Source organism: Metamycoplasma hominis ATCC 23114, assembly GCF_000085865.1.
Lineage (GTDB): Bacteria > Bacillota_I > Bacilli_A > Mycoplasmatales > Metamycoplasmataceae > Metamycoplasma > Metamycoplasma hominis.
On record NC_013511.1, the window covers coordinates 346,029 to 403,699 of the forward strand.

The window sequence follows — 57,671 nt, forward strand, 5'->3', positions numbered from 1 at the left end:
TTTTTCGCCAGTTACTTTTTCTAAAATTAATTTAGCTTTTTCTAATCCAACTGATCCGCGGTAAGCACCATCACGGTGGAATCATACTCTAGTATTGTTTTTTGATTTTTCAGAAAGTTCAATGAATTCTGTTAATGCTTCTGAAAAATTTTCAAAATTCTTGAATGATTTTTGGTTAGCCTTTTTTAAATTAAATGAAATATTACGATTTTCATCAAATTTTTCAGAAATGTAGAATTTTTCTAATGTTACATTTTTTGTTGCCATTATTTATTTTCTCCTTCTTCTCCGGCCTTAGCAATTGCTTCATCCAAAGCAGCTTTCATTTCTTTTAATGACATATCCATGTTTAATTCAAGATTGTATTTTTTAGCTTGAGTAAAGATTTCATTTTTAGCCAAAGCTTCTTTTAGATTCAATAATTTAATAACTGGTTTATTCTTAATTGATTTCTTAGCAGTTTTAATGATTAAGAATGCTCCTTTAGCACCAGGAACTGATCCCTTGATCAATAAAATATTGTTTTCTGCATCTTCTTTAACAACTTCTAGGTTTTGAACAGTTACTTGTTCAGCTCCTAAATGTCCTGGCATGGTCATACCTTTTCAAACCCTATTTCCAGAAATATCTCCTAGAGAACCGGTTTGTCTTACAGGTTGTGAACCACCACCACCACCGTGTGATTTAGGGCCAATATGTTGATTTCATCTCTTGATGGTACCCGCAAATCCTTTACCTTTAGAAATAGCTGTTACGTCAACAACTTCTCCAGCGGTAAATAATGAAGCATCTACAGTATCACCTAATGAAAATCCTGACATATCACGGATTTCTTTTACGAAGCGCTTAGGTGTTGTATTTGCTTGTTTAAAGTAATTAACTTCAGGTTTAATGATTCTTGAAGATTTTTTATCTTCTGTTGCTAATTGAAGAGCAACATAACCATTTTTTTCTGATGTTAAAACCTTAGTAACAACATTTGGTTTAACTTCTACTACTGTCACAGGTATTAATTTACCTTCTGAAGTAAATAGTTGAGTCATCCCAACTTTTCTTCCTAAGATTCCTTTCATGATTATCCTTTCAAATTTATTAATTTATTAAATATATATATACTATATTTATAAATAAAAAATAATTACTGTTATTGATTAACAGTTTTTAAACTTATTTGTACACCAGCAGATAAATCTAATCTCTTAGCCTTATCAACTAATGATTCAGAAACTTTATCTAAAACGATTAAACGTTTATGAGTTCTGCTTTCAAATTGTTCACGAGACTTCTTGTTAACGTGAACAGATCTTAAGATGGTAATAATTTCTTTATGTGTTGGTAAAGGAATTGGACCACTAATAGTTGCTTTTTCAGCTTGAGCTAATAAAACTATTTTTTTAGCAGCTTCATCTACTAAGTGGGCATCAAAAGATTTAATTTTGACTTCTAGTTTCATATTTGTTCTCCTTCTTCGTAATTCGAAGTAACTCCACACAAGTTCTCAATATGCGAGATGAACAACTAAGCTCGGCATATCGTAACCTCGTGTTTCTTCGTTGTAGTTGCAAAAGAATTATAACAAAATTTTTATTTTTTAAAAAAATAATTTTTTTTGATGAAAAAAAACATGCTTTTTACTTTTGATTTCATTAAAAAATTGGTAATAAATAATGATTATCTTATACTAAAAAATATAGATATTAAAAAGCAATATAAATAATTAATAAAGATAAATATAAAGACATTAATGAAATCAAAAAACCAAATGGATATTTAGATTTAAATAATAAAGAACATTGACAAAAATTGTTTTTAGACAATGTTTTAAAAAAATGAAATTCAGCGTTTAATGTAAATGTTGATTTAGAAGAATTTTAACTTATATTAGGTGTTTAAAACACCACAACTTATTTTTAATTTTAAATGATAAAAAAAAACAAGCAATTTGATTTTCAAATTGTTAGTTTTCTATTTATTTTTTTAATTTTTAAAATTAATCCTATTAATCAGCATCTGAAAGATCTAAGTAGATATATCCTTCCGATTCTTTACCCATTAAATTGTTTTTAATCATATCTGGACAAAGAATTTGTATGTAAATACAAGGCATATTCTTTTCTTCACCTTTTTTTAAAAATTCAATTAAAAGTTTGTGACCTCAAGGCATAAGATTTTCAGGAATTTTTATATCAAAATATTTTTTAATGTCATTATCTTCCATAAAATATGTATAAGCAATTCTTTCTTGACTTTTTAACATTTCAATAGTGTCGTATTTTTTAGTTTCATCAATTGCTTTATTAACAATTTCAATTAAGGCTTTGGCTCCTTTGTTGGCTACAAATTTTTTGCCTTCTTTGGAAAGTTCAAATGAAAATTGTGTTGTTATTTCTGAAATTTGAGAAGCGGATAATAGCTTTCTTTGAAAAATTCTATGAAGTCTATTAGGTTGTTCGGGATCTGTATCATCAGTATTTTCATTATTTGTATCTTTATTGTCATCTTTCTTGTCGCTAGTATCGGTGGTACCGGTATTTGTGCTATCTGTATTTTTGTCATTAGTATCTGTGGTGTCAACACTAGAATTACCTATATTCTTATTATCAGTATCAGTAGTACCAGTATTTGTGCTATTTGTATTTTTATCATTAGTATCTGTAGTGCCACTATTATCTATATCAATAGTGTTATTACTTGTATCTAAGGTATTATTAATTGTGGTAGTTTCCTTGCAAGATATGCTTAAAAGAGGTAATAACGACACAGCCGGAAAAATAAAACTTAATAAAATATTTTTTTTCATATTCCCTTCACCTTTTAATAACTATGATTATACAACAATACGGCAAAATATATTAGTCAAAAAAATTTTAAATTTGAGCAAAATAATGTTTATATTTCTTTACATTTAGTAAAATTTAATTACTAGATAACAATATTTTGTTTTTTAGTTTAAATTTCAAATAATAAAATAATAATAAAAATTAAATCAAGGAGAAATATGATTTCTAAAATTTATGATGATAAAAAATATCTTGAAAAAATGGATAAATGATTTAGAGCTGCTAATTATTTAGGCGTATGTCAAATGTATTTAAGAGACAATCCTTTGCTAAAAAAGCCTTTAACATCAAATGATATTAAACTATATCCTATTGGACACTGAGGAACAGTTCCTGGACAAAACTTTATTTATACACATTTAAATAGAGTAATTAAGAAATATGACTTAAATATGTTTTATATTGAAGGCCCAGGACATGGTGGACAAGTTATGATTTCAAACTCTTATCTTGATGGATCTTATTCAGAAATATATCCTGAAATATCTCAAGATGAAGCTGGACTTGCAAAAATGTTCAAAAGATTCTCATTCCCTGGTGGAACTGCAAGCCATGCAGCACCTGAAACACCTGGATCAATTCATGAAGGTGGTGAATTAGGATATTCTATAAGCCATGGAACAGGAGCAATATTAGATAACCCTGATGTTATTTGCGCAGCTGTTGTTGGCGATGGTGAAGCAGAAACAGGCCCACTAGCAACTAGCTGATTCTCAAATGCTTTTATTAACCCTGTAAATGATGGAGCAATACTTCCTATATTACATTTGAATGGTGGAAAAATTTCAAACCCTACACTTCTTTCAAGAAAACCAAAAGAAGAAATTAAAAAATACTTCGAAGGTTTAGGCTGAAATCCAATTTTCGTTGAATGAAGCGAAGATAAAAGCAATCTTGACATGCATGAATTAATGGCAAAATCATTAGATAAAGCTATTGAATCAATTAAAGAAATTCAAGCAGAAGCAAGAAAAAAACCAGCCGAAGAAGCAACAAGACCAACTTGACCTATGATTGTTTTAAGAACCCCTAAGGGATGAACTGGACCAAAGCAATGAAACAATGAAGCTATTGAAGGAAGCTTTAGAGCTCACCAAGTTCCTATTCCTGTTTCAGCATTCAAGATGGAAAAAATTGCTGACTTAGAAAAATGATTAAAATCATATAAACCAGAAGAATTATTTGATGAAAATGGAACTATAATAAAAGAAATTAGAGATCTTGCACCAGAAGGTCTAAAGAGAATGGCTGTTAATCCAATTACAAATGGCGGAATCGATAGCAAACCTTTAAAATTACAAGATTGAAAAAAATATGCTTTAAAAATTGACTATCCTGGAGAAATAAAAGCCCAAGATATGGCAGAAATGGCAAAATTTGCCGCTGATATAATGAAAGATAACCCTTCATCATTTAGAGTATTTGGACCCGATGAAACTAAATCAAATCGTATGTTTGCATTATTCAATGTAACAAATAGACAATGACTAGAACCAGTTTCTAAGAAATACGATGAATGAATTTCACCTGCAGGTAGAATTATTGACTCGCAATTAAGTGAACACCAATGTGAAGGTTTCCTAGAAGGTTACGTATTAACCGGAAGACATGGTTTCTTTGCATCATATGAAGCATTTTTAAGAGTTGTTGATTCAATGCTTACTCAACATATGAAATGAATTAAGAAAGCTTCAGAATTATCATGAAGAAAAACCTACCCTTCATTAAATATTATTGCAACTTCAAACGCTTTCCAACAAGACCACAATGGTTACACTCACCAAGACCCAGGACTTTTAGGACACTTAGCTGATAAAAGACCAGAAATTATTAGAGAATACTTACCAGCTGATACAAACAGTTTACTAGCAGTAATGAATAAAGCCTTAACTGAAAGAAATGTAATTAACTTAATTGTTGCTTCAAAACAACCAAGAGAACAATTCTTTACAGTTGAAGATGCTGAAGAATTACTAGAAAAAGGTTATAAAGTTGTTCCTTGAGCTTCAAATATTTCAGAAAATGAAGAACCAGATATCGTATTTGCTTCAAGTGGTGTTGAACCAAACATTGAATCATTGGCTGCTATTTCACTAATTAACCAAGAATATCCACATCTAAAAATAAGATATGTTTATGTTCTTGACTTATTAAAATTGAGATCTAGAAAAATAGATCCAAGAGGAATTAGCGATGAAGAATTTGATAAGGTATTTACTAAAAATAAACCTATCATATTTGCTTTCCATGGATTTGAAGGATTATTAAGAGACATCTTCTTTACAAGATCTAACCACAATTTAATTGCACACGGATATCGTGAAAACGGTGATATTACAACATCATTCGATATTAGACAATTAAGTGAAATGGATAGATATCATATTGCTAAAGATGCAGCAGAAGCAGTATATGGAAAAGATGCAAAAGCATTTATGAATAAATTAGACCAAAAACTAGAATATCATAGAAACTACATTGATGAATATGGATATGATATGCCAGAAGTTGTTGAATGAAAATGAAAGAACATAAACAAAGAAAATTAATTTTAGTTTAAATAATTTCTTATATTTATGGTAAAATTGACTAAGTTAATTAACGAAAAATAACATAGGAGTACACATGCAAAAAGATATTCACCCAAAATACAACCAAATTAAAGCTGTTTGCTCATCATGCAATTCAACAATAGAATTTGGTTCAACTGCTGATAAAGTTACTTTAGATGTTTGCTCTAATTGTCATGCTTTCTACACAGGAAACCGTACAGATGTTAAAGCTCGTGGACGTGTTGAAAGATTTAATAAGATATTAGAAAAATCACATAAAAAGAACTAATTAATTAGCATTAATAAATAGGCGAAATGCCTATTTTTTTATTATGTGCAATAATGCATACCAACTGCATAACCAATGTTTTCATTGCTATTGTCTCATTTCATTGAAATATTCCCGGCTTTTACTTCTCCTTTATTTGCATTTAAAGTCTTAGCCAAGCCTATTGAAGTTCCAATAATTCCGACAGTGCTTGTTACTACAGACAAAATAGTTGAAATTAAAGCAGTAATTGCAAAACCTCCTACAATATTTTTTGTTTCTTCTTCGCTCATTAGTTTGAAATTTATATTCATTTTTATTTCTCCCTTCAATTTCAAATATAACAAATATTCCATTATGTTGAATGTATTGAAGAAAAAATAGCGAAAAGTAGCAATCTTTTTCGCTATTAGTAATTTAAAATTGTTATGCCCTCGCTATTTGCTGATATTGCTAATAAATCTAAAAACATTGCATATTTAATCTCGTTGGGTCTTCAACAAATGTTATATTCATTCTTTATCACTATTTTCTTTAGTAATACTTATTTCTTATTTGATAAGCAAAAATTTAAAGTCAATACTATTTTTTTATACACTAATATTTAGAATTATTAATTCCTCAATAATTATTATTGTATTGACATTGATAAATAACTTTGTAAACTATTTTGTAGCCTTTGCAGTATATTCATTACTAATATTAATTGGATTATTTGTAAACGAAAAATTAATTTAAAAATTAAGCAAGTTAAAGAACAAAAAAATACAGTTTAAAATTCTGTGAATAAAAAATTAGACTCATATAACTTAAGGGTTGAGAGTCTAATTTTAATTTTTAAATTTGTATTTTTATTATTATTTTGTTGAATCAAAAGTATTTTCACTATCAACGTTTTTATCATTAGTTAGTTGTTTTTCTTTATTTTTATTTTGTTTATTATGAAAGCATAAACCTATTATTATTGCAGAAATTATTGTTCCAATTCCTCCACAAATTAAAAATGAATCTGCGAAATTGAATGTTCCTTTATCAATTCATGGAAAATATATAATATCTCTTACACCTTGAAATTGAAATCTATCATACATATTTCCAAGCGAACCTGCTGCTGTAACTGCTAGTCCTGCAACTACAAAAATATATCAATGATTTTTAAAAAATAAACTACCAATGAAAGTTGCAAAAATTATAATAAAACTTATTATGTGTAATCCAACGTTGCCTAATCCTAATTCCAAAGTTGTTCCAGCATGGAATACAGTTCTATATCATAAAAATGCATGTGCTCCGGGTTGACCAAATGAATAAATAGCTTCAGAATCTCTATAATCTGCCGGAATATAATAATTTCTTTTAGTTAATAAATCAATTAAAGCAAATATTATAAATATTCCTATATAAACAGAAGCATTTATTAAAGCATTTTTTCATTGGCTCTTCCAATATTCTTTAGTAAAAATGGAAATTTTTTTATTTTGCATCAATTACATCCTTGCATCTTAAACAAATTTGCAATTCATCATCATAATCTGAATCTTCAAAATGGTTTCAACATCTCAAACATTTTTTGGTTTCTAATTCTCTTACTTCAATGGTATTGCCAAACGTTACCTTTGCCACCATTAACAATCTATTTAATGGTAATGATTTTATAAAATCTGAATCGCTTTTTATTACTACTCATGCTTCATTTGGTCTCTTTATTGCTTGCGATTTAATTTTTTCTTCAATTAATTTGTATACTTCATCTTTTATTTCGAAGAATTCTTTTCATTGATCTTGTAATTTAAAATCGAAATCTTTTCTTTCTAAAAATGGCAATAGATGAACAGATGGCAACTTGTTAGGTTTATTGTAATATTTATAAATTTCTTCGGTTGTAGTTGGCAATATTGGGGCAAGAGCTTTTAATAAGACCTCAATAATGTTACTAAAAACATATTGAACCATTCTACGTTCAGGGTCATCTTGTTTTTCAAGATATAAAATATCTTTGGTTATAGAAATATAGTAACTACTTAAATCAATAACAAAATTATTAATATCTTTAATAACATTGACAAATCTATATTGTTCGTAATTCAATAATATATTTGCTTCCAGATTATGCAATTTTTCTAACATTAAAGCATGAATTGAAGTTGGCGTAATTTCTTTAAAATCAAAGTCACTAATTCCACCAAGCATGAACTTAATTGTATTTCTAACTTTACGATAAATTTCAGTATTTTGGTTTAATATCTTGTCGTCAATTGTAACATCAGCAGTATATTCAGAATTTGCTGCTCAAAGTCTTAAAATATCTGCTCCATATTTATCAATCACAGCTAAAGGATCAACAACATTGCCTTTTGATTTTGACATTTTTTGACCTTTGCCATCTAAAACAAACCCATGAGAAACCAAAGCTTTAAATGGACTAGTATTTCTTCATGCCACTGAGTTAATTAATGAACTATTGAATCAACCACGATATTGATCTGAACCTTCTAAATAAAGATCAAATGGAGCTTTTATTCCGCCTGGTTCAACACTTATTGAAGTTGAGCCCGAGTCAAATCAAACATCCATAATGTCTGTTTCTTTTTTAAGACCTAAATTTCTAAATTTTTCTGGCAATAGTTCATCAGCTGTTCATTCGTATCAAACATCGCTACCATGTTCTTTAACTAAATTAATTACATGTTCAAAAATTTCATCATCTAGAACAGGATTTTTGTTTTTATCATAAAAAATAATTATTGGAACTCCCCAAGATCTTTGACGAGAAATGCATCAACTTTCACGATTTTCCAACATTAGACTTAAACGTTTTTTGCTTCATTCATTGAATGTTTTAACTTCACTTAAAGCCTTAATGATTTGTTGTTTTATTGGTTTTAATGAAACAAATCATTGTGGTGTTGCTCTATACATAATTGGTAAATGAGTTCTTCAATCGTGAGGATATGAGTGTTTAATTTTCTTAAACGCAATTAATTGATTATTTTCTGCTAAAAATTTGCCAATTAAAGGATTTGCATCATCGTAAAAAACACCGCTATATTCAAAGCCTTTATCATTGATTGTTCCATCATCGTTTATGTGCATAATCATTTCTAGGTTTTCTTTTTTGCCGATAATAAAGTCATCTTCACCAAATAATGGAGCAATGTGAACTAAGCCAGTACCAGTATCTAAACTAACATGATGACCAAAAACAACTGGCCCCACTAATGGGGTTATAGGATTTTTATATTTAATTCCTAAAAATTCTTTACCTTTGAATGTTGATAGAACTTGATATTCTTCTCATTTAGCAACTGCAGCAACTGATTCAACTAAATCTTTTGCAATTATATATTTATTGTCATTTACTAACACTTTTGCATATTCGAATTGATCGTTAATTGCAACGCCAGAGTTAGCCAACAATGTTCATGGAGTCGTTGTTCAAATAATTAAATAATCTCCATTTTCAACGTATTTGTTTCCTTCGATCACTTTGAATGCAACATATAGAGAAGGTGAAATGTGATCAGCATATTCGACTTCTGCTTCAGCGAGTGCAGATTGAGAAGAAGGTGATCAATAAACTGGTTTTAAATCACGATAAATTAAGCCTTCTTTAACCATTTTAGCAAAAAGTTCTAATTGTTTAAATTCTAAGTTTTTATCCAATGTCACATAAATTTCTGAAAAGTCTGTCAATAAACTTAATTTTTTAAATTGAGCCTTTTGATGTTCAACTTGACTTAAAGCATATTCTGCTGCCTTTTTTCTTAATTCAATAACACTAAAATCTTTAGCATTCTTTTTAGCTTCTAGCAACATTTTATGTTCAATGGGCAAACCATGTGTATCTCAGCCCGGAACATATGGCGAATAATATCCTTGCATACTTCTAAATCTTACAATTATATCTTTTAGAATTTTGTTTAGAGCGTGTCCAACATGAATATTGCCATTTGCATATGGCGGACCGTCATGTAATACAAATGATTGACTGTTCTTATTTCTATTTAAAATAGTTTGATACAACTTAATATCTAGCCATTGTTTTTGATATTCCAATTCTTTTTCAACTAAATTTGCTTTCATTGGAAAATCAGTATTTGGCATCAATAACGTGTCTTTATAATCTTTCTTTTCTTCCATTATTAACAAGCCTTTCTTTTTCTATTTAATTATGAAATTTAAAATTTTAAAATCTTTATATATTACTTTAACTATTTCATGACCTTGTAATCATTTTGCAACATTGTCTAGTTTTTTTGCATTTTCAATAATTTCTTCATTGCTTCAATTTGGCAATATTTCAATTTGAGAACGAACTTTTCCGTTAATTTGAATACCAATTTGTATATTTTTAATAATTATCTTGGTTTCATCAGCATAAGGTCAAGTTTGATATTGAATTGGTTTTTCATTCAACATAAACAAAAGTTCTTCAGCTAAAAATGGCGCAAATGGACTTAATAAAATAGCAAATTGTTTTAAAACAAATGATGATGGAATAGTTTTTAATGATGTTAAGTAATTAGTAAATACCATCATTTTGCTTATTGCAATATTAAACTTAGTTTTTTCAATATTTTCGCTAACTTCTAAAATCAATTTATTAATGTTGCTTATCAATTCATTATTGCTATTGTTTATATCAATATTTCCTTTGACAAAATATTCAAATATATTGTAGATTTTTTCAATCCATCTTCTTATGCCATTTAATGAATCTGTACTTCAAGATTTTGATTCCACCAAAGGCCCCATAAACATTTCATAAACTCTTAAACTATCCGCTCCATGAGATAAAATAAAATCATCAGGATTTATAACGTTACCTAGAGATTTAGACATTTTTTGACCATCAGGCCCCATAATTAATCCTTGGTTTATTAGCTTTGTAAATGGTTCTTTTGTGTTAACAATACCCAAATCAAATAAAAATCTATGTCAAAACCTTGCATACAATAAATGCAAAACAGCATGTTCTTGTCCACCAATATACAAATCAACCGGCATTCATTCTTCAAAACGCTTTTTTGCTTCCGATGAATTTAGTGGAGTATATGAGCCGTCTGGGTTTTTTAATATATAAGCCAAATAATATCAACTTGAGCCAGCCCATTGTGGCATAACATTTGTGTCATGATGATATTTTTTACCATTAATTTCAACATTCATTCAACTTTCAACATTTGCCAGTGGACCAGAGGTTGTACCTGATGGTTTTATGTTTTTTATCTTTGGCAATTCAACTAATTCTTTTACTAGATAAATATTATTTTCCTCATCAAATAAAACAGGAAATGGTTCTCCCCAATATCTTTGCCTTGAAAAAATTCAATCGCGTAATTTATAACTTACTTTTTCATCTGCCAAATTATTTGCTTTTAATTCATTAAAAATACATTTTACTGCGCCTGCATTGTCTAAACCATTTGCAATATCTGAATTGATATGAATACCATCTCCTAAAAATGGTAATTCATCACATTCAATAATTTTTTTAATCCTTAAATCAAATTTTTTAGCAAATTCATAATCTCTTTGATCATGACCAGGCACGCACATTACTGCCCCACTTCCATATGACATCAAAACATAATCAGAAACTCAAATAGGAATTAATTCATTAGTCAATGGATGAATTGCATACGAACCAGTAAAATATCCTGTTTTGTCTTTATTTAAAGATGTTCTTTCCAATTCATTTTTTAATTTAACTTCTTTTAAATAGTTAGAAATATCATCATGATATTTTGCGGTAGTTATTTTTTGAAGAAGTGGGTGTTCGGGAGAAATTACTATTGCAGTTACACCATAGATAGTATCCAATCTAGTAGTAAATGTTGAGAGTTGCAATTTTTGTTGTTCACTTGAACTAATATTTCATTTGACAATATGTCCTTTACTTCTTCCAATTCAATTTCTTTGCAATTGTTTTAAACTTTCAGGTCAATCTAAATCTTCTAGGCCTTCAAGTAATTTATCTGCATAGGCTGTTATTTTTAACACTCATTGTTTCATAGGCTTTTTAACGACAGGAAAATTACCCCGTTCGCTAACTTTAATACCGTTTTTTTCTAAAATTTCTTCATTAGCTAAAACAGTACCTAGCCCTTCGCATCAATTAACATCAATTTCTTCAATTGAAGCCAATCCTTGTTTGTACATTTCTTTGAATATTCATTGAGTTCAAATATAAAATTTAGGATCAGTAGTATTTACTTCCTTGTCATAATCATAAGAAAATCCCATTGCTTGCAATTGTCTTCTAAAATTAGCAATATTTTTTAATGTAAAAGGTTCAGGATCATTTCCTGTTTTTATTGCATATTGTTCAGCGGGTAAGCCAAAAGCATCTCAGCCAATAGGATGTAACACATCAAAACCATTTAGGCGTTTATATCTAGCAATAATATCAGTAGCGGTATAACCTTCTAAATGCCCAACGTGCAATCCCATTCCCGAAGGGTAAGGAAACATGTCAAGTATATAGGCTTTTTTGTTGCTATTATTTCCTGTGGCAAACGATTTATTTTCGGCTCAAAATTTTCTTCATTTTTGTTCTATTTCATTGTGCTTATACATAATATTTAAATTTTACATTAATATTAATTAAAAAAATAAGAAATAAAAAAAGTTGCGAAAATTTAATTGATCCAAAAAAATAATTAATTTAAAAATAAGCAAATATATTGAAATTTCTAATTAATATGTTTAAAATTTTTCAATATTTAGAAAATATTACAAATTTTTATATCTATCCTGTAAAATTTACTTATTTAAAGACTAAAAACAAAATAAAGTTAAAAAAGTTTTAGTTTTATTAATAATAGAAATAAATTTAATCAAAGAGGTATAAACATGAAAAGAAAAATTTTACTATTTACCCCCTTAATTATTGCTGGTAGCTTAATACCAACAACATTGACAGCATGCAATAATAAAAATAGCAAACTTACAAAGCAATTAAAAGCAAAGCAAACATTTAATAATTTAAAAAATAAATTGCAAGATTTATTGAATTCAGAAGATGCAAAAGATATTGATGCAAATAAAGAAATTAATACACTTGCAAACACAACAATTGATGATAATTTTCAAATACAAGACATTGAAAATAAAATCAAAACTATTGAAGATGCTATTGAATCATTGACTAAGAAAATTAATGATAAAAAAATCCTAATAAAACTAAGACAAGATTTCAACAAAGCAAAAGAAGATCTAAAAAATCTTTTGCAATCAAAAGAAGTAACGGATATTGAAAAAGAAATCGAATTAAATACTCTAAATACAACTAATATTACCAAAGATTCTTTACAACAAGAAATTCAAGCCAAAATACAAAAAATTCAAGAAGCTATACAATCAATAAACAAAAAAATTAGTGACAAAAAGCAATTAAACAAAGAACAACAAAATCTTGTTGAAGCAAAAAATACACTTGAAAATCTTATTGCTACAGAAGATGCAAAAACAGTTGGAATTGGTGAAGCAAAAAAAGCTCTTGACAATAATAAAAATAATAAAATATCAACTATTGAAGAAATTAAAAAAGCAATAAATGATTTGAATGATATTACAAACAAATTAAATCAAAAAATCGAAAACAAAAAGCAAGAATTATTAGAAAATTTCAAAAAATCTAAACAAGATTTAGAAGAATACATAAATAAAAATTTAAATGAAATCAGATTTATTGAAGTTAAAGAAAAAGCCCAAAAAACCATTGAAAAAATTGCTAATATAAACAAAGATAATTCTTCAATCAAAAAAATTACAGATGCTACTAACTCACTAAATAAAGCTAAAGAAGATGCTTTAAAAGAAGAAGAAGTAATCAAAAAATTAAACGAAGTAATAAATTTTATTGCCAAAAGAAAAGAACTAGAAGAATTAATAAAATTATCTGATATTAAGCAGTATGAAGATGCTGTTAAAGAAGCCCAAAAAATTTTAGATGATAATAAAGCTAAAAATACCGATGAATTATCTTCAAAAGATTTTGAAGAAAAAAGAAAAAATATTGAAGAAGCAATAAATGAACTAAAGGCAGCAATAGAAGCGACAAAAAAATCTAAGAATTAAAGATCAATATGTATTGATGTATTCATTCAATGTAGTTAAACCCAAAATAATTTAAGTTGTTGTAAATTATTTTGGGTTTTAATATTAAATAATTTTTGTACATTATATTTTTATAAAAAAATATATATACTGACATTAAAAAACAATTAAATGTTAAAATTAAAAATATAAATTAATTTATTTTAAAAATTATGGAGTGTAAAAATCTATGGGTAAAAAAGCAAAATTATTTATCTTTAGTGGGATTAGTTTTTTAGTGGGAGCTTCAATTATTGGTTCTGTTGCAGCATATGCCTCAATCAATAAAAAGAATGAAATTAGAGTTAGCGAATATAATAAATTTCTTGAAGAAAAAACTAATTTAAATTCTTTTAGCAATTTAGAAAATGATAAAAAAATTAGTTCAATAAAATCTAATACCTTAAGTGAAGTTGAAAAGATAGATAAAAATTCAGATTTATTTACTATTCAAAAAGCACGCAAAATAGTCAACGAATCCATTGAAAATATCAAAAACATAATAGCATCGCATAAAAAAATGTTATTAGAAAAAGAAAAAGCGTTTATTCAATATAACAATGTAAAAAAGCAATTGCAAGATATGCTTTTAAAAATTTTTGACTTTTTGAATAAAGAAAGCCAAGGACATTATTACATTGGCGATGGAAACGAAAAAATAATAAACAAACAAAATTGACTATTAAAAGAAATAAATGAAAATCAAAAATATTTTTCAAACATAACGATTGATTCGGATATAGATAGCATAGAATTGGCAACAACTAAACTGGTTGAAATAAAATTTTTAATTAATGATAAACAAGAAGCATATAAATTTGCCAAAGAATATAACGACTTATTAAAAGAAAACAAATGATTTATTTCAGATTGATATGAATTATTAAAAGATCCTGATATAAAAAAACATGAAGGTCCTTATGGCTATAACTCGCCAGAAACTTTATTCGTATATTTTTTATTTAAATACAAAAATGATGGCAAAAAAATATTTACAAAATTTAAAAATTATGCACAAGAAATGTATGACAAAACTGCACTTCTTGAGGAATTCGACATTGATTTTTTTGGATTCAAAATCAAAGATAAAAATTTCTATAAAAATTATGTTGAGTTGTTGACACCATATAAAAAGGCTATTGATTTGTGAAAAAATTATTATGATTCATATTCTATAGGGCTAAAAGAAGTAGAAGAAATTATTTGAGACAAATTGTATATTAATGGTTATACTATCTTTTTTAAACCTAAAAAAATATATGCTTTGCAAAATCAACCTGAACTAGACAAAGAACTAACTGAAACTACTGATGATTATAAATTTAAACTAATGCTTGTTCCAAAAGAAAATACTATAGAACATAATAAATTAATAGAAAATTTTAAAAACTATTGCGACGATTTAATGAATAGAAGCAAAAAATTAAAAAATGACAATCAATAAAGGGGGCACGAAAATGAAAAAAAGAACAAAAATTGTAACCTCATTAAGTCTTTACTTAACTACCGCAATTTCAACAATAGCAATCTATTCAATAATCGCCGTTAAAAAAAATATAGAACTTGATAAGTCAAATAAATATTCATTATTTATACAAGAAAAATCTAAATTGCAATCGCTTATCTCAAATAATCAACACAAAATTCCAAATAGCTATTTAAATTCAATTCAATATTTTCATAATATAACTAAAACCTCAAAAGCAATAGAAATAATTGATGCAACATCAAAAATAAGAAATGAAATTATTGACGTAAATGAAAAAATTCTTGCCTTTGATGTAGAAATAAAAAATAAACTATCGCTATTCAATGAATTTAATCAAATAAAACAAAAGCTTGAAAATGATTACCATAGCAGACTATATAAAATATGAAGAGCAGATGCTGGAGAACCAGATATGATAGTTGATTTTGGTTTTTCTGAAGAAGAAACTCATTTTCAAAAATATCTTGAAACAATTAAAAAATATTCTTGAATTTCTAAAAATTCATCATCATTTGAAATAAAAAGGGCTATCTTTGATTTAAAAAATATTGAAAATAATATTGATTATTTTTTAATTAAAAAAGAAGTTGAACATTTATTTGAAAAAATTGAAAGCACTATTTCAATAGTTGAAACTAGACTAGAAAAAAATAAAATCAATAAAATATTTGAGGATAATGAAGTAAAAGAAATTTTAGATTTAATTTCACAATTTAAATTAGATTTACAAAAACAAAAAGTTTTATATAACTCAGTAGAAAACAAAACTGATAACATCAAACACGAAACTTTTAAAAAAATATTTAGCCATTATAATAAGAACAATTTCTTTAAAATTTTTGATTGCATAGATCAAAGAGTTGATTTATATTACGACTTTATGTTCTTTTACTCACCTTTATATTTTTATGAACCAACAGAAGAAGTCAAAAAAGTTTTCCAATATCCTGATAAAAAAGATTTTGAAAAAGAAATAATTTTAAAATATAATCAAGCCAAACAAGATCTTACTAACTTCAAATCAAAGATAAATGGAAATGAAAAAATTGCCCAAAAAGCCCTCAATAAATTCAATTAATATATACGCAATTTAGCAATAAGTTTTGAAAAGGAATTAATACAAAAAAAATTATTATTATTAAAAAATTTATTAACCAAATATGATCAAAAGCAAGATGGAAAATCACAATTCATAACAGTTGAAATAAAAAAAGCCATAAATGATGCAGAATCTTTATTAAGTTATAATGACTTAAAATATTCCACAAGAGATAAAAAGAGTATTTGAGAATTTAGAACAGTAAAAAATAATTTGCAAGAATTAATAGACAAATATTAAAAATCCTTGAATTGTCTTGCCCTTGCAATAATCAAGAGATTATTCATACACAATACTAAAAACAAGATAACTGAAAATCATTATCTTGTTTTTATTTTTAATTTGGCAATATTGAAATTAAATTTAATTGACTTTTTGTCTAATTAAATGTAATTTATTTTGTAATTTAAGTAATATTTCTGTTAAATATTTTAAATTTGGCTGCAATTTCTTAATATAAAAATCTTCTAATTTTTCTTCGTGTTCTTCTATAAGTTTTCTAACTTCTTGTATTTCGTTGGAAATTTTTTGGTTTTTAGAATAGACATCATTTGCAAGAATATTAAATTCCTCAACATTTGATGATATCAATTTCAATAAATTTCACCTATTTAAAATAATTTCTAAGTTTAATTTTCTAGAAAGTTCGTATGTAATTTCCATATTTTTATTGATTTTGGCAATATCTTTTGAAGAAAATAGCTCAGAATTTTCTTTTAATATTTTTGCTATTTCATTATTTAGAAATTTACTTAAAAAATTTCCATCTTCTGAATTTTTTTGTTCTTTTAAACTTTCATTAAGCATTTTTAAAAGTTTAATGCTTTCTTCTTTATTAGTAATGTTTAAAAAATCCTTATTTATATTTTTATAAATTTCTTCTTGGACAGTTAGAATTTTTTTAAATTCTTCATGTATAGATTTTTTTATTTGTTGATCATTTCTATTATTTTCCAATTTATTAATTGTTGCTAAAAAATCTGTAATTTTATTTTTTGTTTCTTGACTAAATAAATTAAATAAATCGCTATTTTTTTGTTGCATTTCAAATTCATTCTTTGCATTATAAATAATTTGTGAATATAATTCAATATATTCGGCCAATAATTTATTTGATTCTTCAAATTGATAAATAACTTCTGCAAATGTTTTTGAATCAATATCCTTGAAATCATTAAATAATTCGCTCAACAATAGCCTATCCACAACATCTCATGTTTTACTATTTTTAAAATTATTAAAGTTAATCAATTCTTGTATAAGCGGATTTAAATCATTTTTAACATTATTTAAATGTTTTTGTATATCTTTTGATGAATTTATATTTTGATAAATGTCTTCAATTCTTTTTGAAATTTCACTAGTTAATTTCGCTATATCTTCATTTTTGAAATCAAAATTAGCATTATTAATCTTTTTAAGAAGTTCTATTTCCTTGCTCATATCTGTTTTGTTTCATTTTTTATAAATACTAAATAGATTTTCTAATTTTCTTTTTTGTTTCAAAAATTCAACATCAATTTTTGATTTTGGACTTAGTGACTCTTTAGTATATCTTTGGTCAATTAAATTCTTTTGAACGCTAATGTTTCAAAGAATTTCTTTAGATCTCAAAATAAATTCATCAGCCTCATTTTTTTCTTTTTCAATAAAATCTTTAATTTCTAATTTTAAATTTTCATAAATAAAATCTTTAAGATTATTAGCTATATATGTTTGAAGTTCATTTTTAACTTCTTGTAGCCTACTAGGACTAGGACTTGCCGCATTATTTTTATCTTCTTTTGTTTTTTGAAATTCATTTGGAACAGTTGGCTTTATATTAGGATTAATTATGTGGCTATTATCTTCTTGTTTTTCATTAGATATATTTGGCTTGACATTAGGTGTATTTGCTACATTGTTGTTTGAATCTTCTTTTTTATCTTGTTTATTAGAACATGAAGCACTAGAAATTACTGTAAATACAGTTGCAAACGATCCTAAGATAGTTGATAGAATAAATAGTTTGTTTTTTCGTTTCATTCGTGTTTCCTTTGATTTGAATTAATAAATTATTTTTAAATAATTATTAATATAATATAGAAATATCAAAAACTTCTATTTAATTTAATCAATGTTTTAAAAATCAATAAATTATTCTATTAAAAGTACAAAATTAGATTTGCTAACAAAAAATATATTTTTTTAACTTTTGTTTCTAATATATTATATAATTATTAAGCAATTTAAAGGAGGGGTAGCGAAGCGGCCAAACGCGGGTGGCTGTAACCCACTTCCTCACGGTTCGGGGGTTCGAATCCCTCCCCCTCCACCATGTTGCCCTTTAGCCAAGTGGAAAGGCAGCGGTTTTTGGTACCGCCATCCGTTAGTTCGAATCTAACAAGGGCAGCCATTTCATTAAATTGTCCAAAAAAGCGCATTGCGCTTTTTTATTTTATTAAAAACCTTCCGATTTTTAAGCTTTACTATCGGAAGGTTTTTAATAAATTATTTATATTATTTGTTCATATTATATTTATTTTTATATTCAAGTAATTTGGCTTGTATTTCAGCTTCTTTATTTTTTAATTCTAAATTGCTATGTTTTTCTGAGTTGTTCAAAATTTCATTAGCTTCTTGTATTAATTTGTTTAAAGCATCGTAGCCTTCTTTATATTGAGCTTTTCCTTTAAGCTTATTTTCGATAAAGTAAGATGTTTTACTTTTTGTGTTACTCAATTTATTTCAGAAATCTAAAAATTCATCAATAATTTCATTCATCTTATCTTCAATTGGTTTTTTTAATGCTCTAAAATCAGATTTAAATTTTTCTAATTTATCTTCCTGTATTCCTTGTCTTTCTAAATCAAGAGCATCTCATCTAATCTTACTAATTTCTTTTTCTGCTTCTTCTCAATATTTTTTGCTATCCAAACAAGCCGAAGAATCTGTTCGCATATCCCCTGTAAATTTAGTTACTTCTATATTTACAAAGCAATATATATCACAACTAAATTTATCTTTCTTTGCCTTGTTTAGGTCGTTGGTCAATTGTAACTTAGCCGCAGATATTTGTTGAATGTCCGAAGCAGAAGTAACATTTTCAAATAACTTAAGCTGTCTATTTAATTGGTCTATTATATTACTATCTCAATTATAATATTGTTGATTTTTATATTTTGTATAATATTCATCCTCTTTTACTTTTTCAATAAATTGTTTAATTTGTTCCCTAATTTTTTCAAGCCCTTCATATTCAATATTTTCCTTTGGTTTTTTATCATTAATTTTCTTAGTTAATGATTCAATAGCATCTTCAATAGTTTTTGTTTTTGATTCAATGTCTTTGATTAAATCTTTACCAGTAAGATTTGTATTGTTAAATATGTCAGTTTCCGGTTGTTTATCAACATCATTGGCTTCATTTGATTTAATCAAATTGTCTAGTTGTTGTTTCTTTGAATTAAAGTCTTGTTTGGCTTTTTCTTTGGCTGCATCAATTAATTTTTGCAAATCTTGTGTGGCTTTTTTAATTTCATTTGTTGCATTAATAATTTGATCACTCGTTGATGAAGCATCTGCATTATTGTTTTGCAATGATTGATTTGCTTTAGAAGTGTCAACTTTTTGGCCATCTTGTGAATCAATTAAATCCTTTAATTGCTTTTTAGCGTCGTTAAAATCTTTAAGAAGATTGTCTTTTTTATCATTAATTTTCTTAGTCAATGATTCAATAGCATCTTCAATAGTTTTTGTTTTTGATTCAATGTCTTTAATTAAATCTTTACCAGTAAGATTTGTATTGTTAAATATGTCAGTTTCTGGTTGTTTATCAACATCTTTTGCTTCATTTGATTTAATTAAATTATCTAATTGTTGCTTCTTTGAATTAAAGTCTTGTTTAGCTTGTTCTTTGGCTGCATCAATTAATTTTTGTAAATCTTGTGTGGCTTTTTTGATTTCATTTGTTACATTAACAATTTGATCGGTCGTTGATGAAGCATCTGCGTTGTTATTTTGCAATGATTGATTTTCTTTAGATGTGTCGACTTTTTGGCCATCTTGTGAATCAATTAAATCCTTTAATTGCTTTTTAGCGTCGTTAAAATCTTTAAGAAGATTGTCTTTTTTATCATTAATTTTATTGGTCAATGATTTAATAGCATCTTCAATAGTTTTTGTTTTTGATTCAATGTCTTTAATTAAATCTTTACCAGTAAGATTTGTGTTGTTAAAGATGTCAGTTTCTTGTTGTTTATCAACATCTTTTGCTTCATTTGATTTAATTAAATTATCTAGTTGTTGTTTCTTTGAATTAAAGTCTTGTTTAGCTTGTTCTTTGGCTGCATCAATTAATTTTTGTAAATCTTGTGTGGCTTTTTTGATTTCATTTGTTGCATTAACAATTTGATCGGTCGTTGATGAAGCATCTGCATTATTGTTTTGCAATGATTGATTTGCTTTAGATGTGTCGACTTTTTGACCGTCTTGTGAATCAATTAAATCTTGCAATTTCTTTTTAGCATCGTTAAAATCTTTAAGAAGATTGTCTTTTTGGTTCTTTTTATCATTAATTTTCTTAGTCAATGATTCAATAGCATCTTCAATAGTTTTTGTTTTTGATTCAATGTCTTTAATTAAATCATTAACAGTAAGATTTGTGTTGTTAAAGATGTCAGTTTCTGCTTGTTTATCAACATCTTTGGCTTCATTTGATTTAATTAAATCATCTAATTGTTGCTTCTTTGAATTAAAGTCTTGTTTAGCTTGTTCTTTGGCTGCATCAATTAATTTTTGTAAATCTTGTGTGGCTTTTTTAATTTCAGTTGTTGCATCAACAATTTGATCGGTCGTTGATGAAGCATCTACATTGTTGTTTTGCAATGATTGATTTGCTTTAGAAGTGTCAACTTTTTGTGCGTCTTGTGAATTAATTAAGTCTTCTAATTGCTTTTTAGCATCATTAAAATCCTTAAGAAGATTGTCTTTTTGGTTCTTTTTATCATTAATTTTCTTAGTCAATGATTCAATAGCATATTCAATAGTTTTTGTTTTTGATTCAATGTCTTTAATTAAATCTTTACCAGTAAGATTTGTATTGTTAAGGATGTCAGTTTCTGGTTGTTTATCAACATCTTTGGCTTCATTTGATTTAATCAAATTGTCTAGTTGTTGTTTCTTTGAATTAAATTCTTGTTTAGCATTTTCTTTGGCTGCATCAATTAATTTTTGTAAATCTTGTGTGGCTTTTTTAATTTCATTTGTTGCATTAACAATTTGATCGGTCGTTGATGAAGCATCTGCATTATTGTTTTGCAATGATTGATTTGCTTTAGATGTGTCGACTTTTTGGCCATCTTGTGAATCAATTAAATCTTCTAATTGTTTTTTAGCGTCATTAAAATCTTTAAGAAGATTGTCTTTTTTATCATTAATTTTCTTAGTCAATGATTTAATAGCATCTTCAATAGTTTTTGTTTTTGATTCAATGTCTTTAATTAAATCATTACCAGAAAGATTTGTGTTGTTAAAGATGCCAGTTTCTTGTTGTTTATCAACATCTTTAGCTTCATTTGATTTAATTAAATCATCTAATTGTTGCTTCTTTGAATTAAAGTCTTGTTTAGCTTTTTCTTTGGCTGCATCAATTAATTTTTGTAAATCTTGTGTGGCTTTTTTAATTTCAGTTGTTGCATCAACAATTTGATCGGTTGTTGATGAAGCATCTACATTGTTGTTTTGCAATGATTGATTTGCTTTAGAAGTGTCGACTTTTTGGCCATCTTGTGAATCAATTAAATCTTGTAATTTCTTTTTAGCATCATTAAAATCATTAAGAAGACTGTCTTTTTTATCATTAATTTTCTTAGTCAATGATTTAATAGCATCTTCAATAGTTTTTGTTTTTGATTCAATGTCTTTAATTAAATCATTACCAGAAAGATTTGTGTTGTTAAAGATGCCAGTTTCTTGTTGTTTATCAACATCTTTGGCTTCATTTGATTTAATTAAATCATCTAATTGTTGCTTCTTTGAATTAAAGTCTTGTTTAGCTTTTTCTTTGGCTGCATCAATTAATTTTTGTAAATCTTGTGTGGCTTTTTTAATTTCAGTTGTTGCATCAACAATTTGATCGGTCGTTGATGAAGCATCTACATTGTTGTTTTGCAATGATTGATTTGCTTTAGAAGTGTCGACTTTTTGTGCGTCTTGTGAATCAATTAAATCTTGTAATTTCTTTTTAGCATCATTAAAATCATTAAGAAGACTGTCTTTTTTATCATTAATTTTCTTAGTCAATGATTCAATAGCATCTTCAATAGTTTTTGTTTTTGATTCAATGTCTTTAATTAAATCTTTATCAGTAAGATTTGTATTGTTAAGGATGTCTGTTTCTGCCTGTTTATCAACATCTTTGGCTTCATTTGATTTAATTAAATTATCTAATTTAGATTTTGATCTATTAAATTTTTCCTTTAATTTGTCAATATTATCTTCTTGTTCATATTGTCTTCTTTTAAATTTACTTTTTAGTGATGTTGCAACTAAGGTTGCCGTTGTTGCTAGAGCAATAATTAACGAAGTAGAAAGTAAAATTCTTAATTTCGATTTTTTCATATATCCCCTTTTTTATTTTTCCCTTATTTTTTATATAAAAACTTATAAACAATTATTAAATTCTTATATTGTGATAATTTTCAAACAAGACTTCGAAAAAAAAAAAAAAAAAACGCTTTTCGTTCTATTACAATTTTTTTATGCACCTTTTAGTTTATTTTAATTGCTTTCTGTTAAAACATGCTTAAAATAAACTAAAAAATCAAACTCATATTTTTTAGTTGAGTTTGATTTTTATTTGTTTTGGATACGTTATTAATCTTGTTGAATATCTTTATTTGAACCTATATAGGCAAAGATTTCGGGGTTTTGTTTTAAATATCTTCCTTCCAATATTCTTATAACGCTTTCAACTGTTTCGTTTAATGGCACAAATTGACCAGGTGATTTAGTAAAATGTTCAGTCATAAAGAAATTTTGAGTAAAAAACATTTCAAGTTGAAGAGCTTTTTTAACAGTGATTTTGCTTTCTTCATCAAGTTCATCAAATCCCAATATTAGAATAACATCTTCAAGATCTTTATATGCCTTTAATATTCTTTTTGCTTCAATTATTGCATCATAGTGGCGTTTGCCAATAATGGTTGGATTAATTGCATTTGTAGATGAAGCAAGTGGATCAAAGGCAGGAAAAATGTTTTTAGCTGCTTGAGATCTAGATAAGACCAAATTACCATCTAAGTGATTAAATACGGCTACTGCAGAAGGATCGCTTAAATCATCCATTGGTAGAAATATTGTTTGGAATGAAGTTATTGAGCCCTTCTTGTTTCTAAACAATCTGCTTTCAACTTCAGTTACATCACTTTCTAAAGTTGATTGATAACCTCCAATTGAAGGCTTTTTGCCTAATGCTGAACTTACTTCATTTTCTGCTTGAATAAAACGATAAATATTGTCAATAAATAATAAAACATTTTCATTGCATGTGTCTCTTAAATATTCTGCAGCAGTAATTCCGATTGGAACAATTGACGTTCTAGCTCCTGGTGCTTCATTCATTTTTGAAATAAACATTATTGAGTCCTTCATTAAATTAGATGAAGAAAGTTCATTGTATAATTCTATTCCTTCTCTTGAACGTTCACCCGAACCAATAAAGATATTAGAATTTGCTTCATGTTGTTTATTAAGGTTAAAAATAATTTCCTTCATTAGAACAGTTTTTCCAACTCCGGCTCCTCCAAATAAACCAATTTTTGCGCCCTTAACAATTGGCATAAAGAAATCAATTGCTTTTATTCCGGTTTCTATAATTTCTTTGTTATTTTCTAGATATCTTTCATTGTTTATAGTCGAATTCATTTCTACATATTCAATTTTATTTTTTGTTTCTAGTAAAGGTTGACCTCAAAAGTTGTAAATATTGTTTTTTGAATTTTGCCCTATTGGAACCAAAAAACTCTTATGAGTGTTAACAACTTCTTCGTTAATTGAAATATCTTTACTTGCATATACAACAATTGCTCTAACATGTTTTTCGTCAATTAATCTTTTTACTAGTAAAAAGGTTTTTCCTTCATGCAATGTCAACAAGTGATTGATAGCAGGCAAATCTTTATTAAATTCTACTTCAACTATATCTGATCAAATTTTTATAATTTTTCCATTCATTATTTATCACCTAAAACCTTCGCTGCCTTATCTAATTGTTCTTCAGGTATTGGCACAAAATTATGTTCCAATTCAATATCTCAATTTAAATTTAAATAGTCTGAATATGATTTCAAGACAAATGCAAAATAATTTTTCATAATATTATCATCGTAGTCTAAATTATCTAAAATTGTTTCAAATGCTTTTATGCAATCATTGTAATTATTTATTAAATAATCTAGTAACATAAATGCTTTTTGTTCATCTTTTATTCCTTGCAAAATACCTCAAGAAATTAATTTTGTTGTTAGCACTACAAAACGATATGAGTAAAGTGAAAAACCCTTTTGCAAGAACATTTTGTCAATTAATTTTCCTTTGTGAAGCAAAATAGAAGTTTCTTTATTAAGCTCGTAATCTAACATTGCCAATTTTAAATGTCTCTTGTAACTTCTAAAAATTTTATTAATTTCACCCGCTATTTTGGTCATCATTCTTGATTGAACACTTGAACCTGTTCTAGAAACAGACAAATCAATGTTTATAGCAGGTAATTTCCCTGAAGCAAATAAGTCAGAAGAAGTTACAATTTGACCATCAGTTATTGAAATTATATTAGATGAAATTAAACTAGTTATATCACCATCAACTGTTTGCAAAATTGGAAGTGCAGTAATTGTTTTTCTATTAACAAAAGATCCAGCTCTTTCAAGCAATGATGAGTGGGCAAAAAAGATGTCGCTAGGCATTGCTTCTTTTCCGACTGACTTGTTGGTTAATAGGGCAATTTCTCTAATAATATTAGCGTGTTTAGTTAAATCATCAAATACTATTAAAACATCATTGTCATATGAAAGATTTTCTGCATGGGCCATTCCAATGTAAGGCGCTAGATATTGTTCATAAACGTTTTGAGGTGCATCAATAATCATAGTGTTTTTCAATGCATCGTATTTTTTTAATGTTTCATAAATATTAGTTAATGATTCACGCTTTTGGCCAATTGCAACATAGATACATTTTGTGCCATTTTTTGCTTGATTTATAATTGCATTTAATGCCATATGAGTTTTTCCTGTTTGCCTATCGCCAATAATTAATTCACGTTGGCCTTTTCCAATTGGAATTAATAAATCTATTGCAATAATTCCGGTATAAAGTTGCTCATTTAATGTTTTAACTGTCATCAAATTATGAGCTAGGCCAAATATTGGATGATGATTGCTTAACATTGAATTATTTGGTCTCTTTTTTTCATCAGTTGGTCAAATAATGCCACCGTTAATATCAATAATTTTGCCCAAATAATCAAGACTAGTATTTATATTTTGGGATTCATTTAATTCAATTAATTCACTATTTATATCTAAAGATACGTGTTCGCTATTAATCAACATAAATGCCTTATTAGTTGTAGCGGAAATAACTATGAATTTAACATTTGGGTTACTTGCTAAATAAAATTGTTGATTTTGACGGTAGTTGTATTCACCCTCAATTGTTGCTATGCAATTGAATATTGATTTAATACGAGGATTTTTAGTTGTGTTGTTCATGTGTTCTCCTTCTAACTATATAAATAATAGCCCTCCAATTATTAATATTAGTAATGCGATCGCTAGTATTACACTATTGATAATAATTACCTTTTTCTTTAATTTTAAGTTTTTTAACAATGCAAAAATTATTATGTTTGTAATTATTATGATTAAAGAAATAACTATAAAAGAAGTCCCTAGTTTTTTAATAATCTTCTTTTGTTCAAGATAATTTTTATTTAAAACATTGACTGCTTCTAAATAAGCTTTATTGAAATTTTCTTTTTCTTCTTTATTAGCTTTTATTGAAATATTACTTGCTAAATTTGATAATAAGTCAAAATTATGTTTTATACCAGACAATAGTTCAAGGTAATCAGAATATCATTTTTCTTGGTTGAAATCTCTTTGGCTAATTAAAGCGGTAAATTTGTAGTTTAATTGTTTATTTAATAAGAATAATTCTCTTAAAACATTCTCATTGCCTTTGATTTCTGCTAAATTTGTTTTAATGAATTTTTCATTGAATTTAAGCGCTTCACTAAATTGCAATTGTACAAGATTATATGCCTTTGCTATTGTAGTTCAAAAGTATATATTATTTACTACTAGACTATTTAAATAAGAAAAAAATGTATAACGAATTGTTTTACTAAACTCTTCAAGTTGTTTTTTTGTATTTGTTTTATCTCCTTGCAATTTAACTCAATATTTTTGCAATATTTTATTGCTAATTGCACTATATGAATCTTTATCAGCCTTAAATGACATTTGTAACGCCGAGTCAATCATTGCAAGCAATGCTTTTCTTAAATATCCATTTCTTAGCTTATTGTAATCTAACTTTTCATCTAAGCCTAAACCTTTGTATAATGGCTTAAATATTTCTGAAATTGATTTTATTTCAGTTTCTTTTAACAGATTAAAATATTTGTCTTGTGACGGAGTATATTTTTCAATTAAATATGTTCTTTCTAACTTAGGATTTATATTATCTGAAATATGTACTTTTAAATTAATAATATCATTGCCACTAATATCAAATGAAAAAACAGAATATTTATAGCGAGTGTTTATCGGGTTATTGAAATAAAATAATTCTTGACGTTTGCTTGCATCTAATGAATCAAATTGGCTTTTAATTTGACTTAATGAAGAAGGCAAATTGTTGCTTGATATAAACGGAACCAAAAGGGGCAATGATTGAATTAAATTTTTTTCTTGTTCTTTTGTTAAGTGGCTTGTTTTATCACCATCAACCAATGGTTTTAAATCGGGCAAAGAATCAGGATTTTTTTCTTCTTTTTGTTCAGCTTCGTTTGTTTCTTGATTTTGTTTTAAATCAAACTTTGTAATTCTTACTTTAAACTTTGAAATAAAATATTCATCTCAACTTTTAAAGCCTTTTGGCAAGGTGGTAGAAAATACTCCATTTTTATCCCTAATTAGTTCAACATCTTTGTCAATATTTAAAACATCTTTTTCATTAAAAAATAACTTATTGACTTCTTTTAAGAAATCAGATTTATATTTCTTTAAAAATTGAGAATACTTATCTTTTTTAACAGTATTTAATTGATCTTTAGCAACTTCTTTAACACTTCCTTTTGGCAAAATTGCTTTTTTATAATCTAATGGATCGGATTTACCAGTTTTTATTGATTTAAATAAATCGCCTTCGTAATCAATATCTTGCAAATCATGGTTTTTTTCTTTTCCTAATATTAGGGGAGTATTTAAATAAATTCCATACTTATTAGGATTTTTTTGAATCTCTTCTTTATTTTTTGTTAGAAATGTTTCTAAATTTTTTAAATAAATTAATTGTTGAATTTTTAATTTAAATTCTAATTCTTTATTTTCTAGCAACCTTTGTTGTTGAACTTGCAAATAATTGATTATTGCTTTTAAACCATCTTCTATTGTTGAAGCAATTGTTTTTTTAGCTTCACTTTCAAATTCACCAAAATTTGGATCTAACTCAGGTTTTTTATTATTTGGATCATTGTTTGGCGCTGCCGAAACTACTATTGGAGATAATAAAGGAACTGTTGCAAATGATGATAATAATAAGATTTTCTTTTTATTCATTGTTAATCCTATCTTTTTCAATTAAATTTAATTCTTGTCTCAAAGATAACAAGTAATATTTTTCTTCAAGAACTTCTAATTTTAAAAATTCTTCTAACTTTAAGCCTAATTGTTGTTTAGCCTTTCAAAATTTAATTTCGTCTGAAAGTTCAGCTATTGCTTTAACTAAATTGACTTTATTGAGCGATTTTATATAAAAATGAGGTTGGGTTAATGTTGAAATTGTAGCTATATTATTATTTACAACAATATTTGAGTTTTTTAAAAAAACAAAGAAGGTTTCGTTTTGTTTTGAAATATCAATAATTTTTAGTAAAAGGTTTTCATAAGAAGCAATTGATGTATTTGCTATTTGTTCTCATGTATTTTCTTCATTGACATTAATATAAACTAAGCCTTTTTCAATATTTAGCTTCTTATTTTCTAAAAAAAGTAATTCAATTTTATATAAATTATTCATAAATATCACCTTCATCAGGGTCTTTTTTAGTCAATAAATTTAGTTCCTCAATTTGTAATTCACTTTTTGCTCTTGATATTTGCTTTTTAAGTTTAAGAATACTTTCGTCTAAATCTTTTAAAATTGTATTAGTTGAAACTAAACCTATTTTTGCTTTATAAAATGCAGATTCAGATATTAACATATTTATAGTGTTTAATAAATAACAATTAATTTGAGAATTAATAAAATCATTAATATTAGGATATATTTTTGCTTTTTTAAAATCTATGTCATATAAATTATTATTGCTTTCATTTAAAGGAAATTTTTCAAACGAGAATTTAGACATTGGCAAAATTGTAAAATATTGATTAAAATTTTTATTGGAGTTAACTACGAAATTGACTTCTTCGTAATTTTCATATTCATACAAGATCATTACTATTTTGGTTAATTTTTCTGCCAAATTTTCAATATTTGAATTTCCATAAGATTGCAATACTTGTAGGTTATTATCTTGACCAAATTTAATTGCATTTTTGCCAATTAAAATGAACTCATTATTAGATTTTTTTATATTACTTAGAATAGTTTTTTCATATCTCGAATACGAGTCGGTGCTATATTTTTGTTCTTCTGTTAAATAAATTCACAATATGTTTCTATTTATTTTTCTAAATAAATTAAACCTATGGTGACTTTCTCTCCTCAACATATCATTCTTAATATTGTAGATTTCTTTTAAATGCAAAATTATTTGCCTTGATACCAATGCATTTTTATTAAAAAAGCTTAATCTTTGGTTAAGTTTCATAATATTTATTAAATAAATATTTTTTTCATTATTTACTTTTAATGAAATATTGTTTAAACTTTTGCGTTTATTCTCTAAATCTTTTAGTTGCATGTTATTGTTCCTTTGTAACAACTGCTACTACTTTTTCACTAAATAATAAAACTAAATCATTTTTTAATTCTGAATGAAATAAAATTACATGTGGAAATATCTTAATTGATTTTTTAAGGGCCAAAAGTTTTTTTATTTCAGCATTATATGAATTCAAAAATTCTTGGTATTTTATATCGCTAGAAGTGGTTAAATCAATTGCGTTATTGGCAGAATAATTTTTTGTTGTAATTATAGGTACTAATACCTCTTGTGAGAATTTCAAATTCAAATTAAAAGTAATGTTAAAATCCTTTAGTAAAATGTCATATTTATTTTTAAAAGCCAAATCAATTTTGCTTATAAAATCTAAATAAATAGGAGAATTAAATCCTAGGTTGTTGTTAAATAATACTGTTGATATCATTTCATCAAAAGTAATTAAATCTTGTGAGGACTCGTGTTCTTTATATTCTTTAAATACATCAAAATAACTCAATAATGGGTTATTGTCTTTCTTTTTCATATTCATTCTCCTTATTTAATTTTCTTATATAATAAATTGCCAAAATAAATTTAAGCAATAAAGATAATGCCATAATAAATGCAATGCTAAAGTTTAAAAGTAAAATAATTTGAATAATATTCATTCTACTTTTAATTATTGAAAATAAATAATTTTCATTGCCATCAGCAGTTAAAATATAATTAAATCCAATAATTGCAAAGATTAAAATTGAAGAGATTATTGCTAGTTTAATTATTATTAATAATAGCAATGAAATATTCTTGTTTTGTTTAACAAACACAAATAATATTACTATTTGTGTTGTTGCCGTTACAGCAACGTTGATTAAAGAAACAATGCTATTGGTGTTAAATAATGTAGTCAATAGCAAACTTAACGCAAGCACTATTTGAACAATTGCTAAATTCAATCACGATCTAAATGAACTTTTCATTTCAAAACGCTTTTGAAACGAAACAACCATATATGCAATAAATACTACAATTGCAAAAACGCTTTGAAAAATGTAAATTCATGTTGCTTTTGAAGAACCTATTGAAATGTTTTCATTATTATGCTTATATGCAAAAATTCTTAGAATTCAAATAAATACAGCCCCAAATAATACTAATAAAAATAGTAATTGATTTTTTAAATAGAATTTATCATATTTTTTATTTATCAATAAAGCAAAGAATTTGATATTAGATAATACTATAAAAGTAGTTAAAACTAAAAATGTCAATACAATAATCACAAAATTGCTAGCAGATTTAATTGTTAAAATATCTCTAATTGTTTCATAAAATTTATTGCCTACAAACAATATGTCTTTATTAATTCCTAAATTAATTCAAACAAATGATATTGCAACAAATAATATTGTTAAGATTCCTTGAAATGTTAAAGAAATTATTAAAATATTTTTATTCTTATAAAGCAATGGATTTGTTTTTCTTTGAATTAAGAAGTTAAATATTTCATAGCTAAAATTAATAATATATAAAGCAATCAAAATAAATGATATTGTAAATAATTTGCTTGGAAGAATTTTAAAATAGCTAAAAAATAATGTATAAGAAGTTAATGAAAGCAATAAATACAAGAAGTAAAATGGAATATATTTTTTAATAGTAACCTTATGTCAATATAAATTAGCAAAGCCTTTTACTAAACTATAAAATAAAACAAAGGATAAAATTAAGAATCTATAAATTATTAAAAAGTTTAATTGTTGATTTCTTGGACTTGAAAAGTCAAAAAATGAATTTAGTGAATTAGAAAGCAACATTTTATTAGCAAAAAGTGTCTTTTCGCTAAAAATTAATAAAGTTGTAATAAATACAAGACTAATTACAATCAAAAGGTATTTCAACACCTTATTGAAAATGTTGTTTTTCTGCTGATTTTTTATTGAATATTCATCATCATAAATCAACTTTTGATTTATATTATTCGAATCGATTTGTTTTTGTTTCATCTTGTTATTTTCCTATTAAATAAATTCTCCGTCAGAATCAGAAGAAGAAGAGGTCTTTACACTATATCCCAAACTTTCTAATTGAGATTTTAAAGCTGAGGCATTATTATCAACAATTATTTCTTTTTTCAATTGTTCTGCAAACATATATAAACGCGAAAGGTTGTCAATTCCTTCTGAATTTAGTAATGAAGTTCCTGTGATTCTTACTTTTGTTGTTAAATTTCCATTACTAAATAAAATCTTGCTTTTTTGACCAGGTTCGCCTGAAACAATATGTCTATTAAAGCCTGCTTCATTTAATTCTTCACCTGATATATTGAATGCTTCACTGTTATTATATAAAGTAAGTCTTCTTATCATTCTTGATTTTGAATTACTTGGTTTTAATTTATCATGAAATTCTAATCCCCTCAGAGAACGTATCTTTGGTATTCTAGTAAAATCTAGGCCTTGTGGATAACTATTACCATCTTCTTTATGATCTGGTTCTAAGCCCGGACCAAATCCACCTTCAAATATTGGTTCATTATTTCTAACTCAATAAACCATTCTCATTCCATCATTAATTCTCTTTAATTTTTCTTGTAAAGTAGAAGCATTTTCATTGTAATCAACAGGATCAAAGGCCAATGTATCAAATGTTATTCTTGTGGCGATATCAGCGCCTTGTTTATAGTCTCAAGAAACATTGTAATCGTTTGAATTTATTCATTCAACTTTTCTTAATGCATTAGGGTTAATTGATCATTTATCCAATAGCGAATTTCCTAAAGTGTAAATTCCTAGTTCCTTTATGTGTTTATTTTCTAACGCAATTAAAGAAGAAGTGTTTGAAGAACCTGCTGAGAAAAATAGTTCTAGTAGTTGAATTTCATCAGGAATTGCCTTTAAAATATCCATAAATTTTTGGCTAGAGTCAGATTTTCCCATATTTCTAATTCTATAACCAGTAATATTGACCTTTTTAGCCTTTAAATCTTCAATTAATTTTTTAGTTTTTGCATAACCATCTGGATTATCGGCATCAATATCAACAATATAACCTTCATTGATCTTTCCCTTTCCGTCTTCTTTTTTTTCTCTAGTATATTTATTGACGGTTATACCATCACCATCATTAATACCATATTTTTGAAATTCTTTAGTTACATTAGTTTTCTTTCAACCAGGATAGTCGCCATTAGCAAGACCATATGGGCTTCTATTTTCAATACTATCATATCCAAAAACTCTTCTATTTTTATTGTCGTTTATTATTCTATTTGCAACACCATTATAGCCTTTGGCTGGAGAATATGCATATGAATCTAGCTCACCTTTTTCGTTTACATAGGCGTTATCTTGATCTAATGCAAGGCCTTCAGCTAATTGCTTTTCAGCATTAGAAGTAATCTTTGTAAATTTAGAGAAATCTAAATGAGAATACAATCAAATATATTTGAAGTGTTTCCTGCCTTCAAATTTAGGCTTCATTTCTGGATATTTTGCCTTGCCTTCTGCTGTTAAGAAATTAACAACATTTTCTGAATCAAATAATCTTTGGAACTTTAATAATTGGTTTGCGGTGTAACTTAATGAACCACGATCAAATTCTCTTTTAAGATAATCTTCGGCTTCATCTATTCAATTTGCCCCTCAACTTTTTTCATAATCTTCAAGATCTTTTTTGAAGTATTTTTCATCTCTTTTTAAACGTTGAGTAGCCGCTTGGGCTGCTGCTTGTTTCAATTCTTCAGTAACCTTAACTTTTTTAATTTTTGGAGCACTATCATTGATGTATGGGTTTAAATTAGTTAGTTGATTTAAGATATCATATTGATTATATTCACGTTTCTTTTGATCTTCAACTTCGGCTTCAACTTCAACACCGTTTAGAATAATTTTAGTTGTTCTAGTTGAAGGCTTTGACGAAGGGGTAGTAGGCTTGGGTTCAGGTTTTGGTTTTGGCTCTGGTTTGGGAGCTGGAGGGGTTGGTTGAGGTTGAGGTTTTGGCTCTGGCTTGGGTTCGGGTTTTGGCTCTGGTTTAGGTTTTGGAGCAGGCGGAACTGGGATTGGTTCAGGTTCTAGTTTAGGGGCTGGAATTGGTTGTGGCTTTTCTAATTCTTTTAAGTTGTTATCCTTTATTGAAGGCAACGCATTTTTATAATCTAGGTTGCTTTTATTTATAAAATCATTTCCTGTTGCTGAGCTGGTGGTATTAAAACGAGAATAATTTTGCGAACTTGTACTATAAAATATAGCCCCAGCAATTATTGAAGCTCCTATAATAACACCTGCTGTCATTAAAATTAATTTGTTTTTTCTTTTCTTTAATAAGTTTTTCATTTCACCACTTTTTTTAGTTTTATTATTGATTATTTTTTATTTTCTGTAAATTTAAATTCATTAGGAACTTTATCATCGCCTAAGCCATCAGGGAATAATGCTGTTTTAAAATCGCTATTATTTTTATATAGTTCTTTTAATGTTTGTCTAAATGAATTTTTTTGGTCTTTACCGCCGCCATAAATTAAATCATATTGAGGCAAATTGTAATTTCCATACAAGCCTTTGTAGTCAAATCCTTCCGATCTAAAAGCAGCTGCTAAGCCGGTTTTTGCGCCTAAATTCGATAAATAAAATATTCCAACAAGTTCGTTATTTTGATTTCTTAAACTTGTACCAGAAGCGCCTCCAACTGGAGCAAAATGTTTAGGCATATAATTTAGCCCCATACGCATATATGTTTTGCCATCGCTACTTTCATAGAATGAAAATACTGATTTTTGATATTTTTGGCCGTCTTTTTCTTCTTGAACTTGCTTCATTCCACCTGGTTGTGCTAAAAACACATCAGAAATACCAGGTTTATCAATGAATGTTCTATATCCTAAACTGTAAGATAAGTAATTTCCTCTTTCTGTTTTTGATGGAGGAAATGAAGGGGTTTCGTTTTCACCAACTGCTAATTGATCATAAAATCTATAATCTGAATTTGTTCATAAACTGTAATTAAATTCATCTCTTCTTTTAATTTGGTCATCATCTACATATCTTCTTAAAAAGAAATCTTGGGTTGAATTTGGATAACCTAATGCAAAAAGTTCATCATAATTCTTTCATCATTCCTTGTTTTCTTTATTTGCTTTTAAAGGAACATCAATTTTTTGATAATTTGATAAATATGATTTCGACAAGAATTTAATTTGTTTTGCTTTATTTTGAGCATAATTACTTGTTAAGACTTTTGCTAATTCGTGGGCATCTAAATTGCTGAAGTTTTTAGTAATATCGCTATTTTCGCTTAGATCATTTTTAGAAACGCTTTGCAATGTTAATTTTTCAAAGTCAACTTCAAAAACAGCAAAATCAGCATATTCTTCAACATCTTTATACTTTTCTTTTTGTGATTTAATTAAATAATCAGAAGGTTTTGAATTTAAGAAATCTCTTGCAGTATAAACTGTCTTTATTCCATTAGAAACATTAGTAGAATCTTTACCAGTAAATGAAAATCTATATGTATTTTCATCAAGATTTGCCAAACGCAATGTTGTTTTAATTTTTGCACTATCCATTAATTTTAGAAGTGTAAATGAAGTTGTAAGTTTTTTTAATGCATCTGCAACGTGTAAATTTGTTGCAAAATATCATTTTGTTGGATATTTTCCATCACTTCTTTGTTGATAATCCATGATTCAAGTTGTTCCGGCAGTATTAGTAAATTTTCTTTCTTCGCCTTCAATAGGAGTTAAGAATCTTATTCCAAATGTTTGAGAAGCAATGTCACGATAATGTTCATTTGGCAATGTTCTTGCTAAACCTGTAATTTTATATGGATCTCTACCAAATGCATCTGTAGGTGAAGGTCCTTGTCCTCCTGGGTTTTCATTAATAGCAAGGCCTTCTACATTTCCTTTTGAATCGTAGCTTGGCAATGTAAAACCTTTTCTTGCAGCTGATTCATATGAATCTTGACTAATTTCTTTTGCCTTATCATCAAATTTTTGGATGTTAGATTGTGAAGCTTCCAAATTGGGTCTGATTTCTTTTATTGATTTTTGTTCTTGTTGACGAGTTAAAATGTCTAAATATTTTTTGTTATCTAACTCATATCTTTTTGTTTGATTTCCTTCAAGATATTGTTCCAACTCACTTTTATTCAATCTTAAAGCGTCAGAACCTGTATTAGGAATTGTTCCATTTTCATCAAAACCATAAGGATTTGTTTTAAATTTTCCTACAGTTATTGTTTCAATAAATGTTTTGTTTGTCTTTTTGTCTTTAATAGTAATATTAAAATTCAATTGACCGGTTTTGTTTGCAACTGATCAATCATCAGAATTGGTTGAAGTTTGTACATATAAAACATTGACTATTTTTTTAATTTCAATTTCATCATTAAATTTTTTTTGTTTAAACTCAACACCTTGATTGAAATTTCTAACAATTTGAGATGGAAGCAAATCTTGTGAATTTTGATTTGAAAAAGCTTTGAATTTCAAATCAAATAATTGACTTGGATCATTTAATGCTAATTTTGAAACTTCAGAAATTATTTTTTTATATTCGGTAGTTTTTTGTTCTTCAACTGATAGTTCATCTGTAGAATTATTATTTTTGTTGTCGTTGCCTTTTGAATCTTGATTATTTTGGGGTTTTTCATCAGGATTCTTCTTTTCGTCATTTTGATTATTATTAGTCTTTTTATTTGTATTTTTACATGAAATAGCTACAGCAGACATACTAGAAAGTGATGTCGCTGCTATTAATAATGATATTATTAATTTGGATTTTTTCAACCTTATACCTTCCTTGTTTTTTAATTTTAAACTTGAAAAATAGGAACTAAATTTCCTTTGATTTTTTATTGATTTCCCTATCTTAAAAAAACAAATATTTCCATTTTTCGCAATAATTTTACTATATTAAATTTAAAAAAAAAAAAAAATACTTCAATGTTTAAAAAAATTACTTTAAACCTTTTAAAATCAATATTAAATTCTAGGGATCTAATTGAAATCAAGACAATAAATGCATATCAAGATATGCTTTAAAAAATGAAATTTTTCATTTTAATGTATAATTTAAAAATTAATATTTGAGGAGGCAGCATGTTGGATGTTTGCAATTTAGCTAAAGTTTTCCCAGACAAAAAATTATTTACAAATGTTAACTTAAAATTCTTGCCTGGAAATGTATATGGAATTATTGGCGCTAATGGGGTTGGAAAATCCACTTTTTTAAAAATATTAAGTGGGGATATTGAAGCATCAGAAGGGCAAATAATTAAAGAAAAAAATGCTAGAATGAGTGTATTATCACAAAATCAAAATGAATTCGACGATTATATTGCAACTGATGTTGTAATAATGGGAAATAAAGAACTTTATCAAATTAATCTTGAAAAAACTAAAATTTATGAAGATCCAAATGCAACTATTCAAGATTATGAAAAAGCAAGCCATTTAGAAGAAAAATTTGGTGAAATGGGGGGTTGAAATGCTGAAAACGACGCCCAAACATTATTATCAAATTTAGGAATTGAACCTGAAAAATGAACTATGAAAATGTCGGATTTAAAAGCTAATGAAAAAGTAAAGGTTTTATTGGCAAAGGCTTTGTTTGGAAATCCTGATATTTTAGTAATGGATGAACCAACAAACAGATTGGACCTAAAAACAATTAAGTGATTAGAAAACTTTTTAATGGATTATCCAAACATTGTTATTGTTGTTTCTCACGATAGTGATTTCTTAGATGCAATTTGCACGCATATTATTGACATAGATTATTCTGAAGCTAAATTATTTATTGGAAATTATTCATTTTGAAAACAATCAAGCCAATTGTTAATAGAAATGCAACAAAAACAAAACCTTAAAAAAGAAGAAATTGCCCAAAAATTAAAAGATTTTATTGCCAGATTCTCTGCTAATGCCTCAAAATCAAAACAAGCTACAAGTAGAAAGAAATTACTCGATAAAATTGTCATTGACGAAATCAAACCCTCATCTAGAAAATATCCATTCATCCAATTTAACTTAAATAGAACTCCCGGAAAACAAATATTAACTGTTAAAAATTTAACTTATGTAAATGACAATGGCGACACTTTATTTGAAAATGTAAGTTTTACAATCCACCCTGGAGAAAAAATGGTTATTATTGGCAATGATGACATTGCCAAAACTAGATTACTTGAAATACTTATGGGTAAGCGTAAACCAACATCAGGAACAGTTGAATGAGGAATAACTATTAAGCCAAATTACTTCCCAAATAATAACTTAGAATATTTCAAAGAGCCAATGTCAATAATGGATTGAATTAGCAAATGGCCCCTAAATAATACAACTCAAGAAACAAAAGATAATAGTGATTCAAGAATGAGAGCATTTTTAGGAAGAATGTTATTTTCAAATGATAGCGTATTTAAAAATGTTAATGTAACTAGCGGTGGTGAAAAAGTTAGATTAATGATGGCTAAACTAATGTTAGAAGAAAGTAACTTTTTAATCTTTGACCAACCTCTTGACCACCTTGATAGTGAATCAATTGATAGTTTAATTGAAGCAATTAAAAATTACAAAAGTAGTTGTATATTCACAACATACAATAGAGCAATGATAAAAGAATGTGCCTCAGTTATTTTAGAAATAAAACCTACTTCAAGTTATTTATTCTATGGAACCTTAGAAGAATATGAAGAAGCAATGGGATATTAAATAACTAATTAAAAAACTCGTAATTAAAACTACGAGTTTTTATTTACTTTTTAAAGTTTAGCAGCTTATTTCTATAATATTCGTATTGTTTTCTACGTTGATCAATTTCAAGAGGAAGGCCAGATTGAATATCTTTGGTGTATGTTTCAAGTTTGTCAAGGATTTCAACTATTTTATTTTGAATTGAAATGTGAGGGATTGGGATGAAAAAATTATCAATATCGATTTTATTTAATGCAGGAATACTACCTTTTGCAACTAATTCATTTGATATTTTTTCTTCATTATATTTAAGCCAATAGTATATATATTTAGTTAAAAAAGATGTTTCATTTTTACTTCTATACGGATAACATAATCCACCTGCTCAAAATTTATCATTCATATAATTTATAAAACCAGCATATGCTCCACGCGCTGCAATTGTTATAGCATTTCCTTCATTATTATATTGGTTATATGTCCCGTATATTTCTTTGCCACTATTAATTACTTGATATTTGCCATTATTTAGTAATTTATTTTTTTCTAATGTTTCCTTTTTTAAATTAATAGTTACTTCATTTATCCTCTTATATTCAATAATGTTAATTATCTTTTCATAAAGTTCATTTAATAATAATATGTAATTTTTACTTAATACCCCCCCCGCAAGGTCTTTGAAGTCTAACAACTTATCTCTATAATATTCGTATTGTTTTTTACGTTGGTCAATTTCAAGAGGAAGGCCAGATTGAATGTCTTTTGTATATGTTTCAAGTTTGTCAAGGATTTCAACAATTTTATTTTGGATGGAAATGTGAGGGATGGGGATAACAAAATTTTGTAACATCGGAAGTGTAATGTAAGGAATTCCAGAATCTAATTTATAAACATTAATATAATTTTTTAAGTTACTCTTTAAATAAAAGTAAGCGTATTTTCAAAGAACAAAATGGTTTATTTTTAACAAAATATATGTTCTTTGGTATGCATTAAATTTCCCATTATAAATATTGACGTGACCTACTTTGCTTCCATTTCCTGATATTAATATTGCCATTTCATCAAAGGCATATTCATCTATTAATTTTGGTCTTTCATCACATGTTCAAAACGCATATTTTCCATTTGGAGTTTCTGCATTTGCGTTTAATTTTCCGGTTTTTATTTCTCTAAAAATTTTTGATATAGGTAGGCACTCAACTATATTGACAATTTTGTCTCATAGTTCATTTAAAAGCAGTAAATAATTTTTACTTAATACCCCCCCCCGCAAGGTCTTTGAAGTCTAACAACTTATCTCTATAATATTCGTATTGTTTTTTACGTTGGTCATTTTCAAGAGGAAGGCCAGATTGAATGTCTTTGGTGTATGTTTCAAGTTTGTCAAGAATTTCAACAATTTTATTTTGGATTTCAAGAGGTGGAATTGGAATTAAAATTCTTTTAAATTGCTCTTTTGATAAATTAAATCTAGTTACTCCATTAACACATTTAATTATTTCCTTTCTTATATTTAAATCCTTAAATAAATATTTAAAATAATTTACATTATAATTTTCGATATTGAATAGTCTATAACCAAAACAGAAACTATTTAAATAAACATCATTATTGTCGAAATATTTATCATTAGCTACTGAAGCGTAACCGCACTCATTTGCAGATTCGGATGAAGTTGTAAAAAGAATATCTCCATATAACACTCTATTTTGCTTCTCATTTTTTAATACGGAAACTTTTTCTAAACTTTTAATATCAATAGATAAATTATTAAAAATATTTAAATATGTAATATATTGTTTATTGGTGTTATTCAAAAAATCATTTTTATTTTTACCTGACAATCCATTATATAGAATGCCTAAATCTCCAATTTTTTTATATTCAACTATATTATTACTGCATTGTTGATTATTCATTATCTTGTTTAATAATTCTTTATTATTATCAAAGTCTAGTAATTTATTTCTATAGTAATTATATTGTTTATCTCTATAGGTCAATTCGGTGGTCAATTCGGTGGTCAATTCGGTGAACTTGTCTAAAATATTAACAATTTGATTTTGGATTTCAAGAGGTGGAATTGGAATTAAAATTCTTTTAAATTGCTCTTTTGATAAATTAAATCTAGTTACTCCATTAACACATTTAATTATTTCCTTTCTTATATTTAAATCCTTAAATAAATATTTAAAATAATTTACATTATAATTTTCGATATTGAATAGTCTATAACCAAAACAGAAACTATTTAAATAAACATCATTATTGTCGAAATATTTATCATTAGCTACTGAAGCGTAACCGCACTCATTTGCAGATTCGGATGAAGTTGTAAAAAGAATATCTCCATATAACACTCTATTTTGCTTCTCATTTTTTAATACGGAAACTTTTTCTAAACCTTTAATATCAATAGATAAATTATTAAAAATATTTAAATATGTAATATATTGTTTATTGGTGTTATTCAAAAAATCATTTTTATTTTTACCTGACAATCCATTATATAGAATGCCTAAATCTCCAATTTTTTTATATTCAACTCCATTAGGACATAGTTCCTTAATTAACTTTTCTATTTTGTTCATAACTATTCCTCTAATTCAGCAACTATTTTGTCAATTTCGCTTCTCAATGTTTCAATCTTGGAAACTGTTTCTTTTATTTGAGAGTTTAAGACATTAATTTCTATTTTTTCTGAAGTGTCTTGTTTTTCAACGTAACTATTAACTGATAAATTATATGAATTGGACTTAATTTCTTCAACACTGGCTAATTTTGAAATATAAGAAATGTCTTTTCTTTGGCCATAATAATCAATAATATTGTTAATATTTTGACTAGTTAGCTTGTTGTTGTTTGTTGCTTTTAAAAATTCTTGAGAGGCGTCAATAAATAAGATATTGTTGTCAATTTTTGATTTTTTCAATACCATTATGCATGTTGAAATACTTGTTCCAAAAAACAAGTTGCTTGGGAGTTGAATTATGCATCTATGAAGTTATTTTCAACTAAATATTGTCTAATTTTTTGTTCAGCTCCCCCACGATACATAATGCCTGGAAAGCAAACTATTGCTGCTACGCCATCAGTTGCAAGTCAAGAAAGGCTATGAAGTATAAAAGCAAAATCGGCCTTGCTTTTTGGAGCTAATATTCCAGCAGGCGAAAATCTTTGGTCATTTATTAATAAAGGGTTATCTTCGCCTTCTCATTTAATTGAATAAGGAGGATTTGAAACGATAACATCAAATGGTTCTTTGCGTTGATGTTCAGGGCTTGGAGATAGCAATGTGTCGCCGTTGTAAATATTGAATTTATCAAATCCTATATCATGCAAAAACATATTTATTCTACATAAGTTATATGTTGTTAAATTGACTTCTTGGCCATAAAATCCATCCTTGATGTTTTCTTTGCCAAGAACCTTGATTGTTTGTAGAAGTAAAGAACCTGATCCGCATGCAGGGTCATACACTCTATTGACTTTTTTCTTATTGAAAACTGCTATTTTAGTAAGTAGCTCTGAAACTTCTTGGGGAGTAAAATATTCACCCCCTGATTTTCCGGCATTTGATGCATACATTGACATTAAATATTCATAAGCATCGCCAAAGGCATCTATTGAATTATCTTGATAATTGCCTAATTTCATGGCTGCTATTTCTTGTAATATTGCTGCTAATTTTTTATTTCTTTCATCAACACTACGACCTAATTTTTGAGAATTAACATCAACGTCATTAAATAGACCTGAAAAATCATTTTCACTTTGTTGACCTTTTGCTGATGATTCAATATTTTGAAAAATATTGTCCAACGTTTCATTTAAACAATTATTTGTTGTAGCATTTTTAACAACATTAATAAACAATTCAGATGGTAAAATAAAAAATCCTTTTTCATTGATTAAATCATCTTTGCCCGTCAATGCTTCTTCATCTGATAAAGTTGTATAATCAAAGTCTTCAATTCCTGCTTGATGTTGGCGCTTGTTTGCATATGTTGCAATATTTTCAGAAATATATCTATAAAACATAATTCCTAAAACATATTGTTTAAAATCTCAACCATCAATTGAACCGCGCAATCTATTTGCTATATCTCAAATTTTTTTATGTAATTCGTCACGTTCTTGATTATTAATAGCCATAATTTTCCCCCAGTGTAATAAATAACTTTTATATATAAATTTTACAAAAATAACCCCAAAAAAGGTTCATTATCACTTTAAATTCAAAAAACCTTTTGAATCTTAAATATACGAATGACAATGTTTCTACAAATTAAAATACAAAAAAAACTCGCAATAAATGCAAGTTTTTTTTAATATATCAAACATTTTTTTAATCAATAGGTTTTATTGCTTGAAGAACTAATTTAGCAAGTTGATTGCCACCCAAAACTTCAATAACAGCTAATCCAAAATCAAAAACAGCAGCCGCGCATTTTCCTGTTATTAATTTCTTATCTGGACTTATTGATACTAATTCTTTACTACGATTAGATATTTCTTTTACACTGTCGTTTATTGGAAATGAACTAAATTTAGTTTTACTATCAATAAACTTATTTTCATATAAAACATTGGGAGCATCGCATATTGCTATAATTAATTTGTTTTGATTTTTAAACTTAGCTATTAAGTTTAAAAATGTTTGGTTCTTTCTAATACTTTTAGCAGCGGGTCCTCCAGGAATAAATAAAACATCATATTCATCAACATTTATATTTGAAGTTGTTTGCAATTTTACAATTTTATGTGCACCAGTTGCTTCAATTCCTAGAGGATTGTAAAATGTGGTCTTATTAAATAAATTATTTGCTCTATGAAATAAATCTAATGTTCCTGTTAATTCAGTATCTTCAAATCCTTCTTCAACAATTACTAATAAATTCATAATTTTCACCTCTTGTTTGATTATATACTTTTAAACAAAAAAGAATAGACAGTTTTAACTAAAAATCTTTTATTTTGTTAAATAAATTATTTTAAATTTAAAAAATTCAAGTGGATTTTTTTAACACTTTAATTTTTATATTTTTTTCAACATTACTTTTTTTCTTTGAATATATATTTATATTCAAAAATATAGTCATCTTCAAAACCTTCAATCTTTTGTTGATGTTCTTTAGATTTTGAATATTTTAAGCTGAAATCCATTTCAATTGTTTTAGGATTTGAATTCATATGAATTGTTAATTTGTGAATATTAATATATAAACCAGGCAATTCTTTTCAATCTTTTGCAGCACCTAATTCAAAGTTTTTAATTGTGATATCGCCACTTTTCAAATTTGCATAAATTTTAGTTTTTTTATAGTTCCAATATCCTGAATTATATTTAAAGAATGCTTCTTTTAAATCAACATTTTCATTATCAATAAATTTTGCTTCAAGTAAAACTTTTCTAGGAATCAAGAAAAAAATACATTTTTTTGAATTGGATTCTTTATCTTCTAGAAGCAAATCATCTATAATTCAATAGTCTTTTCAATATTCAAATCATTTTGAATCTGGCCCTATAGCAATTTCTAAAAAATCATTACGTCAAGGACCTGCTATACTTTTATTGCTTTGCAATACTGAATTATAAGATTTGGCACTGAATAAATTTTCTATATAAAAATGCAGATTACTATTTCCAATAATATTCAAAGCTTTTTTATGTTGTTTTTGTTCATTATAGCAAGATGTAACACATAACGGCAAAATTGGTAATGTTGAAATTCCAAAAATTGTTAATAATTTTCATTTATTTTTTTTCATTATTTATTTAAGACTCCATTTTAAAATATTTATTTTTATATTTTTTATAAAAAACATAAGGATCTTTATTTAGTATTCTCTTCAAAAATAAGTTTAAATTTTGAATATGGACCAGTTTTAAAATCATATTCGCTTTTTGGGTGTTGAACATATCACAAATGAACATCAAGTTCAAGTCTTTTTTTGTTTAGACTGCAATCTAACGTTAATTGTTTAATGTAAAAAAAGCGCAACTCGGGTTTACTATTCTTATCATCCAATTTATGCACCGGGGCCATATATTTATAAATTCATATTTTTTTATTTTTTAAATTTGTTGAAATTTTTCTAGGCTGTTCATTAAACGCAACATTAAGTTTTTCAATATAAAAGTCTGCTAAATTAAAATCTTCGCTTGCAATAAATCCTGTTTCTAATAATACCTTTTTAGGAATTAAAAACAAAATGGAATATGCATAAAAATCTATCTTTCCAAAAACACAATAATCTTTTTCATATTTATCAAAATTCTTTTTTGATGTTATTACAATTTTAAAAAAATCATTACGCCATGGGCCAGAAATAGTTGCGTCGTTATTTAAAACTGATTCTTCTTCGCTATTTAAAATATCAACCATATTAAAAACTATTTCTTTATTACCAATAATTGTTTCGGCATTTTTTAATTCAGTTTCTCTATTATTGCAAGAGGTTACAAATAAGGGCAATATTGGCAATGTAGAAATTCCAAAAATTGTTAATAATTTTCATTTATTTTTTTTCATTATTTAAAATCCTTTCCCGAATATTTAATTCCCTTTTTGATAAAATGTTTCCTTGTTTTATAAACCTTTCCATTTGGTTTCATGCCCAATAAAAATAATTCGCCAGAAAGACTTGAAGAAACAATTACTTGAGAATATCCTCCCCATCCATAATGGCAAAGAGGTTTATTTCCATTGTCATACATTCCATAAGCAACAATTGCATGACCAATTTTTCCTTTTTTTATTGGATTAGGCATATATGTTCCAAATATTAACCAAGGATAACCATCTCTAATTCATTTTCAAGGTTTTATTCACCCTGCAGATCTTCGATAAACATAAACAGGTCAAAAGTTTGGCTAATCATCTTTTTTTTGTTTACACCTTCATTATAAAAAAACAAAGAAAATAAGATATTTTTTTATTTAAAATAATGATGAAATTAGTTAAAAAAATTAATAGTCGGTTATTTTTTTATTTTTTAATATTAAATTTAGCGCAACCTAACTAGTTGATAAAAATGATCATCAATTTATTTATAAATAATTGTTTAGTTGAATTTATATGCCTCTATTTTAAGTTCTACAATTTTCTTAAAGTTATATTTAATGTGACAAAAAACCTATGCAAAAGTTATAATTTCGCTTTTTGCATAGGTTTAGGCTTATTCTAATTTATTATCTATTTTTTCTAATGCTTTTATTGTTGTTTTAAAAGAAACTTTTGCAACCTCGCGCAATGTCTTTTGACCATATTTCAAAATAAAATTTGCTGCCAAATCAATAATTTTATTGCTTGCACCAAGTTTGAATTCAAAATTATATTTTTTGTTTTGTTGTTGCATTCAATCTATTAAAAATTTTCTTGATATTATTGATGCTGCAGCAACAGCCAGGGATTTTTCTTCGCCCTTGGTTTCAATAATTATTTCATTTTGAGGTTTTTTAAAATCTAGTCAAGAAATTGCTTGCAATTTTTTGAAATGCTTTTGTAACACTTCTAATGAAGTTGTATATTGATCAATAAAAACATCAATGTTCTGGTTTAATTTTTTTGTTAATATATTTATTGAATTACTATGAATTAATGTTTTTATTTCGTTGTTATTAATACCTGCATCAATTAATTTATTATAACCACTTTGACTAAGGCAAGTTTTTTGATAATAAACTAAATTTTCAATTTGATTAAAAATTTCAATTATTCTTTTATCAGAAAGTTTTTTGCTGTCTTTAACACCAATTTGTTTTAGTTTTTCAATGTTATCTTTTGGTATATAACAGGCAACTGAAATTACGGGACTGAAATAATCACCTACTCCCGTTTCATCAACGCCAATTAATTCATCTAAGTTTTTATTCAATTTCTTCTTCTTTACTAAAAAAGTTATCTGCACCTACAGTTTTAATATTATTTTTTTGTTCGGCCTTTTGCTTTTTACCTAATTTAATGTATTTTTCTGGGTTTTTTAGGAATTGATCAATAAAGTATCCAACTGCGCCTTCTTTATTTGTTTGCTTCATAACAACTGTTGACATCTTTTTAATTAAGGGTTCAGCATTTGCAGGTGATACACAAACATTAGCAACATTATACATGCTTAAATCATTATATGAATCTCCCATTGCAACAGTATCATCAATGTCAATGTTGTAATATCTCATAATTAGTGAAATAACTTTTCCTTTATCAATACCTATTGAAGTAATATCAAATACTGGGCTTAATCCTTCACCTTTTGATCAAGAAGAAAATTCTCCTAAATCTCCATAACGTCTTTTTAAATATGTCAATAATTCCAAAACATCTGTATCAGGTTTAACATCAAATACAATTCCGGTTGGTTTTAGTGGGATTTTTTCTAGGTTAATACATTCTCTAAATTTTGTTGCTTGGTTAAATCCAAACACTCTTTCAAGGTTAGGATCTCTATGCATTAATTGAACCCAGTCAGGGCCTTCTATTGCATAATTAGTAATTTCTTTTTTTACTTTTTCATCGCCTAAAATATAAAGAACTTCATTTAAGTCCAAATATGTAATAGCAGGTATAAAGAATGGGTCAGCAGGGTTGTGGATGTGAGCACCATTGTAATTACCTACAATTGCATTAAGTCCAAGTTTTTCATACACAGGCAATGTACTTCTTCAAGGTCTTCCTGTAATTATTGAAACAATGTGTCCTTGGGCAACAGCTTTTTTAATTGCTTCTTCTGTTTTTGGATGAACTGTGCCATTGGCTGAATCTGCTAATAGTGTTCCATCTAGATCAATAGCAAATAAAAATCTTCTTTGTTTTGATTCTTTGTTGTATGCCATAATTTCCTTTCATAATATATAAATATTTTACAATATTTTTTATATCTTCTACATTTTGAACAAAATTACTAAAAAATGTATCTCAATTTTCAATGTTTTATTGCAAAAATTTACACGGAATCAATTTATTGCAAATTAAAAAACTTCAAGTTTTTTTACTTGGAGTTTTTTAAAAATTTATTTATTTTATTTTTGTTCCAAATATACGGTCACCAGCATCTCCCAAACCAGGTAATATATAATTATGTTCATTCAATTTTTCATCTTTTGAAGCTAAATATATATCAACATTAGGAAATTGTTTTGTTACTTTATCAATACCTTGTTGAACGCCTACTAAACATACTAATTTAATATTGTTAAAGCCTAACTTATCCAATTTTGCTATTGCATCGCATGCGGATGAGCCAGTTGCAAGCATAGGGTCAACAATAATAATATAGCTATCATGTGGTACTTCTGGAATTTTAAAGAAATATTCAACAACTTCGTTTGTTTCTTCGTTTCTATACATTCCAATATGACCAACTCTAGCTTGAGGAACCAAATCCATAATACCATTCAACATTCCAAGCCCCGCACGTAAAATAGGAATAATTACAATTTCTCTATCAAGAGTTTCACCTTCATATTTAACATTCATTGGTGTTGTTATTGATATTTTCTTAGTTCGATAGTCCCTCAATGTTTCATATACCATCAACGAAGCAATCTCGTTCAAATTATCTCTAAAATCTTTGTAAGATGTTTCTTTTGAGCGCATCGTTGTTAATTTAGCGTTAATTAAGGGATGCTGAAAAATTTTTACCATATATTTGTGTTATCAACTTTCTTTTTATTTTTTATTATTTTTCTAATTTAAATAATTCTTCCATAACTGGAACTGATTTAGACATACCTAAACGGTTTGCACCTAATCTAATCATTTCTTGGGCATCTGCTAGATTTTTAATACCACCTGATGCTTTAATTAAAAGTTTGTCGCCACAGGTTTCCTTCATAGTTTGAATGTCTTCAAATGAAGCACCTCTATAAGAAAATCCAGTTGATGTCTTAATAAAATCGGCGCCAGATTGCATTACTAATCCAGTAATTTTTATTAATTCAGCTTTTGTTAACAATGCTGTTTCAACTATAACTTTTAAAGTTCTGCCGTTGCATGCTTCTTTTATTGCTTTGATTTCGTTTAATACGTATTCATATTGTCCATCTTTAAATCTTCCAACATTGATTACCATATCAATTTCGTCAGCTCCATGTTCAACAGCAATTTTTGTTTCATAAACTTTAACACTGGTTGCATTATAGCCTAGTGGAAAACCAATAACTGTGCAAACAAGCACATCACTGTTTTTTAATGCTTCTTTAGCATACTTAACATATGATGGTGCAATACATACTGATTTAAAATCATATTTAATTGCTTCTTGAATTAATTTATCAATGTCTTTGCTTGTTGCAGAAGGTGATAAATTTGTGTGGTCAATATATTTGTTTAATTCTGTCATATTCTTCCTTAAGTTAATTTAATTAATTACATTAATTTAGCAAAAACCGTTTGAATGTCATGCTTGCTTTCGCTAAATTCTATTGCAGACAACAATTCTTTTTGAAGTTCTGGATTTATAGGTTTTGACGAATACAATGTAAATAATACATCTCCTTTATTTACATATTCATTTGAACTCTTATTCAAATAAATTCCTGCTTCATAGTCAATAGAATCTTCTTTTTTAGATCTACCTGCTCCTAATTTCATTGCTACTAATCCAAAATCAATTGCAGATTTTATTTTTAAATATCCACTTTGACTTGCAATAATTTCTTGTTTATATTGAGGATTAAATCATTTTGAATCTTTTTCAAAAACCTTGATGTTTCCACCTTGTGCTGAAATTCATTCCAAAAATTTGTTATATGCTTTTTTATTATTGATTACTTCATCAATCATTTTTCTTGCTTCAACTTCATCTTTAGCTTTTTGTGCCAAAACTAATAATGTTGAACCTGATGAGTAAATAATTTCTGTAAAATCTTTAGGTCCATGTCCATTTAATGTATCTATTGCTTCTAAAACTTCAATTTTATTGCCAATAGTTTTTCCTAAAGGTTGTTGCATATTGGTTATTTCAACGGCAATCTTTCTATTTAATTTCTTGCCAATTTCAATCATCAATTTTCCAAGTTTTTTTGCTTCATTAATATCTTTCATAAATGCGCCATTGCCACATTTAACATCCAATAAAATGCAGTTTGAACCAGTTGCAAGTTTTTTAGACATAATTGATGAGGCGATCAATGGAATTGATTGAACGGTACCCGTTACATCACGTAATGCATAGATTTTTTTATCTGCAGGCACAAGTTTTTGATTTTGTCCAACTATTGCAATACCATGCTTTTCAACTAGGTCTCTAAATTGTTGGTCAGTCACTGAAAAATTATAGCCATCAATTGATTCTAATTTATCAAGTGTTCCTCCTGTATGTCCAAGTCCTCTTCCTGACATCTTTGCAACAGTTAAACCTAAGGCTGCTAAAATTGGGCATAATGCAATACTTACTTTATCTCCAACTCCTCCTGTTGAGTGTTTATCAACGATTACTTTATTTAAATAACTTCAATCAAGTACTTCGCCTGAGTGCATCATAGCATCGGTTAATTGTGCTGTTTCAGCATCGCTTAAACCATTTAATCTGATTGCCATTAATAAAGCAGCAGCTTGGTAGTCAGGAACATTTTCTGCTACATATTCTTTAATGAAAAAATCAATTTCTTCTTTGGTAAGAGTTTGATTTTCTACTTTTTTGTTAATAATATCAATAATTCTCATAATTATTTCTTTCTATTTATTCAAAGTCTTCTGATATTGATAATGCTAATTCCATCATTTGATTGAATGAATTTTGTCTTTCTTCAGCGGTTGTATATTCATGTGTTATTAAATTATCAGAAATAGTTAAAATTGTTGCGGCTTTTTTGTGCAATTTTTCTGCTACTGTAAATAGTCCATATGCTTCCATTTCAACAGCAACTGCTCCACCTGAATTTTTAACTCTATCTTCAACAGAAAATACTGAATAAAATGCATCTTCCGATAAAATTCTTCCTTCTTCAAGTTTTAAATTCAATTCCTTAGCATGTTTTCTAATTGAATCGTTTAATTCACTATTTGGAAGAGCTACATTGCTTTCATCATTGACTAATAAATTTTTACGGAATGAAGTGCTATCACTATATGCTGAAGTTGCCAAAACTAATGAATAATTTTTTAAATCAGCCTTGAATGAGCCACCTGATCCAATTCTAATTATTGCTTCAACTCCATATTGACTAAATAATTCATATGAATAAATTCCAATTGAAGGAACGCCCATGCCTGAAGCACAAATAGAAATTTTTCTTCCCTTATAAAAGCCAGTATACATTAAAACATTTCTAACTGTTGACACTAATTTAGCGTTTTCTAAATAGTGTTCAGCAATATACTTTGCTCTTAAAGGATCACCTGGCATTAAAACTAATTTTGCAAAATCATCATCTTTTGCATTTATATGAGGTGTCATATTTTCTCCTTATTCTATTGATAGTTTTTTATACATTATTATTTTATAATAATTAAATAATTAATAAACATTAAATGTCTAAAACGCTAATAAGTCAATACATAAAAAAGCAAAAAGATTAACTTCTTGCTTTTTTATGACACTATAAACCGCTTTCTGTACTATTTTAATAGCGCCAACTATTTATCTAAGCCAATCGGCTTCCGGGTTCTTTGTTCGGTTCCTTGTTCCCAGTTCCCCTACCAAAATTTGGGTTTCTAGCTCATGGAGTTTACATCGTTGCATCTTAACTAAATAAGCTCGTCTCTGTTGCACTAGTCGTCAACTAATTGTTGCCTAGACTTATTGGGTCTAGCATGAACACTACTCGCATCACAGCGAGTGCTAGAGCGGATTTTCCTCTACTTTGTAGTAGCAGTTGGCCATGTAATTTAATTTTACCTTAAAACACAAAAAATATCAATGTTTTTTTAGTAAAAAAATATAATTTTAATATATGGAATTTGAGCTAAGTGGAATTGTAATTAATAAACAAAATGTTAATGAATTTGATGAAATAATATCATTACTAACAAATAAAGGCATTCAAAGAATTTTTTGCCCCGGGGTAAATAAAACTAATTCAAAAAATGGCCCATCAATTTTAATTTTAAATTTAGTCAATTGTGAAGTCATTAAATCAGAAACAAGAAATTTATTACCTAGACTAAAAACTGCTTCATTAATAAAAAATTTTCCCACAGATTATAGACTTTTAAATATTGCAAATGATTTAAAAACCTTCTTTAATTGTCTTGATAATTGCAATAATATTAATCTTATTAAAGAATATGAACATTGCTTAGATTTTATATTGTCAAAGTCTGATAAAGTTGAAGCATATTTATTGTTTTTAGTTGTTTCTAGTTTAGGATTTAAGCCCAACTTAAATTCTTGTATTGAATGCAATAATGTTGAAAATATTGTAGATTTTAAACTATACAAAGGGGGATTTTTGTGTTCGATGCATTCAAACATTGTAAATGCTGATGTATCACTATTAAGGTCTTGATATTGAATAAATAAAAAATTTGAACAATTTGATTTAAATTGTTCAAATCTAAATGCTATTAAAATCAATAATGAACTTAAAATGTTTTTGTATGATAATAACATTATTTATCGTTAATAGATATTTTTTTTATCTCATCAAACTTAAGTTGCAATGTTTTAAAATCAATATTATTTGTTTTATTAGAATATAACATGTCTTCAAAATCATTTAATTTTATTAAATCTTCCTTTGATATATTCTTTTTATGTAAATTAATAATTAAATTAAATGCTTCATTATAAAATAGTAAGTATTGCTTAAAATTATCTTCTAAATATTCATATAGATTTTTAAAATCATCAGAAATTTTAGCCAATGTTTCCTTGTCTTGTTTATCTTCAATATATTGGCTAAAAATATGTTCATTCTTATCCACTATTTTTTTCTTAAAATCATATTGAGCAACTCTTTTTTCAAAATAATCTTTTAAGTTTCAAAATACACCATAATCAGGCAATGAATGAATTAAATTTAATGAACGTAAATATTGCTTATAAATTTCTTTACGAATTATTATTAATTGACTGTTTGAATTAGTTTTTTTATGATTATTAACAAGAACATAAGTAATACCTAGTAAAAAAGGTAATCCAATAACTGCGCTGATTCCTGAAATAATGCCTATTTTTGATCTTCTAGTTAAAAATCTATGCGGTTTTTTATTTTGAACTTTTTCTTGATTTTTTGATAACTTCATAACAAAATTATATAGTTTAAATTAGCATTGTTATTTTAAAAATAGTAGAAAAATTTATTATTTTTTAGTAGATTTTGCTAATAATATAACATTTTCATCAAGGTTTGGATCTTCTTCAATACTTGCAGTAGTATGATTTGTAAACAAAATTGTAGGAATAATAACAACGTCTCTACGTTTATTTTTATAAAAAAATGGGGCTAATCTATCAATTATTAGTTGCTTTAATTGAGGCACAGTTCAATCATTTGAGTTTTTAATTGTATATAATATAGCGCCATGAACCAACCTCTTTGCTTCTTCAATTAAATGCAATGAATTTTTTACATAAAATGCACCACGAGAAACTATTCTTGGTTTACCAATAATTAGATTTTTTTCTTTATTAATTGCTAAAACAACATGCATAAATCCGTTTTGGCCTAATTCACTACGTTCTTTAATAATTTGAGAGTTAGTTTTTGATAAAATATTGCCATCAATAAAAACAGGTCCAAAATAAACCTTCTCATTCGACAAACGAACTTGATGATTTTCTAAATAATAAACATCCCCTAATCTAGCAATCAAAATATTTTTAGCATCAACACCGCTTTCAATAGCAGTATAGCCATGAACAACGCTCATTCTATATTCACCGTGATAAGGCATAAAATATTTTGGTCTAGTCAATTCAAAAATTTTTCTATGTTCATCTTTGTAGGCGTGACCCGAGGTATGTAGATAGCCGTCTACACCATTTTCACGAATTATTGCGCCTAATTTATATAGTCTATTAACTAATAATTCAATTTTAGATCTATTTCCAGGAATTGGACTAGATGAAAAAATAATAGTATCCTTTGGTTTTATTGTAATATTTGGATGTTTTCCTCATGACATCTTTGCAAGTCCAGCTAGTTCTTCACCTTGAGAACCAGTTGTTAAAATTAATAACTCATTATCTCCAAATTTGCTTAATGATTTTTTGTCAATAAACACTTCGTCCGGAACATTAATATAGCCTAATCTTCTACCAATATCTATTCCATCAACCATAGAACGGCCGAAGGCAACAACCTTTTTATTTAAAGAAGCGCCTAATTCAATAATTGCTTTAATTCTAGTTAAATTAGAAGCAAATGCAGTTACAATGATTTTCTTTTCTGCTTCCAACATATATTTTTTAATATCTTTTAAAATATCTGACTCTGATGGTGAATGATTTGGACGCATAGCATTTGTTGAATCAGAAAATAAAACATCAAGGCCTTCGTCGCCAATTTGTTTAAGTTTATTAAAATCTGTAAAATTTCCAATAGGTGTGTAGTCAAACCTAAAATCACCTGTCATCATTAATGAACCATTAGGGGTTTTAATTCTAATGCCAAAGGCATCAGGAATTGAATGTTGGGCGGTTCAAAAATCTACTTGACAAGGGCCAAAAGTTCAAACTGCATCTTTTTCAGTTTCAATAAATTCAATATTACGTTTTATCTTCATATCCTCAAATTTTAGTTTTAGATATTGAATAGCAATTCTAGGTGCAAATATTTTTTTAACATCAACTTGCTGAACTAAATATGGAACACCCCCAATATGATCTTCATGTCCGTGGTTTATGAAAAGACCTTCGATTTTATCTTGATTTTCTGCTAAAAAAGTGAAATCTGGAATGGAACCATTTACACCTGTTACATATGAATCGCAAAATTTAATTCCGGTGTCAATAATAAAAATATGATTTTCATATTGAATAACCAAAGTACTTTTACCAATTTCTTGCATTCCGCCTAATCCAAAAATTTTAGTTGGGCTCATAAATCCTCCAATTTTTATAATTATTATAATGAATGAATATTCAGCTTTTTATTGTTAATATTTTAGCAAAAAAATACGAAATTAAAAAAAATACAAATTTTTTATTAAAATTTTAGATATGAATGATAGTAGGGTACAAAAAACAAAGATTCCTAAAGTATTAGCAAGTTTTAGTTTAATTTTAGAACTTATTGCATTAGCATTACTTATTTATGTTATATATAGTTTCTCTTCAATTTGAAAAGAAACACTTGCAGATATAAAGGGAATTATAAAAAATAATAAAGACAGTTTTGAAACATTTTGAAAGGAATTTTCTAAATATTGAATAGACTTTTATAAAAATAATAAGGTCTTAATTAGTGCAATTTTAGCATTGCCAATATTATTATATGTTTGCTTTATATTTAGTATGTTAGTAATAGCAAAAGCTAGTTGGTCATTACACAAAGTTCCAATAATACTTATTATTGTTACATTATGTTTGCCAATTCTATTATTATGTGAAATAGTTAGAATAGTATCACTATTTTTAATAGTAATAAAAAAGCAAAAAAATTTTAATAACCAAGTATATTATGGACCACAAGTTGCTAACATACAAAATTAATAAAAAATTCGTAATTATTTCTATTACGAATTTTTATTTATAAAATAAGAAAACAAGAAGAAATCTTATTTATATAATTTATCGATTTTATTACTTATTGCTCTTGCAGCAATTGTCCCATCAGCTGTTGCTGTTGTAATTTGTCTTACATCTTTTACAATAACATCGCCTATTGCAAAAATATTAGGAATTTTAGTTTCCATATTTTCATTAACTTCAATAAATCCACGGCTATTTAATATTTCATCGTATTTACCTTTTATAAATGCTGTGTTAGGTTTAAAACCAACATAAGGAAAAATGCAACTTATATTCATTTTTGTTTCTTTTCCATTTATATTAGCAATAATTTCTTCAACTTTTTCATTGCCCAAAATTTCTTTAATAGTTGAATTTTCATGAATATAAATATTGCTTTTAGACATTGCTTCATTGACAAGTTTTTTTTCTGCAATAATTCCATCACGAACAAAAATATGAACCTCAGAGGCAATTGATGCTAAATAAGACGATTCTTCGAATGCTGAATTACCTCCACCAATGATTGCACAAGGTTTATTTTTATACAAAGGACCATCGCAAATTACGCAATATGATACACCTTTGCCTCTATATTCTTCAATACCTTTTACATCCAAAGGAACAATTTCTTTCATGCCAGTTGCAATAATTATTGCTTTTGATTTTATTGACATGCCATTTTCCAAAATGACTTCTTTTTCAATATCTGATATAGAATTAATTTCCTTTACATTACCGTAAATAAATTTTGAGCCATTATCTCTTGCTTGTTTAAGCATAGCTTTGGAAAGTTCAAAACCACTTATAAAACTAAAACCTGGATAATTTTCAATTTTAGATTGAGCAGAAACTTTTCCTCCTGGTACTCCGCCTTCAATAAAAGCAACATTTATGTCATTTCTTGCTAAATATATTGCAGCCGTTAATCCTGCTGGCCCTGCCCCAATTATTAAAACATCATATAAGTTATTATTTTCCATATATTTCTCCATTACTAAAAAAGCAGCAAATTATTAAGCTGCTGTTTTAGTTTCTATTTGATTTTTAGTAGTAGATTTTTTAAATGCAAATGAGTTTGAATTTTTAGGTTCATAAACTATAAAGTAAAAGAATTTTGAAAGCTTTTCGTTATTATATGTATTAACTTTATAAACATTGTAATTCAATTTTATAACGAATTCAAACATTACAGTCAATACCAAACCAACTATTATATATAAAGCAGAAATTACTTTATAAATAGTATAACTGCCATCACGTAAAGGTTCCATTCCGAAACGAATTATTCCATAATAAACAATATATAAACCACCAGTAGTTCCTGGACGTAATCAATTTCAATTATTCAATATTCAAACTAAGATAATATAAGCAGCTAAGTTTGCAATTGATTCATAGAAGAACAAAGGATAACGGTATTTTCCATCAATAAACATGTGATCCCTAATTAATTTTGGCAATATTTCAAATGCAACAGAGCCTTTTTCCATAACGCCACCATAAACTTCATGGTTTGCGAAGTTTCCCCAACGTCCAATTGCTTGTCCAATTAATACCGCTGGTAAAATTATAGTAATTGCTTTTTTCAAATCAATTCTATTTTTATTTTTTGAAAATAGAATATAAAGAATACAACAAATTGTAGCAGTTATGACACCACCATGTATTGATAGTCCACCCTTTCAAATAAAGAATGCATTATACCAAGGACCATCTGCCCAACCTTTATGTTCAATTAGTTGTTGAATAACGAATACAAATCTAGCTCCGATAATAGCAGTAGGAAGTGCTATAAATACCAAAATTGTTAGTTGTTCGAAAGTATATTTTTCTCTTCTTCAGAAAAAATAAACAGTCAATATAGCAGTGAGCATTCCTAACATCATTGTTAAGGAATAAACATTCATTGGGCCTAATTTTAATTGAATTCCCGCTCAATCTTTAACTTGCATTTTCCCTCCTTATAAATTTGCCACTTACATTAAAATATAATTATAAATTATACAAATCAAAAAAATTTTTTTTAATAATCACTATAAAAGTTTTACTAAATATTGCCCCGTGTACGAATTTTCACATTTTGAGACCTGTTCAGGTGTTCCTGAGCAAATAACTTTTCCTCCTTCGTCCCCACCATCAGGGCCTAAATCAATAATATGATCAGCACATTTAATTAAATCCAAATTATGTTCAATTACAATTACTGTATCGCCATTGTCCACTATTCTATTTAATACTATTAATAAATTAGAGATATCGTAAGGATGTAATCCAGTTGTTGGTTCATCTAATACATATAAAGATTTGCCTGTTGGCTTTTTTTGTAGGTATGTTGCTAATTTTACCCTTTGAGCTTCACCACCGCTTAATGTCGTAGCATTTTGGCCTAATTTAATATAGCCAAGTCCAACATCTAATAAAACTTGCAATTTTTCTTTAATTTGGCTCTTGTTTATAAATAATGCATAGGCTTTTTCGATTGTCATATCCAAAACATCGCCAATACTTTTACCATGATATTTTATTTCTAGCGTTTCTTGATTATAACGTTTCCCGTTGCAATGGTCACATGTCACATAAACATCGGGCAAAAAATGCATAGCAATTTTGATTACACCATCGCCTTCGCATTTATCACAACGCCCACCTGGAACATTGAATGAAAATCTTGATTTTGTATATCCTCTAATTTTACTTTCTTCGGTATTTGCAAAAATTTCTCTAATATCATCAAAAACACCGGTATATGTTGCAGGATTTGATCTAGGAGTACGCCCAATTGGATTTTGATCAATTTGAATTAATTTATCAATGTTAGTTTGGCCAATTAGTTTATTATCTCTTTGAATATCATAATATTGATC

The 57,671-nt window shown here is 27.0% G+C and carries 43 protein-coding genes, 2 tRNA genes, 1 other RNA gene and 3 pseudogenes (2 of these 49 cut by a window edge); 11 read left to right on the forward strand and 38 right to left on the reverse strand.

Going from position 1 to position 57,671, the window contains the following annotated elements; translation table 4 throughout:
• From rplD to MHO_RS01695, 4 genes are all read right to left on the reverse strand, one after another.
• On the reverse strand, positions 1–267 hold the 5' end (the start) of the coding sequence (gene rplD, locus MHO_RS01680; protein WP_012855573.1) for a 50S ribosomal protein L4. It extends 702 nt beyond the left edge of the window; 267 of the gene's 969 nt are visible here — the first part of the coding sequence; it begins with the start codon at positions 265–267; its stop codon lies off the left edge, out of view.
• Positions 267–1,073: a 50S ribosomal protein L3 gene (rplC, locus tag MHO_RS05500; RefSeq protein WP_012855574.1), complete on the reverse strand. Its 807-nt coding sequence runs from the start codon at positions 1,071–1,073 to the stop codon at positions 267–269. The genes rplD and rplC overlap by 1 nt, the downstream gene beginning before the upstream one ends.
• A 71-nt stretch (positions 1,074–1,144) precedes the next feature.
• Entirely contained in the window at positions 1,145–1,453 is a 309-nt protein-coding gene (gene rpsJ, locus MHO_RS01690) for a 30S ribosomal protein S10 (RefSeq protein ID WP_012855575.1), read from the reverse strand.
• Between the two features lie 546 nt (positions 1,454–1,999).
• The gene (locus MHO_RS01695) at positions 2,000–2,800 is read right to left on the reverse strand and encodes a type 2 periplasmic-binding domain-containing protein (protein WP_012855576.1); all 801 of its coding nucleotides are present in this window, start codon (positions 2,798–2,800) and stop codon (positions 2,000–2,002) included.
• Positions 2,801–2,998: 198 nt separating this feature from the next.
• On the opposite strand from MHO_RS01695, the gene MHO_RS01700 reads away from it, so the two are divergent.
• Together MHO_RS01700 and rpmE are read left to right on the forward strand one after the other, a co-directional pair.
• The gene (locus MHO_RS01700) at positions 2,999–5,389 is read left to right on the forward strand and encodes a phosphoketolase family protein (RefSeq protein ID WP_012855577.1); all 2,391 of its coding nucleotides are present in this window, start codon (positions 2,999–3,001) and stop codon (positions 5,387–5,389) included.
• A gap of 76 nt (positions 5,390–5,465) precedes the next feature.
• Positions 5,466–5,681 carry a 50S ribosomal protein L31 gene (gene rpmE / locus MHO_RS01705; protein WP_012855578.1) on the forward strand — a complete coding sequence of 72 codons (216 nt, stop codon included), beginning with the start codon at positions 5,466–5,468 and terminating at the stop codon, positions 5,679–5,681.
• Positions 5,682–5,722: 41 nt separating this feature from the next.
• Here rpmE and MHO_RS01710 read toward each other — a convergent pair whose 3' ends face one another.
• From MHO_RS01710 to leuS, 4 genes are all read right to left on the reverse strand, one after another.
• Complete coding sequence (locus MHO_RS01710; protein ID WP_036439179.1) at positions 5,723–5,974, reverse strand: hypothetical protein; 252 nt, start codon at positions 5,972–5,974, stop codon at positions 5,723–5,725.
• Between the two features lie 543 nt (positions 5,975–6,517).
• Entirely contained in the window at positions 6,518–7,144 is a 627-nt protein-coding gene (locus MHO_RS05505) for a signal peptidase II (protein WP_012855580.1), read from the reverse strand.
• A complete protein-coding gene (ileS, locus tag MHO_RS05510; protein WP_012855581.1) occupies positions 7,134–9,800 on the reverse strand; it encodes an isoleucine--tRNA ligase in 2,667 nt (888 codons plus the stop codon). The genes MHO_RS05505 and ileS overlap by 11 nt, the downstream gene beginning before the upstream one ends.
• Positions 9,801–9,821: 21 nt before the next feature.
• On the reverse strand, positions 9,822–12,239 hold the full coding sequence (gene leuS / locus MHO_RS01725; RefSeq protein WP_012855582.1) for a leucine--tRNA ligase: 2,418 nt from the start codon (positions 12,237–12,239) through the stop codon (positions 9,822–9,824).
• A 276-nt stretch (positions 12,240–12,515) separates the two neighbouring features.
• On the opposite strand from leuS, the gene MHO_RS01730 reads away from it, so the two are divergent.
• The 3 genes from MHO_RS01730 (at position 12,516) to MHO_RS05520 (ending at position 16,327) form a co-directional block, all read left to right on the forward strand.
• On the forward strand, positions 12,516–13,742 hold the full coding sequence (locus MHO_RS01730; protein ID WP_012855583.1) for a coiled-coil domain-containing protein: 1,227 nt from the start codon (positions 12,516–12,518) through the stop codon (positions 13,740–13,742).
• 208 nt (positions 13,743–13,950) lie between these two features.
• On the forward strand, positions 13,951–15,204 hold the full coding sequence (locus MHO_RS05515) for a hypothetical protein (protein ID WP_012855584.1): 1,254 nt from the start codon (positions 13,951–13,953) through the stop codon (positions 15,202–15,204).
• A gap of 13 nt (positions 15,205–15,217) precedes the next feature.
• Positions 15,218–16,327, forward strand: coding sequence for a hypothetical protein (locus MHO_RS05520; protein ID WP_143763820.1), 1,110 nt, complete (start codon positions 15,218–15,220; stop codon positions 16,325–16,327).
• Positions 16,328–16,711: 384 nt separating this feature from the next.
• On the opposite strand, the gene MHO_RS05525 is transcribed toward MHO_RS05520, so the two are convergent.
• Positions 16,712–18,373 carry a hypothetical protein gene (locus tag MHO_RS05525; RefSeq protein ID WP_012855586.1) on the reverse strand — a complete coding sequence of 554 codons (1,662 nt, stop codon included), beginning with the start codon at positions 18,371–18,373 and terminating at the stop codon, positions 16,712–16,714.
• Positions 18,374–18,581: 208 nt separating this feature from the next.
• Between MHO_RS05525 and MHO_RS01750 the strand changes: the two genes are divergently transcribed.
• Together MHO_RS01750 and MHO_RS01755 are read left to right on the forward strand one after the other, a co-directional pair.
• Positions 18,582–18,665: transfer RNA gene (locus MHO_RS01750), tRNA-Tyr, on the forward strand.
• Between the two features lie 3 nt (positions 18,666–18,668).
• Positions 18,669–18,743 (forward strand) — tRNA-Gln (locus MHO_RS01755).
• Between the two features lie 104 nt (positions 18,744–18,847).
• Here the strand turns inward: MHO_RS01755 and MHO_RS01760 are convergent.
• From MHO_RS01760 to mip, 10 genes are all read right to left on the reverse strand, one after another.
• A complete protein-coding gene (locus MHO_RS01760; protein WP_012855587.1) occupies positions 18,848–22,948 on the reverse strand; it encodes an Lmp related protein in 4,101 nt (1,366 codons plus the stop codon).
• 255 nt (positions 22,949–23,203) lie between these two features.
• Entirely contained in the window at positions 23,204–24,562 is a 1,359-nt protein-coding gene (locus MHO_RS01765; RefSeq protein ID WP_012855588.1) for an MSC_0618 family F1-like ATPase beta subunit, read from the reverse strand.
• Positions 24,562–26,100: an MSC_0619 family F1-like ATPase alpha subunit gene (locus MHO_RS01770; protein WP_012855589.1), complete on the reverse strand. Its 1,539-nt coding sequence runs from the start codon at positions 26,098–26,100 to the stop codon at positions 24,562–24,564. Before MHO_RS01770 ends, MHO_RS01765 begins: the two co-directional genes overlap by 1 nt.
• 15 nt (positions 26,101–26,115) lie before the next feature.
• A complete protein-coding gene (locus MHO_RS05530; RefSeq protein ID WP_012855590.1) occupies positions 26,116–28,173 on the reverse strand; it encodes an MSC_0620 family F1-like ATPase-associated subunit in 2,058 nt (685 codons plus the stop codon).
• Positions 28,166–28,633: an MSC_0621 family F1-like ATPase epsilon subunit gene (locus MHO_RS05535; protein WP_041359617.1), complete on the reverse strand. Its 468-nt coding sequence runs from the start codon at positions 28,631–28,633 to the stop codon at positions 28,166–28,168. The genes MHO_RS05530 and MHO_RS05535 overlap by 8 nt, the downstream gene beginning before the upstream one ends.
• Entirely contained in the window at positions 28,626–29,522 is an 897-nt protein-coding gene (locus tag MHO_RS05540; RefSeq protein WP_012855592.1) for an MSC_0622 family F1-like ATPase gamma subunit, read from the reverse strand. Before MHO_RS05540 ends, MHO_RS05535 begins: the two co-directional genes overlap by 8 nt.
• Before the next feature lies 1 nt (position 29,523).
• On the reverse strand, positions 29,524–30,027 hold the full coding sequence (locus MHO_RS01790; protein ID WP_012855593.1) for a DUF2714 domain-containing protein: 504 nt from the start codon (positions 30,025–30,027) through the stop codon (positions 29,524–29,526).
• Positions 30,008–31,489: an MSC_0624 family F1-like ATPase-associated membrane protein gene (locus tag MHO_RS05545; RefSeq protein WP_012855594.1), complete on the reverse strand. Its 1,482-nt coding sequence runs from the start codon at positions 31,487–31,489 to the stop codon at positions 30,008–30,010. Before MHO_RS05545 ends, MHO_RS01790 begins: the two co-directional genes overlap by 20 nt.
• A gap of 15 nt (positions 31,490–31,504) precedes the next feature.
• Positions 31,505–33,817 (reverse strand): putative immunoglobulin-blocking virulence protein, encoded by a 2,313-nt coding sequence (locus MHO_RS01800; protein WP_012855595.1) that lies wholly within the window; start codon positions 33,815–33,817, stop codon positions 31,505–31,507.
• 29 nt (positions 33,818–33,846) lie between these two features.
• Positions 33,847–36,273, reverse strand: coding sequence for an Ig-specific serine endopeptidase MIP (mip, locus tag MHO_RS01805; protein ID WP_012855596.1), 2,427 nt, complete (start codon positions 36,271–36,273; stop codon positions 33,847–33,849).
• Positions 36,274–36,585: 312 nt separating this feature from the next.
• Here mip and MHO_RS01815 point away from each other — a divergent pair, with 312 nt between their 5' ends.
• A complete protein-coding gene (locus MHO_RS01815; protein ID WP_012855597.1) occupies positions 36,586–38,199 on the forward strand; it encodes an ABC-F family ATP-binding cassette domain-containing protein in 1,614 nt (537 codons plus the stop codon).
• Between the two features lie 43 nt (positions 38,200–38,242).
• Here the strand turns inward: MHO_RS01815 and MHO_RS01820 are convergent, their stop codons facing one another.
• From MHO_RS01820 to rnpB, 14 genes and pseudogenes are all read right to left on the reverse strand, one after another.
• Complete coding sequence (locus MHO_RS01820) at positions 38,243–39,457, reverse strand: restriction endonuclease subunit S (RefSeq protein WP_012855598.1); 1,215 nt, start codon at positions 39,455–39,457, stop codon at positions 38,243–38,245.
• Positions 39,435–40,775, reverse strand: coding sequence for a restriction endonuclease subunit S (locus MHO_RS01825; protein ID WP_012855599.1), 1,341 nt, complete (start codon positions 40,773–40,775; stop codon positions 39,435–39,437). Before MHO_RS01825 ends, MHO_RS01820 begins: the two co-directional genes overlap by 23 nt.
• Before the next feature lie 2 nt (positions 40,776–40,777).
• Positions 40,778–42,339 (reverse strand): annotated as a pseudogene (locus tag MHO_RS01830) (type I restriction-modification system subunit M).
• 193 nt (positions 42,340–42,532) lie between these two features.
• Positions 42,533–43,087 (reverse strand): DJ-1/PfpI family protein, encoded by a 555-nt coding sequence (locus MHO_RS01835; RefSeq protein ID WP_012855600.1) that lies wholly within the window; start codon positions 43,085–43,087, stop codon positions 42,533–42,535.
• Positions 43,088–43,239: 152 nt separating this feature from the next.
• Positions 43,240–43,956 (reverse strand): hypothetical protein, encoded by a 717-nt coding sequence (locus tag MHO_RS05550; RefSeq protein WP_012855601.1) that lies wholly within the window; start codon positions 43,954–43,956, stop codon positions 43,240–43,242.
• Positions 43,957–44,021: 65 nt separating this feature from the next.
• A complete protein-coding gene (locus MHO_RS05555) occupies positions 44,022–44,720 on the reverse strand; it encodes a hypothetical protein (protein WP_012855602.1) in 699 nt (232 codons plus the stop codon).
• Positions 44,720–45,061, reverse strand: a pseudogene (locus tag MHO_RS01850) (putative cysteine peptidase); the annotation flags it as partial. The pseudogene MHO_RS01850 and the gene MHO_RS05555, both read right to left, overlap by 1 nt.
• 305 nt (positions 45,062–45,366) lie before the next feature.
• A complete protein-coding gene (locus MHO_RS05560; protein WP_012855604.1) occupies positions 45,367–46,065 on the reverse strand; it encodes a ribonuclease HIII in 699 nt (232 codons plus the stop codon).
• Positions 46,058–47,020 (reverse strand): Cof-type HAD-IIB family hydrolase, encoded by a 963-nt coding sequence (locus tag MHO_RS01860; RefSeq protein ID WP_012855605.1) that lies wholly within the window; start codon positions 47,018–47,020, stop codon positions 46,058–46,060. Before MHO_RS01860 ends, MHO_RS05560 begins: the two co-directional genes overlap by 8 nt.
• A gap of 181 nt (positions 47,021–47,201) precedes the next feature.
• Positions 47,202–47,831, reverse strand: a complete 630-nt coding sequence (upp, locus tag MHO_RS01865; RefSeq protein WP_012855606.1) for a uracil phosphoribosyltransferase — start codon at positions 47,829–47,831, stop codon at positions 47,202–47,204.
• A 34-nt stretch (positions 47,832–47,865) separates the two neighbouring features.
• A complete protein-coding gene (gene deoC / locus MHO_RS01870; protein ID WP_012855607.1) occupies positions 47,866–48,528 on the reverse strand; it encodes a deoxyribose-phosphate aldolase in 663 nt (220 codons plus the stop codon).
• Between the two features lie 26 nt (positions 48,529–48,554).
• Entirely contained in the window at positions 48,555–49,853 is a 1,299-nt protein-coding gene (locus MHO_RS01875) for a thymidine phosphorylase (RefSeq protein WP_012855608.1), read from the reverse strand.
• Between the two features lie 16 nt (positions 49,854–49,869).
• A complete protein-coding gene (gene deoD, locus MHO_RS01880) occupies positions 49,870–50,586 on the reverse strand; it encodes a purine-nucleoside phosphorylase (RefSeq protein ID WP_012855609.1) in 717 nt (238 codons plus the stop codon).
• A 140-nt stretch (positions 50,587–50,726) separates the two neighbouring features.
• Positions 50,727–51,016, reverse strand: an RNA gene (rnpB, locus tag MHO_RS03005) — RNase P RNA component class B.
• Between the two features lie 66 nt (positions 51,017–51,082).
• Here rnpB and recO point away from each other — a divergent pair.
• Positions 51,083–51,754: a DNA repair protein RecO gene (recO, locus tag MHO_RS01885; RefSeq protein WP_012855610.1), complete on the forward strand. Its 672-nt coding sequence runs from the start codon at positions 51,083–51,085 to the stop codon at positions 51,752–51,754.
• Here the strand turns inward: recO and MHO_RS05565 are convergent.
• Together MHO_RS05565 and MHO_RS01895 are read right to left on the reverse strand one after the other, a co-directional pair.
• The gene (locus MHO_RS05565; RefSeq protein WP_012855611.1) at positions 51,741–52,376 is read right to left on the reverse strand and encodes a hypothetical protein; all 636 of its coding nucleotides are present in this window, start codon (positions 52,374–52,376) and stop codon (positions 51,741–51,743) included. The two genes, recO and MHO_RS05565, sit on opposite strands and share 14 nt — an antisense overlap.
• Before the next feature lie 57 nt (positions 52,377–52,433).
• A complete protein-coding gene (locus tag MHO_RS01895) occupies positions 52,434–54,176 on the reverse strand; it encodes a ribonuclease J (RefSeq protein ID WP_012855612.1) in 1,743 nt (580 codons plus the stop codon).
• A 118-nt stretch (positions 54,177–54,294) separates the two neighbouring features.
• Between MHO_RS01895 and MHO_RS05570 the strand changes: the two genes are divergently transcribed.
• Positions 54,295–54,786, forward strand: a complete 492-nt coding sequence (locus MHO_RS05570; RefSeq protein ID WP_012855613.1) for a hypothetical protein — start codon at positions 54,295–54,297, stop codon at positions 54,784–54,786.
• Between the two features lie 65 nt (positions 54,787–54,851).
• On the opposite strand, the gene MHO_RS01905 is transcribed toward MHO_RS05570, so the two are convergent.
• Together MHO_RS01905 and lgt are read right to left on the reverse strand one after the other, a co-directional pair.
• Entirely contained in the window at positions 54,852–55,787 is a 936-nt protein-coding gene (locus MHO_RS01905; RefSeq protein WP_012855614.1) for an NAD(P)/FAD-dependent oxidoreductase, read from the reverse strand.
• Positions 55,788–55,820: 33 nt separating this feature from the next.
• The gene (lgt, locus tag MHO_RS05575; RefSeq protein ID WP_012855615.1) at positions 55,821–56,759 is read right to left on the reverse strand and encodes a prolipoprotein diacylglyceryl transferase; all 939 of its coding nucleotides are present in this window, start codon (positions 56,757–56,759) and stop codon (positions 55,821–55,823) included.
• Positions 56,760–56,776: 17 nt separating this feature from the next.
• Here lgt and MHO_RS05945 point away from each other — a divergent pair.
• Positions 56,777–56,827, forward strand: a pseudogene (locus tag MHO_RS05945) (hypothetical protein); the annotation flags it as partial.
• A 13-nt stretch (positions 56,828–56,840) separates the two neighbouring features.
• Here MHO_RS05945 and uvrA read toward each other — a convergent pair.
• Positions 56,841–57,671, reverse strand: the end of a protein-coding gene (gene uvrA, locus MHO_RS01915; protein WP_012855616.1) for an excinuclease ABC subunit UvrA. It continues 1,998 nt past the right edge of the window; the window shows 831 of its 2,829 coding nt (coding positions 1,999–2,829); its start codon lies off the right edge, out of view; its stop codon occupies positions 56,841–56,843.